This is a genomic window from Teredinibacter waterburyi, assembly GCF_001922985.1.
Taxonomy (GTDB): domain Bacteria; phylum Pseudomonadota; class Gammaproteobacteria; order Pseudomonadales; family Cellvibrionaceae; genus Teredinibacter; species Teredinibacter waterburyi.
Genome location: NZ_MRUH01000169.1, coordinates 57,672 through 115,342 on the forward strand (window position 1 = coordinate 57,672; position 57,671 = coordinate 115,342).

The window sequence follows — 57,671 nt, forward strand, 5'->3', positions numbered from 1 at the left end:
GCTGATCTGTGGTTGTTGATCGCATTCGGCTAGACCAATTAAACGCATTAGTGACGGGCTGTACCAAACATCATCCGTTTTTAGATTCCATTCCCAGATGCCGTCGTCGATGGCGTTAATTGCGCGCCCGATGCGGTTAGACCTTTCTAGTACTTGGTGTTTCTCTGCGGCTAGGCCGTTAAAGTCGACAATAGACGCAAATGCAAATTTGTCGCCGTTAAATTCGTGTACTGACAAGCTGATTTCAATGGCGACATCGGCCCCAGTTTTCTTCACGCCCAGTACAATCCGGCCCTCTGCCATGGCATGATTTTGGGATGGATTTTTAAAATATTGCTCTACCAAAAAATTGTGGTGCGGTGTTTCACTGGTTTTAATCAATTGTTCCAACGGCGCGCCAACCAATTCATCTTGGTCGTAACCAAACATTTTTTCTAATGCACGGTTTGCAATGTGAACCTTTTGCTGCTGATTGATAACCAGAAGGCCTGTTGGGATAAGTTCGGTCGCGAATTTAAATATCGATTCGGCGCGACGCTCCAGTTCACTGGTAAGGCGTTTGTGACGTTCATCGGCGGCAACCTTCAATGCCGACTCCAATTCTGCAGGTGTAGGGATACTTAAAATAAGCGGGATTGCTCTGAAAAGCACGACGGCCGTTAATACGCTGGCGATGGCGGTAAATATTTTGAGTAGGCCCTGGATGCCGTAGGCGCCGTGCCAAACGGTGTAGATATTGAATAGATGGGTTAAACCGCACAATAGAATAAATGCGGCAAACAGCAAAAACACGCTACGAAAACGGATATTTTTACGTTTAAATAAAAGCCATAATAAAAGTGCGGAAATAACAAAGTAGGCGATGCCTATTAATAGGTCGGAGATTACGTTTGACCAGAGGATGTCGGGGCGCCAGTAATAGCAATGCCCGTGAGGCATAAAATCACCCGTAAATAGTGAGTCCGACATGGCGCACATTTCCCTTTTCTGTGTCTTATCGTTTACGCTGTCAGTGTATTACTTAATAAATGTATAAACTGAACCACTAAAGTGTGGCTCAGTTTATCGGAGAACGCCAATGGATATTAGCGGCGAATAGCCGGATATTGACTTGGCGCCGGCTTGGGCCAGCGCTGTTTCGGAGAATAATTAGTGGCGGCCACGCAACTCTAGACGGTTAGCAAACTCCTGCATGATAAGCATGTAAAGTTCGTTACCTAGATAGAGATCTTCGACTTTGTGATCGATGCTGGGGTTGTCATTTACCTCGATCACGAAAACGTGGTTATCCTTTTGTTTGATGTCAACACCGTAAAGTCCTCGCCCGATCATGGCACAGGCTTTTAGCGCTGCATCCAAAACATTTCGAGGAACTTCAAAAGTGGGAAGTGTTTCAAAATTTCCTGAGCTGTGACGTTTTGCACCGTGGTTGTAAATTTGCCAATGCTTTTTCGCCATATGGTAACGGCAGGCATAAATTGCGCGGCCGTTAAGCACGCCGATACGCCAATCGAAATCGGTAAAATAAAATTCTTGAATCAGAACCAGCGCCGTTTCTTGAAACAGCTCGTCTAATTTTTCTTTTAGTTCCTCGCGATCTTTTACTTTGTATACGCCCTTAGAGAAGGATCCCTCCGGTAGTTTAATCACCAGCGGGTAGCTAAATTCGGCCTCAATATTATTCAGATCGGTTTCGCCACTGTTAATGGCCACGCGTGTTTTCAGTGATGGCACTTGGTTGTAACTAAAGGCGTCGTGAAGGAACACTTTGTTACAGCAGCGCAAAATCGATGTGGGGTCGTCGATAACGACTAAACCTTCCTGTTCGGCTTTGCGAGCTAGCCGATAGGTGTGATGGTCGATCGATGTCGTTTCGCGAATAAACAGCGCATCGTACTGGCTGATTTGACCGGCTTGAGCCGCTGTAATAGTTTCCGCATGAATCCCCACTTTTGAGGCAGCTTTAATAAAACGCTTTATCGCATCCTTATCGCTGGGTGGTGTCGCTTCTTCTGGGTCTATTAAAATGGCGAGTTCCCAGCGATGCCGTTGCTTGGTGCTGCGACGTGTCCACACTTTTTCGGCAAAGCGGTCGAGACGTTGCCAAAAGGCTTCACGCTGGTCGTTCTCCAGTTGTTGGTAGGCAAACCGAGCGACACTTAAGCGCCAGCCCTGTTCGCAATGCTCAAGTGATAAGCGCAGTACCGGTGATGGGAACTTGTCGAACACTTGGCGTGCGATTTTTTTCCAAGCCTCATTTTCGGCCCAGCCAAAATAAACCAGACAGTGCGCATCTTCACTATTGCTGAGGCCAGCAATTAGTTCTGGCGGCAGGCTATAACTAAAGCTTACGCTGGTATCGTCTGCTAGATCACGAAGATAGTTTACGGTTCCAACACTTGGTAGTGCTAGGTGCTGTCGCGCCTCTGCTAGAAGCGAACAATAGTAACCGCGGCTGAGATAGTGCTCGGTATCACACAGGTTAATCACCCGGGTCTTGGGTTCGTTACGTTTTGGGTACTCGGCAAGATACTGCTCGAAGGTAATGACTCGAAAGTTGGGGTGTTCGACGAGTTGTTGTTCGTTATCGACGACAATAAGTGTTTGAATCATGGAGCGTTCTATTCCTGTGAAGGCGTGGTGTTGATCAGGGTGAGGAGCAGATCAAGAAATGCGGAAACAGACGTCAACGGAGCTGTTTCTGACAGTGTATGGTAGCCGGATGTTGGAATTTGCAATGTGGTGCCATCAACTAAACCATTTGAGGCCGCAATAATTCGTCCCATCTCGGTTGAGCCTAAACTGTGTGGCGACTCGCCTTTAGCGCACAACTCGGCATTGAGTTGCACCACGTATTCGTCTTTAAACTGGTAGCGCCAGCCGCGGGCTTCGCAAAGTTGTCGCAAACGCGCGGTGAGCTCGCTATTAAAAACAGCGTTGGCATCGCGATTGCGCAGTACTAAGTCTTGCTGACAGGCGGCTTCAAAATTTGGATAGGGACTGGTATCGACCACTAATAACTGATTTGTCGAACCACCAAAACGGCGAAACCATTCCAATAGGTAACGCCAGCTTTTGCCGGCCTCTTCTTGTGCGGTAAAAAAAGCGGTGCCTTCAAAGCCCTGTTCAAACATATAAACCAAAATTGCTGCAGTCAGCACGTTGTCGAGTTGACCAACCAGTGCTTGGTCGGTCACCTTTAGCTTGTCGACAAAGGCTACCGGCGTTCCGGCAACCAAGTGGCTCATATTTTCCAGTTCGAAAATAAGGTTGTTGCGATATTCGCAAACGTGAGCACTGGTGATGGTGCCGCTACCGCGATAAGCGCCAGACCAAGGTTCGTAGGCGTAGACACGCTCTTGAGAGAAGCGGTTTACAATTTTTTTCATAAGCTGTTCGTCGACAGAATTGCCGAGTAGGTCGGAACGAGCGCCGGCAACGAAGGCCGCATATTGAAATTCATTTGGCCCAGTGCAGACCAGACCATGACGGTCGATGTGTGCCGAGAACATTAAGCTGTCGGGCTTGTTACCCTGAGCCACCAGCAAGCCTTCGTACCAGGTTACCTGCGCGCCGCGCTCTTCAAGTTCCCGCTGTAAGACTCGAAAGAACGAGTGTTCTGCACCGACGACACTCGGGCTGCGGATTAAAATGTGTAGTAGCTCCAGCAGCGAGCTTGGCAGATTAGTCGCTATTGTCGGTAAGTGCGCCTCTGGGTTGGCGTCGACTCTGGAGGGAGGAACGGATTCGGTCATTCGGTGTCAATCCTGAAGATAGAATAGGAATAGAAGGTAGCCGTTTTGCAGAGACGGTAAGGTTTCTGCGGTAACGATTTGAATCGCTTAAATAGCACGCCACTAGCTGTGCTGCAATCGATATTGAGTGAAATTGAAAAAAACACTGGCGTTAGATTTCGACAACCTACTGAGGTTGGAATCGTGTGAGAGATGAGGCGTGAGCGTGTTTGCAACGTCACTACAGGAACATCAACTTCAATCATAAATAATGGTAATAGTTATGACACGTTTTAAGGATAACAAGGGTGCTTTGTTTGGCGACACTTGCAGTGTTCGCCCTACTCGATGTGGTTGGCTTGCGGGCTTGGCGTTGGTGGTACTTTTCAGCGGCTGCAGTGCGAGAGGAACTTACGAGAGCTTCTACCAGAACCGCATGAACGAATGCTTACACATTCTTAACCGCGACGAACAGCGCGAGTGTGAACGCGCGGCAAATAAAACCTATGAACAATACATGCGGGACCGCGAATTGAACCGCACCGGCTCCGCTGCTAGTTAACCGGCAAAACCTCCAGTTCGTACCATAGGCTAGCTGAGCTTGGTGAGGTTTTAACGTAGCTGTTATGACCATCGTCAGACACCTCTAGACGCGCTGCTCGCTGGCCGCTTTCGTCGAGGGCCCAAGCTTGCAGGCGTTCACTTACAACCGGTAAAACGAGTTCAAATTGCGGCATTTCGACTAAGGTGGGTGCCTCTCCCCAAATGCTACTGCTCGACTGATCTGTTTGAGGGGCACGCAGAAGTGTATTGCGACGCTCATCTTTCCATAGCATTTTGCTATTGTTCATCTCGCCGCTGGCCACTACCAAAATAGACGCCCCTTTATCGAGATTTTTTAAGCTGCCGTGCTGAGCGGTGATGGCCACGGTTGCCCAGCCTAACCTAGTGTCTTGCATGTAGAGTTTAATGTCGTCGCAGGCAAATTTTTGCTGGTCGATAAAGCCCGTAGCCATACAGGTTTTGTTGGAATCCAAAGTAACAACACCTCCGGCGATGGGGCGTACATCCCAGCTTAATTCTTTTGTATCCGAAACGGCGAGCAGACTTTTTGATTTGCGATCGAGCCGCGCTACGCCTTGCGGGTTTGGCCCCAAGTCAAGCGCGACGGCGTGTTCAAAGGGGAGCGCGTGAGGGGGTTGTAAATGGGTACCGCTACTAATATTCCAAGCGTGACTTCTGGAGGACAAAATATCTAGTTCGACCTCTTTGGTGAAGTTGAGCTTGAGTTGTTGTTGGGCAACCTTGGCGTCGCCGCGTCGAAAAATATTGGCTGCCACGGCGAAGTTAGCCATCACGCTCGGGTGCTGGCTAATGTTAAAAAAGTTGTCGACCATTGCCACATCCCAATTGTTGTGTCGGCCTGCGCCGTAGTCAAAATAATAGATACCGTCCCAATCTTGGAATGAGGCGTAGGCTGCAATTAACAGCGGGCCCTCGGCTGCATAGGAGTTTGGGTAGGGATGATTATATTCGCTAACCGTAAATGGCAAGCCGGCAACACGCTGAAATGACAAACTGAACAGTGTGTTGTCGAGCGCATTGACCATTGCGTCGTTGCTCACCGTCCAGTTGTCGTTGCTCCATCCACTCGCTGGAAAAGAGGGATGACGCCAGTAGTCGTGGCCATCGATAAAACCAAAGCGTTGCTGTATTGATGGTGTACTTAACGCGGCGATGGTGCCATAGGCTAAGCCTGTAATCTTTAACTCATCTACTAGAAAGCTGTGCATGTCGGCCCAATAGCTTTCATCTAGATCTCGCAAAAAGGCCATCCAATCGTGGCTGCGTTGTTGGTCGTATTGACCTTGTAGCTGATTAATGGGAATGGATGCCTCTTCTAACGTTTTTGTCGGGTCGAGTTCTTCAATCACGCCGCCTGGTACTAAACTTACGTCTGAAATTTCGATTAGGCCTTTTTGTTTTGCGAACTGCGAAATTGTAATGCGCGCTTGCCGTTCGGCATTACTAACCCTAAAAGTCTTGCTAAATGAGCGCCATTGAGGTGCTAGTAAAAATTCGCCTGGCGCGATCATGTTCCAGGGTGGGTAGTTTTGTTGTAGGCCAATAGCGACATAAGAGTGGGTTGCCGAGCGCGCCCGAAAGCTTAGCGTGTAAAGGCTGTTCTTCTCGAGCTGTAGGTTGGTTTGATTTAGCTGGACATGCCAAGACTCTCTACCGGCCTTGGTAATACGCAGCTTTAGATGTTGCTGTCCGTCTTCGTTTACGGAATGAGCACTAGCTTGTGCATCCTGATGCTGTTCCAAAACCCAGTGTTGAATGCCTTGCATAAAACGGCCATCGTGAACTAACTCAGCACCAGCATCTTGATACTCGCTCTGCCACGCCGAGCGCAAGCTGCTGGTATCGTGATATTTTGTGCTTAGCCAAGTATTCCACTGTTTTTGCAATTGCTGCGAAAATAGCTGCGGCCAGAGTGCCATACCGCCATCGAAGTAGTGCTGTAATAGACTGTTTTCGTTGTTGATTTCGACTATGGCGACGGCGGGATCCTGGGCGTAGCTGAGCTTGGTGTAGGGGTTGATGTGAGTCAGCAGTGCGCGTGCGTAATCCTTCTCAAGACTGCGCATTTTCGGTAGCACGTAGGTTAGGCTGTGGCGCTGTTTCCAATCGAGCTGTTCAATTTCTATAGGTAAGCCATCGCTAGCGGTATATACCCGCGCAGTTTGTAAATTAAGGTTGCTGTAGATGCCTACCTTTTTAAGCTCTGCAATAAAGTAATCTAGTAGATCCAGCGCATCGGCGTCGATTGAACCCGACAAGCCGCCGCCTTTGCCGCTAGCGCCGGTGAGACTGGTGCTTCCCCAACTGCTTTCGAGGTGATGGAAGCGAACAATGTTTACGCCGAATTTCGCTAATCTTGCGGCGATTTTAGGGGCGAGTTCTCGGCTGGGGAACGCGGAGCTAGAGGTGATATTTACGCCCCAAAACTTTTGTCGGTGCTCGCCAAGGTAAAAGTGTCCGTTGCGGGATGTTAGCGCGCCATACTTGCCTGCTGGTGTATGGTTTAGCTTTTCACCGATGTGGGTAATGCCAGCGCTGGCATCATCGAAGGGCAATACGAAAGGCTTCATGGAGGGTGTGTTTTGCGCTGCAGACGCCGAATTTTTAACTGAGGTCGAGCTCGTTGTAATTGGTATTTGTGTTACCGATTTGGCCACACCTTTAACGTCGTTGTGAGCGCTGTTGTCATTTCTGGTTTCCGCTTGTGGGACTTTATCCACTGGCTGAGTCGATTTAGCACAGCCGCTAAACACTACACAGGCTAATGCGATTGGCAGTAGCGTCGAGCCGAAATAGCGGTCGCGTCTGTGGCGGTGTTGTGTATCTATATACATCATCGATTAAGGTAATTACATAAGTGGGTTTGCAAGTCTGTGGCGCAGTCCTGTAAGGCGCGAGTGTTGGCGATTACGGCGTCGATATTATCGTCATCTTCGGCACAATGTTCGACGAGTTTGCAGTATTGGTATAAACGGCTAGCTTCTAAATGCCCGCTACTTCCCTTAAGTGCGTGGACGACATCTTTAATCGTGGTGATGTCGGTTTGATCGACCGCTTTTTCGAGCTTTTCGATAGATTCTGGTAAATGTTTTAGGAAGCTATTGAGCAGTAACTGCAGACGCTCTGGGCGGTTTTTAAGACGTGCTAGGGCGGCCTCTTCATTCCACAATGCGGCATTAACTGCAGCCGCTAATAGGTGGGTGTGTGAAGCCGTGGCGGAACTGTGATCATTGGTGTTAGGGGTATTTGCGCCGTTGCTTGTGCTTAGTGCAGTGTCGCTTGTATCTGAGCTGGCGCTGCCAGAAGACTCGTTACGTTGTGTGTCTTCAGGTGACCTGTTCGTCGTTGACAGCCATTGGCTGAGTGCCTTGTGAAGGAGGGTGACGTTGACTGGCTTACTAATGTAATCGTCCATGCCCGCAGCGATACACTTTTCGCGATCCCCCGCCATAACGTTGGCGGTCATGGCGATAATAGGAATGGCACTATACTCTGGCCCGGCGGCGGCGCTGCGGATCGCACGGGTAGCAGCGTAACCATCCATCTCCGGCATTTGGCAGTCAATAATAACGAGCCTATAGGCATCGACGCCTTGATTCGCCTTAAGAGCCGCTAGGGCCTCGATACCGTTACCGGCAATATCCACAATGACGTTTAGCTCCGTCAATAAAAGACGACCGACTTCCTGATTAACTGGGTTGTCTTCAACTAATAAAATTCTCTCACCGTTGAACTTTGACAGTTTGTTAGACATTTTTTCGTGATGAAATGGCGTTTGAACGACATTGGTAGTGGAGCAGAAAGATTTTGCTTTTAGTTGAGCGCGCGCGAAAAGGCGACTTAGGTTGTCGAGTGTCCCTGGGAAGTGACCACAGGCATCAAAGCCGAGTTGTTCAAAATCGAGCTCGACGTTTGTGTCGGTCATGGTTATCAAAATGGGGGTGTTAGTCGAGTTGCCTTTAGCGCAAAAATAGTCGGGAATTTGCTTGAGTGCTTCATGTGGACAGTGAGCATCGACGAGTATCCAGTAAAACGGCTGGCTAGTTTTGTTTGATTCGATAAGTTCGATAGCCGCTGTACTGTCGTCCACGACGGTTAGGGAGCCGCCCCATAAGCGGAAAATACGCGCGCATATGGCGCGCTGATTAGTTGCGGCGCCGACCCATAACATCGACTGTTCATTTAAATCGAAGCGCGGTTTAGCGGTTTGATTGTTGCGTGGATTATTTAAATTAATACTAAAGTCGAAACGGCTACCTTGTCCGTACTCGCTAGTTACGGTAATTCCACCTTTCATTAGGCTGCACAAACGTTTGCATATGGCTAAGCCCAGCCCCGTACCGCCAAACTGACGTGTCGTCGAGGCATCTACCTGGGTGAAGGGGCTGAATAGTTTGCTAATTTTTTCGCTGGGGATACCAATTCCTGTATCGATAACAGAGCAGGTAAACGTGTAGCCCTGTTCAATCAATAAAAGATCGCACTTGATCATGATCGAGCCTTCGGCGGTAAATTTGATAGCATTTCCGACAAGGTTATTGAGCAGTTGCTGGAGTCGACCTGGGTCGCCGCGAACCAATGTGGTGGCTATGTCGAGGTGATCTAGCGATAGTTCCACACCTTTTTCGTGGGCCCGAATTGCCATGGGTTCAACAAAGCTTTCGAGCACGGCAATAAGGTCAAAATCGACCTCTTCAAGCGAAAGCTTACCCTCGTCGATTTTAGAGTAATCGAGAATGTCGTTAATAATATGTAACAGGTTTTCGGAGCTGCGCCGCGCGATGCCGACTTTACGTTCCTGCTCGCCGTCGAGTTTGCTGCGCTGCAGAAGGTTGATCATGCCAATAATGCCGTTTAGCGGCGTGCGAATTTCGTGGCTCATCATCGCTAGAAATTCGCTCTTTGCGCGCGCCCCAGACTCGGCTAATTCTTTCGCCTCGATATTGGCGAATTCAGCGGATTTTTGTTCGTCAATATCTTGAATTGAGCCGTACAAACGTACGCATTTTCCGTGTTCAAATTCCGGTTGCCCAGCGGCATTAACCCAGCGATTACGGCCCTTGGCTGTGGTAATTTCTAGCTCTAAATCCCAAGGGGCTCCGGTGGTTACAGCCGCTTCAAACGCCTTTTCTATTTGGGTGCGATTATGGCCTTCGTTGTAAAAATGTAAGCCGTCTTCAACGCTGGGTTGGTAGTCGTCGTCGACTTCGTGAATTTCTCGAGTCATTGGCGACCATGTTAGCTCTTGGGTTGCGATAATGTATTCCCATGCGCCAATGCGGGCGAGCCGGCTCATTGACTCCATGAGGTTACGCTGCCGTTGCAGTTGTGATTCTTTGGCTTTCTCGGCCGAGATGTCGAGTGCAGTTGCGTAGATTTTATCGCTGCTTGGGTCCGGGGTTATGTACCAAGCAAAATAGTGATAGCTGCCATCTTGACAGCGCAGGCGACTGCGTAAACCTGAAACCTTTACGCCGCCAACTAATTTACCCAGTGCGTCTTGAGCACCTAAGCGGTCATCTGGGTGTACCAAATCTTGAATATTGCTGCGCAGAAGTTCGTCCTCTGAGTAGCCGAGAACCCGCATAAACGACTTATTGGCCTTCTTCAGATCGCCATCAGTATTGGTAATACCCATTAATGTGGGCGACAAATCAAAGAAGCTTTGCATTTCTTTTTGGGAGCGTTCTAATTGCTGTGCCGCTAATTTTTGGCGGGTGATATCTGTGTGGGTGCCCACCATCCGTAAGGGTTTGCCGTTATCGAGCCACTCAACAACCTTGCCAACATCCCGTACCCAAACCCAGTAGCCATCTTTGTGGCGCAGTCGTGCTTCGCTGGTGTACTGAACGGCTTTGCTGGCCCAATGCTGTTGTAAATTGTGTTCCACCATTTTGGTGTCATCGGGATGGGCGAGGTTTATCCAGGTCTCGATGCTTAAGGGTTGGAGTTCGTCGAGGGTATATCCGGCTATTTCGGCCCAGCGCTTGTTAATATTTACGGCGCCGGTTAGCAGGTTCCAGTCCCAAGTGCCCACGCCAGTACTTTCAATAATGAGTTCAAGGTGGTCTTGGCTCTCGGTAAGCGCTTTATCGATTTGTTTGCGGGTGGAAATATCTTCGATAATCAGCCAGACAAATTCGCGGCCATTGGTACTGGTAATTCTCATAGCGCTAAAGATGGCCGGTGATATGGAGCCGTCTTTATTTTTCGTTGTTGTTTCGTAGCGATCAATGATGCCTCGCTGCTGCAGCGAATCTATTTGGGTGTTGTTACTTTCAGTGAACTCGGATGTAAATAACGAGTTTACGGTTAGGCTGCCAATTTCGTTGCGGCTATAGCCCGCTGTAGTGAGCAAACTTTTGTTGGCATCGACAACTTGCCCACTTTTGAAATCGGCCAGCGCAATGCCAATTGGGGCTAGCTCGAATAGGCTTTGTAGTAGTGTGTCCTTGTCTTTGCGCGCGAGTAAAAGGCGCAGTACTGTGTATGTTGGTAGCAAAATAAGCAGGGCGATTAGGGTACATATAATCCGTAATGGCCAGGCGTTATTTGCGATTACCTGCCAGCCTTGGCTGGGTTCGGCGTAAAGCATCCAATAGCCATTGGGAAGCTGTACCGGCATAGACACTGTCTCAGCTTCTAGCAATCGGCTATCACCATAAAACACTTCGCCTTGCTCGCCGCTGCCGTCGCGTCCTTGAATGGCGATATTTAAGATGGCGTCGATGTCTGAGAGGCCGACAAAACGGTATAACTTATCAACATCAATAACAGCCGACAGCAGGCCCCAGAAGCGTTCCGGCTTTGTGCCATCGGGGCTTTGGCTAAACACTGGTATTCGCCCAATTATCCCGGAGCCGCCCTGCTTTAATATTAGCGGCCCAGCCACGGTAATGTTTCCGGAGTCTCGAGCGGCTATGGCGGCGGCGCGCTGTACGGGTTGTTGTAAATAATCTAAGCCAATTGCCGACTCATTGCCCTTTAAGGGGTAAACGTAGCGAATAACTAAATCGGGGGCGAAGCCCAAGTTTCGCAGTTGTGTTTTCTCTGTCACCATCTGTGCGGCAACCAATTCGAAGGTCGTCTGATCCATATTAGGCTGGGCGTTTATCAGGGCGGCAAGCCCCTGAACCGTTTGCAGATTGGTGTTGATAGCGCCCTCAAGCTTGGCGCGGACGATCCCGAGTTGGTCGTGTACGGTGGTGCGCTGTTGTTGGTGAGCGCGTTGGTTGTTGAGATGGTCGACATAGACGATAGCGAAGCCAAGCATCGGCAGCGCAACGGCTAAATATAGCCATGCTAGGCGCGCGGCTAAGTGCACTTTGTTTTGCGTAAATCGCGAAACAAATCGTGTTAGCGGGTCTAAATTATGAAGATTGCTATAGGGCATCGAGTTTCGCACAGCTGTTCTAAGGGGTGAGATGCCTGAAGTATAGACGCTCCTCAAAAGCCTTCGAATATTAAACTTCAGGTGGAGTGGGGCGCCGCCGTTCGCTGACGCCGGCTTTTAGGTAAGGGCTTTAAACCAACTCTTGGTTTGGGCTACGGCGCTGGCATGGTCGACGATTGGCAGAGGGTAGTTACATTGCGCCGCTTGAAAGCTGTTGGGCTGGTGAATTGACTTGTTATCGAGCTCAGCAAGCTCTGCTAGGTAGCGTCGAATGAAGGTGCCATCTGGGTCGAAGCGCTGTGATTGTCGAGTGGGGTTGAAGATGCGGAAGTAGGGAACGGCGTCGACACCGGTTGAAGCGCTCCACTGCCAGCCACCATTGTTTGATGCCAAGTCACCATCGACGAGCTGCTCCATAAAATAGGCTTCGCCGAGGCGCCAGTCAATAAAGAGGTGCTTGCATAAAAACATGGCGACAACCATTCGCAAGCGGTTGTGCATCCAGCCGGTTTGCGCCAGCTGGCGCATAGCGGCATCCACCAGTGGGTAGCCGGTCGCACCCTCGCACCAGGCCTGAAAGTGTTTGGGGTCGTGACGCCAGGGGAGCTGGTCTGTAGCGGATTTAAACGGCTTAAATTTACAGATATGGGGGTGGGCGACCATCACGTGTCGATAAAAGTCGCGCCATATAAGTTCATTGAGCCAAGTGCTGGCGCCCAGTTGTTGGCTATCTTGCTGCAGTGCGCCAAAGTGCGCGCTGGCGTCGATGCACTGCCGCGCGCTAATTATGCCCAGCGCAAGATAAGGCGAAAGTGCGCTAGTGCCTTCGAGACTGGGGATATCGCGATACTGATGGTAGGTGTCGATGGACTGCTCGCAAAAACGCTTCAAGCGCGCTTGCGCTTCGTCTTCCCCCGCGGGCCACAATGTTTGCCAATGGGCTTCTGAATGGCTGCGCGTTGAGGTTTCTAGTGCTGGTTTGTCTAAAGTTGATTTGCCTAATAAAGCACGATGTGCGGTAAGTGCGCGAAGGTCTGATGCGAAATTATCCTTGGCGTTTTGGACGAGTGGCCGTTGTGCTTTTGGCTTTGGCCAGCAAGGCCTAGCACTGTGTTCAAAGGCTTTTAGCCAAGCGCGCTTAAAGGGGGTGAAAACCTTGTAGTCTTCACCCGTTAACGTTTTGATTTTGCCTGGCGCTATGGCGCACTGGTCGTGAAAGCTCTGCAGGCTAATATCGAGCGACTGCAGTGTTCGTCGTACCTCGGTTTCACAGGCCGCTTCATTCACTTCGTATTCTGTATTACAAAAAACCTGGCTTATCTGGCATTGCTGCGCGAATTCGGCCATGGCGTAGGGCAGCGCCGCAAAGGTGTCGCAGTTGAGGATATGGAGCGGCACGTTAATTTGCGCGAGTTGTTCCGCTAGACTTTGCAGCTGGCGTAGCAGTAGCGATTGCTTGGCGGCAGACATCTTGTGCTGGCGCCATTGCTGAGCGGTAATAAAGAATATCGCTAGGGTCGGCCCGTCGGACATCGCGTGGTGCAGCGCGGGGTTATCTTGCAGGCGAAAATCCGCGCGAAACCACATTAGATTCATAGGCTTAGTGCTCGAGTCGTATTAAAGGTATTGCAGTTCGTCGGGGTAGGGCGCGAAGTAGTAGGACTCGCCGATATAGTCATTCGGGTTTTTGCGAAAGTGATGACGGAGGAGTGTCATGGGAACGGTAAGCGGCAGGCCCTCGTTGCGGCACTTCGCCAAGGCTTCGTTGATCTCGTGTTTATCGACGCTGTCGATATCGCGCTTGAGATAGCCCTGTATATGTTGCAATACATTGATATGGTTGCGGCGAGTCGCTTGTTTGCGTAAGCACTGCATAAGCGCGGCAAGGTATTCAGCCGCGAAGTTATCGAGATCGTTGCGGGGTATGTTGGCGATCATCTGGCCGAGTTTACGGTAGTAATCTTGGTGTCGAGACATCAAATTAAACTTGTGACGGCGATGAAAATCTACCAGCGCTTTTGGCGTAAGTCCGTCTGCCAACATCTGCTTCCAGCGATGCATCACGTAAACGCGTTCGATAAAGTTTTCGCGCAGTGGACGGTCGTGTAAGCGACCTTCTTCTTCTACCGGCAGGTTGGGGTTGTTGCGCATCAGTTGTTGCGCGAATAGCCCTACACCGGTGCGGCTGGGCTGGCCATTGGTGTACACCTTTACTCTTTCCATGCCGCAGCTGGGGGAATCTTTCTTTAAAATATAACCGCACAAATCCGCCACCCACTCCTGCTGTTGATCGGCGCTGTCGCTCAACTTCTCGGTGACATCAAGGGTGCTATCGCGCGTGCCGACCACCCGCTGAATAGGATCTAGGGGGTTGTTACCCGCGTTGACGATACGAATCGTTTGGCGCGGCACGCCCAAGCCGATGCTCATTTCTGGGCAAAAGGTTTTAAATTCGAAGTATTGGCTCAATACCCGCTCAAGAAAAATTTGGCGTTTATGGCCGCCGTCGAAGCGCACGGCCTCGCCCATCAGGCAACTACTTACCCCGACTTTAATAGGCAATGCTGCTGTTGTATTGGTTGAGTGAGTTGTGCTGCCAGTCATGGATGCTGCTCTTTGTGTGTTAACCGCTGTTAGCCAAATGCGTGGTTGTGGCGCAGTATGGGATTAAGCCAGCGGGTAAAGAACCCTGTGAATTGAATCGGCGCGTCTAACACCATCAAACAAATGCATTCGGCGTCTTTGGTCACCACCGGCTTGTGGCGGTCGCCGCTGTTACGCAAAATAAAGTCGCCTTTGCGATAAATGCCATCGACATCAGAAAAACTACCTTCAAGTACCAAGGTTAGCTCATCTCCGGTGTGGGCGTGATGAGGCATTTTACCGCCGGGCTGAACGCGGCTAAGCGCAACTTGCGAGCCGTCTTTATCGCGACAGAGCGTCGCAATTTTAATGGATGGCGAGACGCGCACCCACTCCAGGGAATCGAAGCTGCCTTTAATAAACTGGCTCAAGCAGCGCGGCACCTTGTAAGCCTTGCCGTTGCTGGTCGGTTTGCTCGCGGGCTGATCTGATATGGATACGGGTGCAGAGTCGAGTTGAAGAGTTTCGTCGTCGAGCATGCTAAATACCTTTTGCTTGAGCCCCTCGTCAATACTATCACCGTGAAGTTGCAGCGACTGGCTTTCAAAAAGCTGGGCGCCGACATGCACGAGTGTATCCGACATTTGTCGACAGTGAGCGCAGTGCTCGAGGTGAGCGGCGACACAGAGTGCGTGGCTTAAGCTGAGGCTTCCCGACGCGTAATCGGCCAATACTTCTGGCATAGGGTGATGATTTAACATGGGCTGCTACCTCTTAATACTGACGGCGAGCTTTTTCAAAGCTAAGCGCACGCGTGATTTTACTGTGCCAAGTGGAAGCTGCAGTTCTTCTGCGACTTCTTTGTGGGTTTTGCCTTCTAGATAGACCTTCTTTAACGCTAGCCGTTGATCGTCGGGCAGTTGGCTCATGCCCGCTTGAACCACGTCGGCGGAGCGCTTTTGCAGTGCGGCCTGAAACGGGTCGCCGTCTTCGGCGGGTATTTCGCTCCACAAATATTCCGGGTCAATATCCGATTGGTGGCGGCTATTTTTGCGCAGGTAGTCGATGCGAGCATTACGCGCCAAGGTGAAAATCCAAGTACTCGCCGACGCAAATTCGGGTTTGTAGGTGTGTGCTTTGCGCCATACTTTGATCATCACTTCTTGCGCTACTTCATCCGCCAAAATTGCCGAGCCGGGGTGGGCAGACAGGGTAAAAGCACGCAACAGCGGCATGTAGTGATCAAAAAGACGACTAAAAGCGTCACGATCGCGGTCGTTGGCAACCAACAGAAGGTCATCCGTATGTTGCTGTGGCGTCTTGGTTACGGCAGTAGTCGTCACGGTTTTAGGCCTTAGTTTTATCGTTTCGAACCATTGTACGCAGCGCTGGGTAGGCTTGGATGACTGTGTGTAAAAATGTTTTATCAATCGAGCCCTATAATCTGTAGCAGGGGGCGCCTTTTAGGTATTTCAATTGGGCTGTGAATTGTTCAATTAAAACAAGCGCTTGGTAGTTCAGGCACACGCTGGGTAATCTCAGTTTTACTCCGCGCCGTATACAAGCCTAAATACCTGTTTTTAAACGTTTGCCAGACCAGACCAGACCAGACCTGAGCTAAAGGCTTTGAGAACTTTAATCACGAAGCTTACCAGAGCTTTAGGACGCTTCGTTAATAGCATCATTTAACCGACGGCATCGTTTAATCAATAACATCGTTCAAGCACAAGAGTAAATACACCATGTCTACAGCACAACCGCAGATTGTTGGCACTCAGCTGGTAGAGCGTTTTAAGCGCTTCTACGCCGATATCCGCCAGCTGCCGCTCGACGATATCGAGTCGCTCTATCACCCGGATGTGGTATTTAAAGATCCTGTCCACTGCCTGCGCGGGACACACTGCTTGCATGCTTATATGAGCGACATTTGCACAGGGGTTAGTGAGGGCCGCTTTGAGTATCTCGATCAGGTGATTGGGCTAGATAGTGCTTATATCAAATGGAATATGCATTTTGTCCACCCTCGTCTCGGTAGCCGTTTGATTACCGTGCGTGGCATGTCGCAAATAAAATTTTGCGACCGTATTCATTACCATGAAGACGTCTATGATATGGGCGCTATGTTGTACGAGCATGTGCCGGTGATTGGCGGTGCAACACGTTGGTTGCGGAAAAATCTTGTGAAAAAAGGTCAGTAATAAATCTAGAAAATTGCGGTTTAGCGTTCGGGTTACCGCCGGTGAGTAATGCATGACAATTAAAGGTGAAACAATTTGGGTGACCGGTGCGAGTTCCGGCTTAGGTCGAGAGCTTGCTCTGCGTTTAGCTGAGGCTGGCAATACCGTGATTGCCAGCGCCCGCAATATGGAAGCTTTACGCGATTTGGTGGAAGGGTTCAGCAATATCCATATTTTTGAATTTGATGTGAGCCAGCGCGAACAAGTTTCAAATATTCGGGCAAGCCTAGAGCAGCGATATTCGTCTATTGACCGGGTTATTCTCAACGCTGGAACCTGTGAATATTTTAATGTGCATAAACCGGACTGGAGCATGATTGGTCGGGTGTCTCAGGTAAACTTTATTGGTGCTGTTAACACGCTGGAAGCGGTGTGGGGTTTACTACTTGCCGCACCTAAACCGCACATCGTCGGTGTCGGTTCTCAGGCTGTGGGCGCGCCTTTCCCGCGCACCCAGGCATACGGTGCATCAAAAGCCGCGCTGCATTATTTTCTGGAATCAATGCGGGTCGATCTACAATTGTTAAATGTCGATGTGACGCTACTCAAGCCGGGTTTTGTTGATACGCCATTGACACAACGCAATGATTTTTCGATGCCCTTCCTGTGGCCGCCAGAAAAAGCTGCGGTAAAGATGTTGGCGGCGCTTGAAAAGCGTCAGCGCAGCTATGCATTTCCACTGCCGTTAAGTTTATTGTTGTGGTTTGGGCGAAGTTTTCCGCGTATCTGGTTGCGGTTAATGCGGCCCTCGGTGGTTGCCGATGCAGCCGGGGATTAGTCGAAAATTAATGTAAGGGTAAACAATAGTTCATAGCGAATAAGCGGCAACATTTACCGCTATGTGAATTCTATTCAAATCAATCAATAGGGACACCATTTTGAAAGTAGCTGTAATTGGAACAGGCATATCGGGATTGACTAGCGCCTACTTACTACATAAATCATGTGATATTCACCTGTTTGAAGCGGCTGACAGAATTGGTGGTCACACTGCAACCGTCGATGTCAATTATGACGGCAGGGATTACGCAATCGATACTGGATTTATTGTCTACAACGATTGGACCTACCCTAACTTCATAAAACTGTTGGATCGCCTTGGAGTGAAAAACCAACCAACCGAAATGAGTTTTAGTGTTAGCTGTCGCAATACAGGCTTGGAATATGGCGGCAATAATCTCAATAGTCTTTTTGCCCAGCGCCGCAATATCGTCAATATTCCGTACATGCGTATGCTGTTGAATATTATGCGATTCAACAAAGAAGCGATTCGCGATCTCGAGTCGGGTCAGCTAAACGAGTCGATGACATTGGGTGAATATCTAAAGGCCAATGGCTACAGCGAATTATTTGCCAGCCACTATTTAGTGCCCATGGGCAGCGCGATATGGTCGGCAACCCTCGAGTCTATGTTGCAATTTCCGCTGTTGTTCTTTGTTCGCTTTTTTAAAAATCACGGTTTACTCAGTGTTAACAATCGTCCCCAGTGGCGTGTACTTAAAGGTGGTTCACGGGCTTATCTCAAGCCGTTAAGCGCTCCCTTTGTAGACCGGATTCAATTGAATTCAAAAATCAAAGGTGTACAGCGACAAGACCAGAACGTGGTTATAACTTTCGTTGATGGGCGTGCGCAGGAATTTGATCAGGTAATATTTGCGTGCCATAGCGATCAGGCTTTGGCGTTATTGGCAGACCCTAGCGAACAAGAGCAGGATATTCTTGGCGCAATTCCCTATCGTAATAACGAAGTCATTTTACATGCCGACAGCGCAATATTACCGCAGGAAAAAACCGCGTGGTCGAGCTGGAATTACCACCTAGGTAAAGACTCAGATAAACCACCAGCGCTAAGTTACAACATGAATATTCTGCAGGGAATCGAATCTGATACCACCTTCGTCGTTACCTTGAATGCGCGCGAGCTAATCGATCAAAAGAAAATCATTGCTGAATTTAATTACGCCCACCCTGTTTTTTCACTTAAGGCAATTGCCGCGCAAGCGCGTTGGCAGGAGATAAACGGGGTGAACAAAACGTGGTTCTGCGGTGCTTACTGGCAGAACGGTTTTCATGAAGATGGTTGTAGCAGCGGTATTCGTGTCGCCAAGGCGCTGGGTGCAGAATGGAGCTAGCCAGCGCGATTTACACCGGCATGGTACGGCATCGCCGTGTTAGCCCCCGTAAACACAGGTTTAGTTATCAGGTGTTTATGATGTATTTAGATTTAGATGAGGTCGACGATGTTTGCAGCAAAAGCCTCTTGTGGTCCTCAAAACGTTTTTGGCGGGATCCTTTTCGATTGGCGAGATTCAGTCGTTCAGACTACTTTGGAGACGCTAGCCAACCACTAAAGGATGAGGTCTTAGCTGCAGTGAATCAGAGCTTGGATTTGAAACTGGACGGCCCTGTTAGGCTGTTAACCAACTGTCGATACTATGGGTTTATAATTAATCCAATTTCTATCTACTACTGTTACGACGCCGAACAGCAACTTCAAGCGATGCTGCTAGAGGTAACCAATACGCCTTGGCGCGAGCGTCATGCCTACATACTACGTTGTGATCCAGACAAATCGGTGCAGCGTATAAGTTTTGACAAGCAGATGCATGTATCACCCTTTCATGAAATGGCGTTGGAATACGATTGGCGCAGCAACACGCCAGAGAAGACGCTGGGCGTTCACATGAAAAATATTAGTAAAGATGGCGCTGCTATTTTTGATGCAACATTAAGTTTGCGGCGCTTAGAACTAAATGGCAAAAATTTAAGCCGTGCGATTTTAACCTACCCGCTAATGACGCTAAAAGTATTCGCAGCCATCTATTGGCAAGCATTAAAGCTGTGGTTAAAAAAAGTACCTATCTACAGCCACCCTAACGGCAGCCGTGGTGTTTAGAAACGTTAGGCTAAATTTTATTTTAGAAGAGTGGTTTATTTTTAATGGAAAAGTTTGGCGTTGATGCAGTTGTTAATTACACCGCACGCCCCTGCCACGTAAACATTGCTAACGTAGAAAAAGAGGACTGGTCGTAGTGGAATCTGCAAGTATTGCCAATGTGAAAATTCAAGATAAACGTGATTTCTCTTGGCTGGATAAACTAGCCAAAAAAGCCGTGCTAGCTGTGTGTAAGCGTTTGCAGCGCGGCCACCTAACAATTGAAGATAACGGTGAAGTCTATCGGTTTGGCGAGCCAGCCGAAAAAGCTGAGATTATTGCGCATATTCAGGTGCATCAATATAGCGCCTATAGAGATGTTTTTTTTCATGGCAGTATTGGATCCGGTGAAGCCTATATGCGCGGAGCTTGGACATCACCAGATCTGTTGAACGTGATTCAACTCTGGGTCGCGAACGCCAAAATACTCGATAAGATGGATAATGAACGGCCTTGGATTAGTCGCTTTATGGCGAAAATTCTTCACAGTTTTAATGAGAATTCTCGGTTTGGTTCACGCAAAAATATTTCCGCCCACTATGATCTTGGTAATGACTTCTTTAAGTTGTTTTTAGATAAAACAATGATGTACTCGTCGGCGGTTTTTCCCGAAAAAACGTCGACTTTGGAGGAGGGTTCTCTGCACAAACTGGAGTTGCTGTGTCAAAAGTTACAGCTTACGGATAGCGATCATCTACTGGAAATCGGCACCGGCTGGGGCGGTTTGGCGGTGTATGCTGCGAAAAATTACGGGTGTAAGGTTACCACCACTACCATCTCGAAAGAGCAGCATGATTATGCGCAGCAGCGCGTCGACGAGCTTGGCTTGCAAAACCAGGTGACGGTGTTGCTTGAAGACTATCGAGACCTTCGCGGCCAATACGACAAGTTAGTGTCGGTAGAAATGATTGAAGCGGTTGGTCATGAATACTATGCAGATTATTTCAGTCGTTGTAGTCAGCTATTAAAAGCGGGTGGTTTGATGGCGATTCAGGCAATCACGATTAGTGATCAGCGCTATCAACAAGCAAAGCAATCGGTAGATTTTATTCAGCGCTATATCTTCCCTGGGGGGTGCCTACCGTCGAATGAAGTTATTGCTAGCTGCGTCAGCCGTCATACCGATATGCACATTATTGACCTGCAAGATATTACCGCTCACTACGCGCGCACGCTTCGCCTTTGGCGAGAAGCCTTTTTTAGTGAACTAGAGCAGGTAAAAACTCAGGGTTTCGACGATGTATTTTGTCGTATGTGGGAATTCTATCTGTGTTACTGCGAGGGAGGCTTCCGTGAGCGCGTTATAAGTACTGGCCAATTTGTATTCGCGAAGCCAGATTACCGTTTCTCGTGAGTTTCTTTCTCGATTTCATCCTAGGAATTTAGCCAGAGTACTTATTAGTTGAAGGTATACACAAATTGAAGGCCCCTATAAATTGCAGAATTGCATAAATTAATGTCACGCAGAATCGCCGTTATTGGTAATGCACTAGGCTTTCAATTGCTGTGGTTATTGTGCGTGCAGGGCAATAATATTTTAGCCGTCGCGGCAACGGCTATTGCACTTATTGGCCACTGGCGATGGGTCGCAAACTTCTCAGATGAATGGCGTTTGGTTGTTACCTTTGCCCTATGCGGATTGTTGAGTGAGTCGATCATCGCGAACCTTGGTTTAATACAATTTCATGGTGTTATTGGTTTACAGTCAATCGGCCTGCCCCTTTATATTGCCCCGCCCTGGCTAGTGTGTTTGTGGGCAATGATGGCTACAACCCTAAGGCACAGCTTGATCTTCTTAGACTGTCGTCCGCTATTGGCTGTGGTGCTAGCCTTGGTATTTGTACCGTTGAGTTATTTTGCGGGTGCGAAAATTTCCGGTTCGATTTTGGTTGACCCCATGTATTTACCCTTATTAGTGGAAGGCTTAATCTGGGCCGTAGCCTTACCTCTGGCAATGGCCTTGGTTCGGCCCCAGTAGAATTTTGTCGGCGTTTATTAACTGAAGTGGAGACGATGTACTTGGAATTCGCGATAAGTTTCTTCGATAGAAAAAATCGCCGCAAGAGATGTGTGATTGCGGCTATGGTTAAGGTTCTGTTGTTTTGTATACCCTTCAGTACGGCCTTAAAAAGTCACGCTGAGTGCGATCTTGGTCAAATCGTCGGGAACGCACATGATTCAAAAACCGGCGAGTTACTCTATATCGAAGAGCACGGCCCACGTATAGACGCGAAGCAAACTATTATTTATCGCGAAAAAAATGGCGATAGCTTCGCAGAAAAAAGTCTAGATTTTAGCGTAAGCGAATTCGCCCCGAGTGTTGTGCAGGTAAATAATTTAGCGGGTGAAAAAATTGTCGTCGAGGTGTCGTCTGATAACCGTATCAACGCGAGCTATCGAGAAGACCGAGAGGCAAAAACTAAAGCGAAGAGCCTCGCTCCAGAGCAACTCCCCGTTATCGATGCCGGCTTCGATAACGTGTTGCGCGATCACTGGCTAACGCTCATTAACGGCGAAACTCTAGAATTCGATTATTTTGTGCCGTCGCGGTTGAGTAGCGTAGCGCTTAAAGCGGAAGCCGTGGCCTGCGACGATGAAGATTCCGTATGTTTTAAAGTGAGCGCTGCAAACTGGCTGCTTAGAGCGTTAATAAAGCCGCTAAACCTTACCTACTCGGCTAGCTGTCAACGCCTTATACGATTTGTGGGTACATCCAACATTGCCGATGCCGAGGGCAATTATCAATTTGTGGATATTCGTTATGAATACTTGGATACATCGCTTGTTAGTCAGAAGTTGTAATTATTTTCGAGGTGTTGCGCTTAGTCTAAGTCTAGGTTTGCTCGCCTTAATAAGTTCCTGCTCAAGTGTCGAGCTAGAAACCTACGCCGATAACCAGCCTAAAATGGACGTAGAAACATTTTTTAGCGGTCGTTTAACCGCGCATGGCATAGTTAAAAACCGAGGCGGTGAGGTAATCCGCTATTTTAACGCGACCATCGATGCAAGCTGGAATGAAGATGGTATTGGCACCCTAGACGAACGTTTTATTTTCGATGACGGCGAACAGCAAACGCGTGTGTGGACATTAGTCCCCGATGACGATGTCTATATTGCGACAGCTGGAGATGTGGTTGGTAGTTCGAATTTACGCTCGGCTGGCAATGCCTTGTTTTTAAATTACGTTCTGCAGATTCCTTATAAAGACTCAACGCTTAATTTAGCCGTTGACGATCGTATGTACCTTGTTAACGACACGACGTTAATTAATGAAACGATTATGGCGAAATGGGGCTTTGAGGTAGGTTATGTCACTTTAGTGATAATAAAACGTTAATATTCTGGGTAGTACCCTGATTATGGCGTTTTTGGCCTGCAGGCGTTCCACTTTTTTAAAGTCGCCTATTTCAACAGCCCCCCCCCTCCTTACTAGTTAAATTTAGCGGCGTTCACTTTCACGGCTTGGATCACTCGTAGTAGGCCTCTCGCAGAACCATTTGGTATTGTTTGAGTCTAATTATTCATTAATCCCCTGCAATAAATCCCTTTATCTCATCCAGCGTCCGATGGACCAGCTTATACCGTGTGATACTTTATCTGTGTATTTGTAATCCACCCCGCCTATTGTGGCGCCATCTACAGAGTTACAAATATCAACATTTTCGACGATATTAATGGCATAGAAAGTGATATATCTAGAACCCTAAAGCCAAACAAGCGCTAGAATAAAACTAATGCAGCTAAACGCTGGCATTAGTTGCCAAGCGTAACCGTGGGTTGATACTGTTCAGCTCGGTTCGAATTTGAAGAAAACTCTGACGACAAATAACCCCGCTAAAACTGGATCACATATTCGGTGATTAGTGTTTGAAATGGCTGGACTTTTAAAGTTTGGCGCGGCTTGAAAAAGGCGTTGTCGGCTAGTTAACCTGTTAATGGAGAGTGACGTTGAGCGCTAAATTGTGCCAAATTTTGACATACCTGAAAACGCGCAGGGCATTGCTAACGACATATGTGTCGATACTTATGCTGGCTAGCGGTGTGGCTTTCGCCGCAGACCTCGAAGTGGAAGACGCGTTGAATCCAGTTGCAAATGAGGTCGACAACACGGCGATTACTCCACTCAGTGAAGAAGTTGAAGATCTCAAAAAGGCAGCACTGGAATTGAATCGCGATTTACTGATTCTTGAAGAGGAGCTGTTGTTTCCCGCCAATACCCAAGTGATGGTGTTTTTGTCTGTTGATACCGGCACATTTTTCCGTTTGGATGCGGTTAAGCTTTCGCTCGACGATAAGCTTGTTGCTAGCCATCTTTACACGCCTCGCCAGAACGATGCCCTTGTTCGAGGTGGTATCCAGCGACTCTATGTTGGCAATTTAAAAACCGGCGAGCACCAGATAACCGCAGTATTTACCGGTATCGGCCCCGACAGCCGCGAATACAAGCGTGCCGCAACGGTGTTAATTGATAAAACTGATGAGCCAAAGATGCTGGAGATTCGCGTTCAAGACTCTACCGAAAACATGCAACCGGAATTCGATTTTAAAGAATGGGAGCTGTAACTCGTTTCGCTAGCCTCGCTGGGATACTGATAGTCGCCGTAACCGCTAACTCTAGCGTCGCGGCCAAAGTCAAACCCCACAGCACCGTGGCCGATCTGCGCTACGGCGTTGCGCTGTACCACTATTACCAGCAAGATTATATGACCGCCCTCAGTGAGTTGTTGGTGGCGAAACAGCGCGGTGGAATACAGGGCCACGGCGATAACCCCGAGATTATGGAGGGGGGGTTTGCGCTCGCCTATGGCATTGATAATTACGCCGCCGAGATCTTTGAGGATGTGCTCGCCAAAAATGTGTCTGAAGAGGCGCAGGTAACGGCTTGGTATTATCTCGCCAAAATGCGCTACCAGCGCCGAGATTGGCAGGCGTCTTATAAGTCTATGGCGCGGGTTACCGAGCTGACCACCAAGAATCGCGACAGTGCTGAACGCGTCGGTGCTGATCTAACCGAGCTCAAAATCAATTTAGCCATCAAACAAGACGATCTGGAGCAGGCCGAATACCTGCTGAAGCGCGAGCCCACCGACGACGCATGGCTGCCCTACGCTTGGTACAACGTTGGCACCGGCTGGGCACGCCGTCAAAACTTTACTCGTGCAGTGCGCTTCTTCGACTTAATTGCCGAACAATCTTACAGCGATCCCGAACGCCGCGCCCTTTACGACAAGGCCATGACCTCCGCTGGTTACAGCCTACTACTTTCTGGAAAGTTTCAGCTGGCGATGGAAAAGTTCTCCTCGGTGCGGCTTAACAGCCCCGTGTCTGGTCGCGCGTTACTGGGCTATGGTTGGGCGGCTGTTGAACTAGAGAATTATGCCGAAGCGCTGAAGGTGTGGAAGCACCTAAGTGCAGCGACCTATATCGATGAAAATGCCCAAGAGGCGTTGGTAGCGGTGCCCTATGCTTACGAAAAAATGGGCAACGACGGTCTGGCACTAAAATATTTTCAAGAAGCCGAACGCAATTATCTTGATGAAATGAATCGCCTCGACGAAGTGATAGAAAATCTGAAAGGTGAAGCCTTACTTGAGGCATTAAATCTCGATGCGGATAACAGTCAGGGCTGGGTTATCTATGCAGAAAAGCACGCACTTACGCCGCAGTTGAGTTATTTGGTGAGTCTGTTTTCGCGGCAAGATTTCCAGCTGTTGGTGCAGGACCTTCGCGATCTCATTGCAATTCACAACAATATTCAAACTTGGCGAGAGCGCTTAGGTTTTTATACCGGCATGTTGGATGAGCGAGAGACCGATCGTCTAAGTAAGGCGACGCTGATCGAAGCCGGTGAGCTAAAGCAGCAAATTGGGACGCTGGAACGTCAGCGTTCAGAGCTGGCTCAAACAGTCGAGAAAATGGCCGCCGAAAAAGATTACTTCGCACTCGTCGATGAGGATCAAGCTGATTTGATCGAGCGGGTAACGCGATCACTTCAGCGGGTGCCACGTCTGCGCGCTAGCGATCCGTTTATTGATGAAAGTGAGGAAGCTCTGCGCCGCTATTACGGTTTATTAATGTGGGATACCAGTGAGCAGTTTTCCGCACGTATGTGGCAAGCCATTAAATCCCTCAACACCTTAGACGAAACCATAAAAATACTGCGTAGAAACTATAAAAAAATTGAGCAGATTGTAAACCAAGCGCCGGACCTTCAGCCTTATCGAGACAGAATTTCAACGGCTGAACAGACCCTCGAAAACCAAAGCGCCAGTGTAGATCTAGTGCTTAAAAATACCCAAGAGCGCTTACGCCTGCAGGTCGTTACCGAACTAAGTGCACAGCGCGATCGCTTGCAGCACTATCTCGCCCAAAGCCGCTTGTCGATCGCACGCTTATTAGATAAAACCCTAATGGAAGCCAATAACATTGTACCGGCTCAGGTTCCAATGGATTCCAGTGCCGTAATGGAAAAAGGACCAGAAAATAAAGAATCAGTAAATTACGAGTCGGAAAATGCGGTGGCCACGCCATGAGCCGCTTTATATTTAATCGACTCGCTGCGGCAGCCATTGTGGCTTCATCATTGGTGGCTTGCTCGTCGAACGGTCCAGACTATGGTCCTACCTTGGCGAGTCTGACAATTGAAGATAGTTTTGAAGAACCCTTACCGATACCGAAAACTAGCATTAAACAAATTGAACAAACCTATCGTTCGGCCTTAGATGTCGCACGTGACCCAGAAATACGTCACCAGATTTTGGTGCGCCTTGCCGATTTGGAAATGGCGCGAAGCCAGGAAGACCAGCTCGATGATGTTGCAAAAGACAGTTATTTTGACGACGCGGTAACCATGTATGAAGAGCTCATTACTTTAAATAGTTCAGAAACGGTTAACGGCGAAACCATGTCGAACGAGCGTTTGCTTTATCAGTTATCCAAGGCCTACGCACTGGATGGCCGCATGCAGGAATCGAAACAGGCCTTGGCAAAATTAGTTGCTGAGTACCCCACCTCTATGTATGCCACCGAGGCAGTGTTTCGGCGCGCAGAACAAGCCTTCAGTGACGGCGACTATGTCAGTGCGGAAGTATTTTATAAAAATGTTATGGCGGTGGGAGATGCTACCCCGTTTTATGGCAATGCAGTGTATATGCACGGTTGGTCTCAGTTTAAGCAAAATAAGAACCGCGCCTCGCTGCGTTCCTTTACTGAGGTGTTAGATCGCCTAATCCCCGAAGGGCAAACTCTAACGGGAATTGCCAACAGCGATCGGTCGCTAGTAGAAGATACTCTGCGTGTTATGAGCATTGTTTTTTCGTATCTTGATGGAGCACCGTCGATTACCGAAATATATCGAGCCCTGGGCGAACGTCACTATCAGCATTTAATTTATATGGCGTTGGGCGATTTGTATCTCGAGAAGGATCGATTCCGCGATAGTGCTGATACCTACCAGCACTACGTCGAAAATTTCCCGCAAACCGACTACTCGCCGGGCTTTAGTGTAAAAGCGATTGAGGTTTATGGCTTAGGGAATTTTCCTAGTTTGGTGTTGCCGGCGAAAGAAATATTCGTGCGAAATTACGGTGTTTATAGCACCTATTGGCAAGCGCGTGATGAGAATTTACGCGAGACACTAAAGCCGAATTTATTACAGTACTTAGATGAGCTTTCCAGTTACTATCACGCGCAAGCTTTAGCCAATATAAAAGTACGTAGCGATATTGCGCTGGCAAAAAGCCGTGGTGAAAAAACAAAGCTGAAAGCTCCAAAGCAATCGCCTGTGGAGCAGTTCTTACAAGCTTCGGCCTATTACCAGCAATTTGTCGATACCTTCCCGCAAGACCCTCGAACCCCTGAAATGACTTTCCTCATGGCGGAAAGCTACTACGAGGCAGGACAGCTTCGTGAAGCGGTAAAAGCCTATGAAACCGTGGCCTACAATTATTTGGATACTAAGCGCGGTGCCGATTCGGGTTACGCCGCATTAGTAGCGTTACAACAGCTGATCGAAACTGCGCCGCGCACTAACGATACCGAAACAACCGCCTACCAAGCGTTGCAGGCTCACCATACTAATAGTGCCGTTAATTTTGCCGACTATTATCCTAACGACGCGCGCGCGACGGCAGTACTAACCAGTGCGGCACAAGATGTATTCAATAGCGGCGATTTACCGCGAGCACTGGCACTTGCTGAACGCATGACCCAATGGCAGCCAGCGCCGGAAAAATCGCTGCTAAAAACCGCTTGGTTACTAGTTGCACACAGCCATTACGATCTACAAGCTTATGTTGCTGCAGAGGCGGCTTATCGCGAAATTTTGGTATTGCTTGGTCCGATTAAGCCAGCCGAAAAGCCAAGTCAGGAGCGCGTGCAGGTTGTGGAACGAATTGCGGCGAGTATGTACAAAATCGCAGAACAACAAGTTGTCGATGGCGATAAGCCCGCTGCGGTATTGCGCTTGCTAGCGATTAACGAAGTTGCGCCGAATAGTGAGATCGCCATTAAAGGCCAGTACGATGCGGCAACCTATCTAATGGAATTAGAGGAGTGGTCGCGCGCAGAAGACGTGTTGCTGCGTTTTCAATCTTTATATTCGTCACACCCTCTGAGTGCAAACCTATTGCCTAAGTTAGCCTTGATCTATCAGTCGACTGGGCAGTGGCAAAAAGCCGCGAGTATCTTGGCGAAAATGTCTGAGTCTGGCGACCCAGATGTACGCCGACAATCCCTGTTCTTGTCGGCCGAACTCTACGAAAAGGCGGGTCGTATTGGCGATGCTATTAATCAATATAGAAACTATGCCAATAATTACGTGCAGCCGTTTGATATAGCAACGGAAGCGCGGGCAAAGTTGGTTGAGCTATATGGGAAAACCGGAGACGACAATAAGCGTAATTTCTGGCTGCAAAAACTTATCGACGAAGATAAAAAAGCCGGATCTAAGCGTACACCACGTTCGAAAACCTTAGCGGCAATGGCGGCTTCGAAATTTGCAAATGACGAGTATCAGCGCTTCAGTCGCTTAAAACTTACCTTGCCGATAAAGAAAAGTTTAAAAGCAAAAAAATCTGCTATGGACCAAACGCTAAAACTGTACGGCAAGGTTATGGAATATGGCGTTGCAGAATATGTGACAGATGCAAGTTATAAAATTGGTTTGGTTTACGGCCAGTTAAGCCGCGACTTAATTGATTCAGAACGACCTTCCGGCTTGGACGATTTAGCATTGGAACAGTATGAAATCTTGCTGGAGGAACAGGCGTTTCCGTTTGAAGAGAAGGCTATTGATATTCATGCTGGTAACGCCGAGCGGGCTTGGCAGGGTATCTATGACGAAGGCGTTAAGAATAGCTTCGATGCGCTGGCAAAATTGCTGCCCGCTCGCTATGGCAAACAGGAACAAAAAGAAGAGGTGAGTCGTGGCCTACGTTAACCGTTACCGCGCAGCACAACGTTCGGGTCTGCCAATATCGCTACCACTCATTGTGTTGCTCGTATTTTTACAGGCGTGTCAGTCATTGCCGAAAAACGATCAAGCCGATGCGAGTGCAGTCAAAAAAGGGGACACCGAACAATCTGTGGATGCTTCGGTTGCCCTTGATGAAGCTGTTCCGCTTGTGTTGATCCCCGATCCATATCAGAGTCAGCAGTCGAACGTATCCGCACAAGCTAAAGCCGATTTCGCCACAGCACTTACGGCAATGAACGCTAAAAAATGGAAGCAAGCGGAACAGATGCTAACCTTACTAGCAGCAACCTATCCCGAACTTTCCGGCCCCCATGTCAACTTGGGTATTGTTCAGAGCGAGTTGGGTGAGCGCGGTAAAGCTGAACTGTCGTTTCGCCGCGCAATCGTGATAAACCCCGCCAATATGGATGCCTATACGCATTTGGGTGTTTTATACCGAGAAACCGGACGCTTTGCCGAGGCCGAACAAGTTTATCTCGATGCACTCGCCGCTTGGCCGCACCATATTGCCAGCCATCGTAACATCGGAATTTTGTATGATCTTTATATGGGGCGTTTAGCTGAGGCCCTGCCACATTACCAAATGGCGCAGCGGTTAATTACATTAACCAGCGAAAAACCAGATCGTAAACTAAAGGGTTGGATTGTAGATCTTGAACGTCGGTTGGCAGCAAGCGAGCGATAATTTTATCCAGCGAAAAGTGGTTGTGAAAATGAATAGACTAAATCGAATGAGTGTTCCCCAACTTTTCGCGGACAGCCGTAATGGTAAGGGCTGCGCCAGTAACTTTCGGCTCGTAGATACAGGTGTTGTTAGCTGGATGCTAGGCTGGACAATTAGTGTCGCAGCTATGATATTTTCCTGTAGCTACGCTAATGCTCAAACCGATAGAAATGACAATGCCGCCAATGATAGCAATGTGGTGGAATTAAGTACGACGGTAACTGGCAACCAAGAGCAGCCGCGAGTGATCTATGTTGTCCCCTGGAAACCTGCCGAAGATAACGCATTACTTTATCGACCGTTGAACAGCCAAACTTCGGATAACATTTTTGGTCATGTGGAGCGTAGCGAACATAAACGCGAATTAAAGTTTATTAAAGAAATCGAGAAAAAATAACACCATTATTTAACTACTCAATATTTAAACCATTGTAAATAAAAGCAAGGTCATACCTCGGAGGCAATATCATTCATGAATACCGTGATTAGTTTTTTTCAAAACGGTGGTCCCTTTATGTATCCCATCGCGTTAGTGTTGGTTGTGGGTTTAGGGCTATCTATAGAACGCTGGGTTTTTTTAACGGCTGCGAAGGGTTCCAACCGCCGTACCTTTAATCGTTTGCTGCCATTGCTCCAAAAAAAGGACTACGCGGCAGTGGTTGATTTGGCGCGACAAACACGTGCGCCGGTCGGCCGCATCGTCGCGGCTGGCATTGCTCGTATGCAACAAACCCCGCGTCGAGATGAAATTGAGTACGCGATGGAAGAGGGCGTAATGGAGGCTGTACCACGTTTAGAAAAGCGTACCGGTTATCTTGCGACTCTAGCGAATATTTCTACGCTGCTTGGTCTGCTGGGTACCATTATGGGTTTGATTGCGGCGTTTACGGCGGTTGCCAATGCCGAGCCTTCAGAAAAAGCGACCTTACTTTCGCAGAGTATTTCAGTGGCGATGAACACCACGGCTTTTGGTTTGATGGCAGCAATTCCACTGCTGTTGTTCCATGCAATGTTGCAAACTAAAACAACCGAAATTGTCGATAGCTTAGAGATGGCTGGTATCAAGTGTTTGAATATTATGTCGAACGGCAATACATTTCAGTCGCGTACTCGCACGGGTGATGCCGTGCGTTAATAGGCACGTAATTTTTTCAAGCCTTAATTTAATTTGTAACAAATACAGCCGGCGGACGCTATGCGCACACGACGAATCAGAGAGGATGCAGATCTCGATATCACATCCTTTATGAACCTGATGATCATTCTGGTACCTGTACTGCTTATGAGCATGGTGTTTTCTCATATCACTGTGCTCGATCTCCAATTGCCTGACCTTGCCGCAGAGCCGGGTGCCAGTACCGATCTTAAAAACGAATCGCTTGAGTTGGTTATTAGCGACGATGTGATGGTAATTAATTTCCCCGCAGGTGTTGAGGTTAAACGCATCGGGAAAATAGAGACCGATGGCGAGCTCGATTACGATTACAGTTTGCTTTCCGATGCACTCCAGCAGGTGAAGCGGTTGTTGAGAAATAGGGATATCGACAAAAAAGACATCACAATTTTGTCGCAGCCAGATACTGACTATCAAACTATTGTTAGGGCGATGGATACGGTTCGAAGCTATAAAGCCGTTGTTGCTGTTTCAGTAGTCGATGCGGAACTCTTCCCAGCAATTTCCTTGGGCGACGCACCGCAAAAAAGCGCTGCAGTTGCGGGAGAAAAGCCATGAAGCAGTCACGACACGCAAAACGAATGGCGCGAACTCAGCGGCGGCATAAAGGCCAAGGTAAGTTAAATCTTGTGTCCTTGATGGATATTTTTACGATTTTGGTTTTTTTCCTATTGGTAAACTCCTCTGATGTTCAGGTCTTGCAGAGCAATAAAGATATAAAACTACCAGAATCTCATGCCGAAACACCGCCAGAAGAAAATCTCATTGTCACAGTTAGTGATGAAGCTATTTTGGTGGGCGGGCGTATGGTTGCCGAAACTGCGCTGGTTAAACTGAGTAAACGTAGCGACATTGTGGCATTGAAAGAAGAGCTAGAGTTTCTCGCTAAGCGCAAACCTTATCGGAATGAAGAGGAAGAAAAAGCCGGTCGCGACGTCACTATCATGGGTGATAAAGAGATACCCTATGCGCTTCTAAAGAAGATAATGACGACATGTGCGGAAGCCGATTATCGTAATATTTCCCTCGCGGTAAGCAAGATCGCTTCAGACGAAACCGCCGCGGCGAAGGAGGGATAAGATGGCTGTAATTCTAACTGCGCCCAATTTACAGCTACCATGGTCGTCGACCATTGATGACGACCGCCGCTTTTGGCGAATCACGGGGCTATTGTTTATCCCGTTTTTTTTGGTGAGCGTGGCCATTCCGCTTGTCGAAGTGCCTGAGTTAAAGCGTGAAGAATTAACTAAGTTGCCGCCGCAACTAGCACGCCTAAAACTTGAGGAGAAGGTGTTGCCCACGCCTATCCCGACGCCAGTGCCAACACCGGAACCCACGGCCGAGCCAACGCCTGAGCCGGAAGCTGAAAAGGTTGAGCCGAAACCCACACCCGTGCCACCGAAAGTAGAACCGAAAAAACCAGAGCCAACACCGAAGCCTACCCTTGAACCAGCCAAGTTGATTCAAGCAAAAGAAGTCGCACAGGCACAGATAAATGAATTTGCTGATTTACTTTCTGATATTCGTGATACGCCAGATTTGCCTGAAGTTGGCACCCAGCTTGATTCTTCTACAGGTGAAGCGGCGCAGGTGGATCGCAGTATTATTGGCAATAAAGCGAAAGCGGGCAGTGGTGGTATCGACTCGTCGAAGCTCAGCCGTGATACTGGTGGTGTAGCCTTAGCGGGCAAGAAATCAACGCAGGTAGACAGTAAATTAGCCGAAGCGACCGCCAAGGCCGCGGCAAGCCAGCAACAGGCCAGTCGCGATGGCCGGCCGCGCAGCGAAGAGCAGATGCGCCGGGTTATGGATCGCAACAAGGGCGCGATGGATGCAATTTATAATCGCGCCTTGCGTAAAGATCCTACCTTGGAAGGCAAGGTCGTATTCGAAATGATTATTGAGCCGGATGGACGGATTTCTTCAGCGAAAATTCTCTCGAGCGATTTCGACAATCCCGCGCTGGAAGCAAAACTCTTAGCGAAGATTCGTTCGATTAACTTTGGCGCTGAGGCGGTTATTAAAACAACCTTGCGGTTTAGTTTCGACTTTCTTCCCTATTAAATTTGACCAAACGCTAAAGTAAAAAAGCCCGCATTGAGCTGCGGGCTTTTTTTTGCGAGCTAAACGCTATTAGTGCCTACTACATTTTTACGAAAGGCGGCTTAGGCTGCTATTTAGCCACTAAGAATAACGTCGTTAAATTATTGTTGTTGGATGGCGCGCGACCAACACAGTGAATAAACGCGAGTGCATCGATGTCTGCCGCCGATTCTATGTTGGTGTTAACGGCGCAAGAAATTTCTGCGGAAAGGTTTAACGAGTCCGTGAAGGTCCCACGTATAACACCGGCTGTAGGTACGTTTAAGTCCCCTTCTAAAGCGAGTGTTGAGGAGGCCTGACCACGGGTGTCGTTAAGTAGGTCGGTAATGCTATGTAATTCACAGCTGCCATTATCACAGTTGGCGTGTACCGCTTGGGTTTTAGTTCCGGTTAAGGTTGCATCGTAATAAAAGCCAACAAATTCGCCATCGAAACTTGTTCGCTCGATAACCGCGAGCGAGGGTGTACTTAACAGTATCTGCGGGTTGGCAAGCCCGCTTCCGCTGGTGTCGCCCAAGGTGAAGATATTGGTGCTTGTTGAAACGAAGTAACGATTGTTGGCGGTTTCAACTATGCCTTGATCACAGCTTTCTCCGGTTTCGAGGGCGCGACTACTTTGGTTGTAGTCATCGGGTGTATCGAGGCTGATTCGGCTATTTAAGCGAGCTTGATAGTCACCGGGGTAGTAACTGAGTCGACCATAGTCTTTTAAGGTATCGCTATTGCGATCGATATTATTTTTTTGCTGGATCAATGACCAGACTTGATTTTCGCTATCGCTACTGGGGCAGTCGTCACTCGGTACCTGTATTAATGGTGTATAGCCGCTGGGCTCTAAGCTAGCGATTAGCATAAGTGAATCGCCAACCTGCAACCCTGCATAGCTGTCGTCGCGGTAGATGCCGCTACCATCGCTAGCGTCGGTCACTTCAAGAATTGTGAAGCCGCTATTGGCAAGGCTATAACTCCCTTCCACGGTAACGTCGATAGCGGTATCGGCCTCGTTGCGGCGCTCTAGGGTAAAGGTGGAATCGGTGCGATTTAAGGCTGTTTCCCAAATTCCGGCACTGCCTTGGCCAATAAAGCTAACAATGGTATCACTGCCGTCATTACCGTCGCCGCTGCTGTCTCCTTCTGATTCCGGGTCGTCAAAACCGGCCTTACAGCCTGCCAAGAGCGTGAGCAGCGCAGCACTTAAAAGGAGGGTTTTACCTTGGGAGGGAAGAAAGTTAGTAGCCACGTGCAGAACCTCTGTCGTTGTTTCGGTAGTCGCGGTTTTACCCGCGAACCAGTCTGACAGAACGGTGGGTGTAACCGTGGAATTTAATTATTGTTAGCAATAGCGGTGTGGAGCTAGTACCACACCGAGACGAAGAACCTTATCACATTGGCGCTAAAACTGTAGGCAGGCTCGTTTCCCAAACCAAATTCTTGAGTGTTTTCTGGGGTTTTATTGGGGTAGTTGTCGTAGTCGAAACTCATATAATCCCAATACAGATTAAGCGTAAGCTTGTCGAAAACGCTGGCCCAGTCTGCTTTTACCTCATAGCTTGCGCCCAAGCCTAGGGTGAAATCGCTGAATGCGCTCATCTCTTTATCGCTAGCCATAAATTCCCGCGGCTCGGTGAAAACACTCGCGTAAAAATCTGCTTGATTTTGACTGTAGGCGCGATACTTAGTTTCAAAAATCCACTGGTCTTTATAGGGGTGGATATAGCGCAGTTCGTAGTTATTCGATTTCACACCCCAGCTGTCGGTGTAGGTACGTACCTCAGCGCGCAGGGCTGCACGATAAGGCAGGTAGTACATGCTGCGTAAGGCGTAGGCGTCACTGTTATGAGTGGTGGGGTAGGATTCAAACGGAGTTGATAAACCGCCAACCTGTGACAGTCGAACCTGGCGATAAGCGTTGTTAAGAAAGCCGGTGTCCGAGACGGTCTCGGCACTGAAAGACATGATCCAGTTTTTGGTTAGGATTTGGGTAAAGCCTAAACTAAAACGCTGGTGTTGTGCCGGTTGGCTAAAATTCTCATCACCGTTGCGCATCACAGTATCGTTACCCTGAGAATAGCCGAGGGTTAAGGTTGATAAGTCGCCAAAAAATTCTTGGCTAATACCAATCCCGACAGTCGAAGCTTCATAGTCAGTTTCTATACTGCGGGTATAACTTAAACTCATGGTGGTGCGGTCGTGTAAGTAGTCGATGCCGCCGCCGGTTTCAGTTCGCTCTTCGGTATAGGCGCTGCCCTGAGTAAGCACATCGAGCGATGCGCTAGAAACCATATCGACATAGTAATTACCCCACACGGATACGGTTTCGGCAAACTGTTTGCGCACTAACACCGATGGCCCATTAATTGTTACACCACCACCTTCGTAGCTATGGTAAAGCAGCTCGCTGCGATCTTCCGGTAGAACGGCGGCTAAGGCTGTGCCTTGAGCGAAGACCGCCACTAGTAAAAGTAGGTGGGCTGCAATTCTCGGGCTATGTTGTTGGTTTACATGAAACATGGTGCTTTCGTGCTCGGTTGAATTAGCCAAATTAACAGTTTTAGTGTGCAAGTATTTCGGTGCTTGGCGGTAATTAAAACATGGCCAAACTTTACATTTGTTCGTGCGAGAAAAGTCTAGTTGCAACCGCAACCACCGCCGGCGCTGCCTTCTGCGCCGCGTCCAGCCTCGCGGGCTTCAAAAACGTGATTCATATATTTAGTCGATGCAGGGTTTGATTCAAACGACATAATCGGGTCGGCAATATTTTCACGCTCGTAGGGCTTAACCCAAGGCTGGATAAAAGAGCAGCCACAAAACAAACCGAGCACAACAAGGTAGCCGAAGGCTTTACTCCCAGCTGTGATGCAGGTGATTAGCGACTGCATGATCGGAGTAACGCTTTGATATGAGTTTTATAGGCTTTCTCATCGCCGGGCTTATAGCCGCGATGCAAATAGGTCATGTTGCCATCGCAGTCGATCATAACGGAGCTGGGCATGGCGTCAACGTCGTAAGCTTCGCTGACTTTACTGGTCGTGTCGTAAACAATCGGGAAGCTTACGGGTATTTCTTTTAATACTGCGTTAGCCGCTTCTGAATCCGCTTCTACGTTAACGCCTAACAAGGTAAAGCCCGCACCGGAATAGCGGCTATAAAGCTCGTCGAGTAAAGGCATTTCTTGGCGGCAGGGGCCGCACCAAGATGCCCAGAAATTCAACATAACGACTTGACCGCGTAAGTCGGCGAGACGGATATTTTTGCCGCTATTCGATTTTAAGGTGAAGTCGTGAGCCTTGCCCTTAAGATCCTTGGCGTGCAAAGCACCGCTAAAACTAAAAAAAAGCGCGAACGCAATTAGTGTTAATAATTGGGGTAGATATTTTTTCATAAGTCTGTCTCTGTTACTGACTGCAAAAATTAATTAAAGATCGCCAGATTAAATAATCTTGGCCGATTAATAAAACCTTACTGGCCGATGCCGCCGGTAAGTTTAAAAATATAAGGATAAACCTAGGTGGGTTTCCAAATTTTGAATCGATTTATCTTCACCCAATAAATTGTGGGTAAAGAGGTGATTACGAACATCTAACCTTAGGGCGACCCAGTCGGTAAAAAATAAACGAAAGCCGCCGCCAAAGTTATAGGTGAAGTATTCGTTGTCGCCAAACTGAGTATTACCGGCGCCGCCGATAACGTAATAGGCGGTGTTAAAGGCATATTTACGGCCGACAAAGACTTCGCCCGGCAGCAAGTTAATACCTACCGACAAATTGTAGTAGTTGAGCGTGCGCTGGTCTTCGGTTAGCAGTGGTGTGCCGCCGCTAAGAAGTTCATAGCTGGTTTCGGTTGTTGTGGTTGTACCGTAGGCCGCTTCCATAAAAAGGTCTTCGGTAATATGGAAGGCCGCACGCACGCCGTAGACGTCGTTGGTGCCGAAGTCTTCAACACTCATAACACCGGTAAACAAGCCAAATTCAAAGTTCTCTGAGTCGACTTTTGCTTCGATAATATCGCGACGTTCTAGATCGGGGTTGATCACCGCTTCCAGAACCGACTCGCTGTTGGTTCCGGATTCGTCGTCTGACTGAGCCAAGGCTGAATTAGTGCCCAGGGTGAGCAGCAGCGTTAGAAAAAGATACTGCAACCGATTTTCCATTCATCAACCTCTTCATTGCTTTCGCGTTTTGTTAGCAGGGTGTGATCGTTGTACTCAAGACGCAGCAAAAAATTGCGCGAGAGGTAGACAAAAAAGCCTCCGCCAACGGTGAGTACGCTATTTTCCCGGTTTTCGACTTGTACGATATCGGAACTGGGCGAGATCGCAATGGTACCGGTTCCCAGTGTGAAAAATGGTGATGTGCGCCATTCCGGAAACGGTTGGTGAACGGCATTCAAACTGATTAATTTACTGTCGGAAAACTCACCAAAGGCTTGGGTGTATTTAAGCTCTGCGGAGATATTAGGGGTTAGGTGGTATCCCAAGTAGGTGGTGAGCCCGCGTGCGCCGGAAAAGTCGCTGCCACTAAAGCCGAATTCCCAGCGTCGCTCTACATAGTCTTGCCAGTCGGGCGCCGCTAAATCGATTGCACTGCCATTGGGGGCAAGGGTGGTGGCGAGTTGGCGGCGGTGTACCCAGCCCTGTTTGCCTTTACTTGTGACAATTTTGTACCAATCGGTGCGGCTTTTTAGCAGGCTAATAGTTTCGCCTTTTTCGACGATATGATAAATCGGGTAGCCGCGCCCCGGCCCAGTGTGCATTTCGGCAAAGGGATCGGTGACCGTAACACGCTGCGGCTCTTTCGCGACGGCCACGCTTGCAATGGCAAGCAAGCAGAGCAACCCTAGACTGCGCTTAGCGAGACGTCTAAGTGGTTGACCTATTGCGCCTGTCGCTTTGCGTTGCGCGTTAGTTAATGTGTTAAGAAAGTTCAATAGTCTATCTGCTCGTGCAACCTGTGGTTGGTTCGTGGGCAATGATTGATTTGCCGTCTACGGCGCTTCAAACGGATTATTGTAGTACTGGCCGCCAATATCCAACCATTCTGCAATAAGTTTTAACTCGGCGCCATTTAATCGGCCGAGGTGTGAACCGCCTTCCTCAAATAGGCTGTAAAAGCGATCGCTGGCTAAAGCGCCATTGGGCGACATTAGCGATGCAGCGCGATTACCGGTAGCTTGCCGAACGGGAATGGGCATCAATACACCATCGACATCTTCCAGTTCTTGCACCATATAAGGCACAAGATTGTCGTTTTCGTCGCGCACCAAGGTTAGCGCCGGGTCGGTATTATCAGCGGGTGCCGGTTGTGTGTTGCCGTCGGCATCAAGCGCTTCGAATTGGGCGACGGTATCGATGACCAGCTGAATCATTTGATATTGAATTTCACCATCGATTACTACTATCTCGGTTTCTGGGCGGATCGCACCGGTGCGTTCGTCGACTTCCAACACTAAGTTGCCAAACAACAGCGACGCATAGGAGGTGGCGTAGTCTTCGCGTTCTGGCGACTGTTCCCCGCTTAAGTTTAGCTGCTCATTACCGGCGGGGATAATAAGTGCGCCGTCGGCGTTGCGGGAATTGTGACAACTGGTGCAGGTGTAATCGGCCACTAGCATATCGTCGTCATCAAATACCCGTCGGTCTAAATCCCATAGTGGCTGAATATGTTCCATGTAGTTGATCACACTGCGGCACAAGCTGTTCCAATTGGCACCACAGTTGGTTGGCGCGCTGGTACTGAGGTCGCGAAAGTTCAAATCAACCACTGGTGCGCGAGGTCGTATGCCGTCATCTGTCCATTCTTGATAATCGGTGATGTTCATCGCCGGTGTGCGTACGCCATTTACACGAGCAAAGTATTGCGCCATGGTTTCGCCGACTTCGGGCGCCAGCTGGGCAAAGCCGTTGGCGTCGATTAACTGGGTGCCAGGAAAACTGCCGCCGCCAGTAGCGCCAGTATTTAGGGATGGATGTTCGGCGTCGGCGCGGCCATGGGCAACTTCACTGTCAGCGTCGCTGTGGCAGCCGGTACATTGACGCGTCTCTCCGGCACGCAGGGTTAGCCAATATTCGTGTCTTGGGCCTATGTCGCCGCTGCCGTCAGCGGTTACCCGCTTGCCGTCTGCGTTAAGAATCGAGAAGGTAAAGGCGACATCTGCGGGTACTTTTACCATAACCGAACCGTCCGGTTCGATCGGGACGTAGCCGAGGATATCTTTCATTTGGTTACCGGCACGGCCGTAAGCGCTGTTATCGAAATCAATAACATCTTCGCTGGCGTATGATACGGCCTTAAGGAGCCGTAAAAAACGTGCGGGACGTTCGGTGGCTGGAGTGATGTTTGGGTTGGCTGTCGCGTTGATACCGGCTGGGGATATGTCTATGCCGTCCAAGTCATAGACACTGCGAATATGAAGGATACCGACATTCTCATCGGCGAGTGACTGTTCGTAATCTATACCGGCTAATATGCCGGGAAGATAATCCGGCAGTGGTCGCGCTTCAATAACGATCGCCTCAGTGAAAATAGTATCGAGCTCGGGCAGTACCACCGGCGCTTGGGTGTCGGTAATTGGGTCGTAAATCCAGAGGCCGTAAACCGGCGGTGCAATTTGAATAGTGCCGAGGGCCAGAGCTTTTTCTGTGCAGGGGTAGTTGCCGACTGAGGTACTGGCTACAACAACCGGTGATTCGGTTTCGTCGAGCGGATCGCCGTTGCGATTAACGTAGGCGCCATCGTCGTTAATGAGTTCAGAATTGCCGTTGATAAAAATACCGAGTTTATAGCCGCGTAACTGGCAGGGGCTCCAGCTGGCTAATTGGCGACCGGTTCCATCGTCTATTGGGTAGGCGGAATTGTACGAACCGCTGAGCGTGATGTTGCCGTCACTGCGCACCTGGCCGGAGACAAGTGATTCTTGCGCGACACCCTCGTTGCCGTCGACGGTTTGATTGGCTTCAATAAAGTTAGCAATATCAATCGCGACTATATCGCCACCGTAACGACTATTGAGCCGTGGTTTTAAGCTAACTTGCACACGTCCGTCCGGAAGCTCGCGAGGCTTAGCAAACACTGCTTGAGCGTCGTCGCTACCGGTGTTTTGGCTGTGGAATCCATAGGCTAAACTTACATCGGTACCATCTGGGCGAACGGTGTAGAGACTGAGACGATCTTTGCTATTTAAATAATTATCCCAGCGTAAAAATATAATGCGGCCGTCACTTAAAACACTGGGCTGTAAATCGTGACTTTGATTAAAGGTAATTTGTTTTACATCGCTGCCATCGTCATTCATGGTGTGTAGTACCAGCGCTTCGGTTTCTTCGCGATCTTCTGTTAGCGCGGCGAATTGCGGTTTATTTTCATCGAGTAATACGGCGCGTGAGCGGCGTTGTCGCGTAGACGAAAATACGATGCGGTCGTCGGGTAAATACGCGGGCGAAATATCTTGCCCTTCTTCGGCAATAATGTCGGATTCAATAATACGGCGTAAAACCGCTGTTTCTAAGTTGTATTCCCAAATATTCCATGTTGGCTGATCTTCCTCGTCCGCATCGGCAATTTCAGGCGCGCGCATAGCAAAAATAAGTTTACTGGCGTCGCTATTCAGAGATAAATCTTTTACGTCGTAGGGCGGGGTGAATGTAGCCGGTGTGTCGGTTGATTCTGTGTCGCTTGCGGCGACTTCAACACTAAAGGCGATATCGGTAATAACTGTAAAATCGGCAGGCACCGATGCGCGATCTTTAACGATTAAGCGTGCGCCGGGATTAAATGCGAGCGGGTCGAGTATGTTATCGGCTACCGCAATGCCATCTTCGTCGAGCGGAATGGGGCGTTCAATATAAGCGATAGGAAAATCCACAACCACTGGGTCGGGCTCTTGGCTATTGCCGCTGCTGCCACTGTTGCTAACATCGCAACCTTGTAGGCAAGCTAGGGCGAAGGCTATCGAGCTGAGGTGCCAAAGTGATTTCATAGAGTTTCTCAATTAATTCCTGCCGGATGAATCATGCGTCATTTTACGCGATAAAAAAGAAGTTTCAGGTTGCTAAGCTTCGGTATTTTGCAAAAAACCGCACGTAAATTTAACCGTGCGTTAAAAGTCTAGGCCAATGTAAAACAAGCTCTATGCCGAAAACAGGCTTTTTTTGAGTAAATGTCCACGGGGTTACGATTCTTTACATAATAAAAGTTTTTTTAGGCGAATATGTAACCGTGCTAAATCAGTTTGGTTTTCCGGAATGTCTTGTATGCGTAGCTTTCGGTGGACAAGCCGCTTGTGGAGTAACTGATTTCTTAGAGCCTTTTTGTTAAGAAACACAATTGCTTAAATCTTTATGTATGCATCAAGAAAGTTTGGCGAGCGAATATATGAAGTGGTTCTCAAATTTTTGCCGCATTGCTGTAAAAAGTATGAGAGTTGTAATTTGCGGAACAAAAACTGCGTTAGCACGGGATAGATTTTGAGTTTGGTTCTGCATTTGATTGCATTGTTGGTTAGCGCAACGAAGTTTGTCCTCAGATATTTAGGTTAATGGTGATATGCCTGTTCTGCGAGCTGACAATTTTTGACCAGAGCCAACAATTTTTGCGGAACGGACAGTTCGTAAAAATAGAGCGTTTTTTTGCTATAAGCGCTTTTTGCCAAGCCGGCGGTCGGAAGGGGAAACAGCTACCCGCAATAGCCACTACACTGGTTTTATTGCGGTTGGTGTAACACACAAAATGTGCGCTTAGGTGTAGAGCTGAAAATAACTTGGTGCTGACAAAGGTGTAGTGCTAAGTAAGCTGTAGTGCAGAATTAGCAGCGCCAAGAATATATTCACGCGTTCGCGGTAATCGCGAAACCAAGTATTAAATAGAATTCAGTAGAGTGGGTAAGGCTATGAACAAGCGTCACAATCACTGTCGGTTTAGGCAAATCAGTTCGGTGAGGGTCAGGTTCTCCAGCGCTAAGCAGCTTCTGCTGGTCGCTCTCAGCGCTGTCAGTTTCGCTGTGTCTCTAGCGGCCGAAGCTGGAAAGCTGGAGCAGGCAAAGCGCATGCATGAGCGTCTTGCCGGCGTGCCCCCGAGCGAAGAAATACTGCTGCAAATGAAGACAGATCTCGACAATGGCGATGGTATTGCCGCCGCGATGAAAGCCATGGAGCATGATGCTTTTTACAATGTGACAATTAAAAATTGGGCGGCACCTTGGACTAATCGCGAGCAGAATGTGTTCGTGCCACTTAATGATTACATCGCCACGGTAGTGGGTTTTGTTCGCGATAGTAAAGCATTCCCCGGCGACGACTCTGCACCGGGAAAGGATTTTCGCGAGCTGTTGTACGCCGACGTTTTGTACGAAGCGAATAGCAGCCTAGGTTTGCCAGCCTACTCTACTTCAAACAACAATCACTACGAGCAATTGGAGTCTGGTGGCTATAGCTTGCAAGATAATTTGATCGAGCGCAGCCAGTCGACGCTCACCGGTTTGCCCGCAGAGGCCACGGCCGGCGTGGTAACGTCGCGCGCCGCATCGAAGGCGTTTTTTATCGCCGGTACCAATCGCGCCAATTTTCGCTTTACCTTGATGAACCATCTCTGTCTTGATTTGGAGCAGGTCCACGATGTTACTCGCGTACCGGATAGAATTCGTCAGGATGTTTCGCGCAGCCCCGGTGGCGATGCGAGGGTTTTTCTCAATAACTGTATAGGTTGCCATTCGGGAATGGACCCAATGGCTCAAGCCTTTGCCTACTACGATTATGTCTACGATGCCGACACCGATCTTACCGGTGAAAATGGTTCACTTTCCTACAATCGTGATGGTGATATCGATCCAGAAACCGAGTCGCGGGTAAAGGCTAAATACCGTATTAACAGCGCAACGTTTCCTTTTGGCTACGTTACGCCCGACAACCATTGGAATAATTACTGGCGCGAGGGGATCAATAAAAACCTCGGCTGGGACGAAAGCCTAGATGGTGCCGGCGAAGGTGCGAGCAGCATGTTACAAGAACTCGCTCACTCTCAGGCATTTGCATCTTGCCAAGTGAAAAAAGTTTTTAAGGCGGTGTGCTTACGCGATCCAGGTGACAGCGACGACCGCGGTCAAATTAGTAGCATGACCGACGATTTCAAGGCCAACGGCTACAACATAAAGCAGGTTTGGGCCGAGTCTGCTAACTACTGTAAGGGAGAATAATGATGACTCTTCAAGCTCCCTCAAAAAACACATTCTCTAAACTGGTTTTGCGAAGTGCCTTACTGGTTGCTATAGCGCTAAATTTAGCGGCCTGCGGCAGCGGCGATAGCGGTCAGGAAAATACGATTCTGCCCGACACCAGTGCCAGTGATCGCGAGTCTGGCATTGTGTATAAAGGCCCGCCTCCGGTGGATGCCGACGTGAGTGCCTTTAAAGCCAATATCTGGGATAACCTAGCCACCGAAGAACGCTGTGGCCAGTGCCATATTGCCGGTGGAGTATCGCCGGAATTTGTACGCACTGACGATATTAATCTTGCCTACGCTGCGGCTAGTCGTTTGATTGATTTAACCGCGCCATCGCTTTCACGCATGGTCGAAAAAGTTGGTGGAGGCCACAGTTGCTGGCGAGATGATCCGCAGGTGTGTGCATCCATCATTACCAACTATATCGAAGCCTGGGCGACCGTTACCGGCACCGAGTCCGACAAAATCGTGCTGGTAGCGCCGCAAACGTTGCATGATGTTACCGACAGTCGCAGCTTCCCAGGGGATAGTGATGCCTTTGCGAGCACTGTTCATCCATTGCTAACGGAATACTGTTCAAACTGCCACTCAGAAGATTCAGCGTTGCAGCAACAGCCCTACATCGCTAGTGCCGATCCAGATGTCGCCTACGATGCCAGTAAGAGCAAAATCAACTTAGACGATGCCGCCGGTTCGCGTTTGGTAACGCGTTTACGCAGTGAATTTCACAACTGTTGGGATGGCAGTTGCGCAACTAGCGCTAGCGAGATGGAAGCGGCGATTAATCAGTTGATTAATGCGATTCCAATCACCGAGGTCGACCCTAGTTTGGTTGTCAGCCGAGCGTTAAGTTTGCCGGAAGGCATTGTCGCGAGTAACGGCGGTCGTATGAAGGCTAATGCCATTGCTCTCTACGAGTTCCAAAGTGATTCTTTGGAAAAGGCTTACGATACCAGTGGTGTGGAACCGGCACTCGACCTAAACCTTATTGGCAATGTCGAGCGTGTTGGTGGCTGGGGTATTCGTATTAATGATGGCAAGGCACAGGGCTCGACCAGTGCCAGCGCCAAGCTACATAAGCTGATTACCGCCACGGGAGAATATTCACTCGAAGCTTGGGTAGTTCCAGACAATGTGACTCAGGATGGCCCTGCGCGTATCGTCAGCTATTCCGGCGGCCCCGAGATCCGCAACTTCACTCTTGGTCAAACCCTCTATAACTACAACTATCTGAACCGCAGTACCAAAGCGGATGGCAACGGTATGCCGATGTTGTCCACGCCAGATGCCGACGAGGTGTTGCAGGCAACCCTGCAGCATGTGGTGGTGAACTTCAGCGCAATATCCGGCACCTCTATTTACCTGAACGGTGAAAAGATTGTCGAGAACGCCGATATGGCCGGTGCGTCCTTGAATGACTGGGATAACACCTTTGCATTAGTACTTGGCCGCGAGGTAGATGACGACGATATGTGGCAGGGGGTGATTCGTTATCTCGCCATTCACAAATTGACATTAACCGAAGCTGAGATTCAAAAGAATTTCGAGGTGGGCGTCGGCGAAAAATTCTATCTGTTGTTTAGCGTTGATCAGCATGTGGATTTGCCGGATTCCTATATTGTGTTCCAAGTTCAGCAGTTCGACAGTTACAGCTATCTGTTTAACAGCCCGTTCTTCATTAGCCTTAGCGATCAGGCGCCAGAAGCTCCGTTTGAAATTGACGGCATGCGAATTGGTATTAATGGTCGCGAAGTTCCGATAGGGCAGGCGTTTGCCAATATTAAAATGCCTATCTCCAGCGCCAATTATGACGCTGAAAATGGTGTTCCCTTATCGACGCTGGGGGCGATTATTCCTTTGGATAAGGGCGCGGATTCCGATCAGTTTTTCCTCAGCTTCGATCGTATTGGTAGCGCTAGTTACAATCGCGTGGAGTCCAATCCTCCTGCACCGGGTGTCGCCGCAGATCTTGGCGAACAGAGTGATATTGGCCTGCGTACCTTCGCTGAAATTCATGCAACTCTAGCGCAAGCGACCGGTGTAACCCTCGCCACTATGCCCAGCGCTGTTGCCGCCGTGTACGAAATTGTGAAGCAGCAGTTGCCAACGGTGGAAAACATCGACGGCTTTGTTGCGGCTCATCAGGCGGGTGTGATGCAGCTGGCGGTTTCTCACTGCACGGCGTTGGTAGATGACAGCAGTCGACGCGCGACTCTTTTCCCTGGGTTTGATTTCGGTGCCGAGATTAGTGTCGATAATGTCGATCTGCTCACCAACCCGTTACTAACAGGACTGGCGGCACAGGAATTGAGTTTTGACGATCCCGACACGGGCGCCACCACTAAAAGCTTGGACACGCAGCCAATGCCAGATGACGTGCGCGCGCTTATATACGACCTTGTAATGGATATGGACGGTGCCGGCACGCGCAACACTGCGATTGCCGTGTGCGCCTCAACTCTCGGCAGTGCCGTGATGATCATCCAATAACTGAATTTGCAATAGGAAACTCCCATGGCCAAGCGTAAGAATTTTTTCAGCCCCGATGAGCCCCTGCTGCATCAGGATCATCATCGCCCCAAAACGCGACGAGACTTTATCGCCCAAGGCTTTCGTGCAGGTGCTGGGTCGGTTGTTGGCACCTCCATTTTTAGTATGTTTGCCAAGCCGAATAAAGCCTTCGCTTTGTCGAGCGACATCAACGACATGCTCGACGAGTGTGGTATTAGCTTAGGTGCCGGTAAGATCCCGTTTATTTGTTTTGACCTTGCCGGCGGTGCGAATATCGCAGGCTCTAATGTTTTAGTTGGCGGTCAAGGCGGGCAGATGGACTTTCTCGGTACCGCTGGTTACAGCAAACAGGGCTTGCCTGGCGATATGATTCCCGGCTTACCAGAAGCGACCCCGGCCGAGGGAAGCAATGGCGACCATACCGATACCCAGTTGGGTTTGGCGTTCCATTCAGATAGCGGCTATTTGCGCGGAATTTTGGAGCGCACCTCCTTGACCACACGTGCAGGTGTCAATGGCGCCGTGATTGCGGCGCGCTCGGAGAACGATACCGGCAACAATCCGCACAATCCCATGTACGCCATTAATATGGCTGGCGCTAATGGTGAATTACTTACCCTAGCGGGGTCGCGAAGTAGTGATTCTGGCGGCAACTCTATGGCGCCGGCGGATATGATTAACAACGAGGTTCGACCGACTAAAATCGACCGGCCATCCGATGTGACCGGTTTGGTCGACGTGGGTGATTTTGGCAGCTTGAGTGAGTCGCAGGTTGTCAATGTTATGGAAGCTGTGGCGCGTATTAGCGAAGCCAAATTGGGTCGTGTTAACACCGGCTTGTCTACCGATGCAGAAGTAAAACGCTTGTTGCATTGCGCCTATATTAAAAGCGCTTATCTGGCCGAGAAATTCCCTAACCCCGCCATTCTCGATCCGGCATTAGATACCGATATAGTCGGCCCTGGTGGTATTTTTACTAGCGAAGAATTTAACAACGATCGTGAATTTCAAAAAGCGGCGTCGGTTATGAAACTGGTGATTGGCGGCTACGCCGGCGCCGGCACCGTCACCATGGGCGGCTACGATTATCATACGGGCGATCGCGCGACGGGCGAACAGCGTGATTTGCGCGCAGGCCGTTGTATGGGGGCCTGTTTAGAATACGCCGCCCGCAACAACATGCCACTGATGATGTACGTGTTCAGTGATGGTTCGGTATTCAGCAATGGCATGCTCGACAACACGATTGAAGGTCGCGGTAAAGGTGTTTGGACCGGTGACAATCAACAAACGGCATCGGCCTTCTTTTTAGTTTATAACCCCGGCAGTCGACCTGTCTTGGTGGGCGCCACGCCGGAAGAGCAAGCGATCCATCAGCAAATTGGATATATGCGCGCCAGTGGTGATGTTGAAACCAGCTCTAGCTCGGATCGACCCAACCCTGCGGCGAATAACGTTAACTTGTTAGTGCAAACGGTAATGCTTAATTACATGGCGCTGCACGGCGAGTCAGGGCAATTTGAGCAGGCGTTTACCAATCGCGGGCTTTTCCACGGTCTCGGCAGTGCAGGAATGATGGATCGAATTACCGCATTTCAACCCATAGTCTCGGGCACCGTTACGGGTTAATTTGGGGTTAAATGTTTTTTCTTATGAGTTTCGTGTAGTTAACAGCAATTTCTTATGGTTTATTGATTCAAGAAAGCCCTGAAATCGTACAACACCTTCGACGCTCCTTGTCTATGCTTAACAGAGTAGAAAACAATGGCACAAGGTAAACTCGATGACCCTACACAATGAAACTCTTCCGTTATTGCTCCTTAAGGCCCGTGAAAATTCCATCGCGATGGTGAGGCCGGTGCTCCAGCAGTTTGGGCTAACCGAGCAACAATGGCGCGTTATTCGAACGCTGCTACGAGAAGGTGAGATGAATGCGCAGGATCTTGCCATGGAGAGCTGCATACTGAGCCCCAGCTTATCGCGAATTCTTACGCGCTTGGACAGCGACGGCATTATTTTACGTAAAACCGATAGCAATGATCAGCGTGCTTTAATAATCCGCTTGAGCGCCAAAGGTAAGCGTCTACATGATCGAATTGCGCCAAAGGTGGATCAGCAATATAAAGTGTTGTCGCAAAATGTGGGTAAAGACACCATTCAAGATCTTGTCGGGCTACTGCAAACATTTTCCGCTAGCCCCTTAACAAGAACAGGCATTTAGTAAATCGTATCTAAACCATCGCCCATAAGTTCTACCCGAGCCTCTGTGTAGTCGCGAAACCGGCCAGTTTTCGCCCAAGTCTCTTCCTTACAAATCTCTTCACGCCGAACACCGCGCCTGATAGCGGTGCTCGACGTTTAGTCGCCAGGTTAATTTTCGAGATAACCACATGCAAGTTTTGACTTGCACTGTCCGCCGTGGAAATCCATCATAGCCGCCTCTCTCACTATCAAGCGTAGGAATTGTTATGGCCGATATGTCGGGTTCCGTGAAGACGATTATGTATGCCTTTGTGGCGAATCTTGGTATCGCAATTATTAAATCATTTGCGGCCGTAGTTACCGGTTCTGGCGCTATGTTGGCAGAGGCGATTCACTCCTTTGCGGACTGTGCTAATCAGCTACTGTTGTTTTTGGGCATCAAGCGCGCCAAGCGCCCGCCAAGCCCCGAGTTTCCGCTTGGCTACGGTAAAGAAATCTACTTTTGGTCGTTTATTGTGGCGGTGATGTTGTTCTCGGTTGGTGGGCTTTTTTCCATCTACGAAGGGGTTCACAAGCTAGCCCATCCAGAACCCTTAGCGAAACCGCATATAGCTTTAATCGTATTGGCGATATCGATGGTGCTTGAGGCAGGTGCGCTGTTGGGCTGTATGTCGGTGGTTCGCCCTAAACTTAATGGGCGCAGCTGGTGGCAGTGGTTTCGCAAGTCTCGGCAAAGCGAATTGGTTGTGGTTTTCGGTGAGGACTCGGCCGCATTGCTGGGTTTGACCGCCGCTTTTGTGGCTGTAGTTGCAACAATGATCACCGGCAATCCACTGTACGACGCTCTAGGTTCTATTGCGATTGGCGCGTTTCTAATCGTTATCGCCATATTGGTTGGACGAGAAGTGAAAGAGCTATTGGTTGGCCAAGGGGTAGATCGACCGGTACAGATGGCGATGGAGCAAACCTTACGCGACGATAAGCGCATAGCCGAGCTTTACAACGTTATTACCTATCAGATGGGCAATGACGTTATGGTGGCGGTGAAGGCACGGATGTGCGAAGAGGGTTCAGTTGCCCAGTTATTGAACGACATTAATGCTACTGAAGCCGATTTTAAGCGCGCCTACCCTCAGGTGTTGTGGTTGTTTTTTGAGGCAGATAACAGCGACGACTGATCGAACTATGGTCGTTTTGCGCAGCCTACGGGCGGTGCAAAACGCCTAGGTTGTGGTCTAGGTCGGCTAGCAACAAATTACTTCGAAAACAAGATTGAATGCGCAGCCAAAAGTTGCGCATAATCCCCCCCTCTCAAAATTCTCTCGCTTTTCCAGCGAATCGATAAAGCAGTCAAATCGAGGCACACACAGCACCATGAGTAGCATTAATCAACGCATTGCTGAAGAACTCAACGCATCTATCCATCAAGTTAACGCCGCCGTTGGCCTGCTCGACGAAGGTTCAACCGTTCCTTTTATTTCGCGTTATCGTAAGGAAGTTACTGGCGGTCTCGACGACACCCAGCTGCGCCAACTGGACGAACGGCTCACCTATTTACGAGATTTGGAAGATCGGCGTGCCACGATCCTGACCTCGATTGCAGAGCAAGAAAAACTAACTCCAGCGCTCGAAGCACAAATTAAAGGTGCTCTAACCAAGACCCAGCTGGAAGATCTTTATCTACCTTACAAGCCAAAGCGTCGTACCAAGGCGCAAATTGCTCGCGAGGCCGGTTTAGAGCCATTGGCAGATTTACTCTTTAATGATCCGAGCAAAGATCCCGAAGCTGAAGCAGTGGCGTTCTTTAACACTGAGCATAAAATCGAAGACGCCAAAGCGGCGCTAGATGGTGCCAAGCAAATTCTTATGGAGCGTTTCAGCGAAGATGCTGTACTACTCGATAAGCTGCGTAACTTCTTGCGCAATGAAAGTTTTCTGCAAGCGAAAGTGATTGATGGCAAACAGACGGAAGGGGCGAAGTTTCAGGATTACTTCGAACACTGCGAACCTTTCTCCAAGGTGCCATCGCACCGCGCGCTGGCAATGTTCCGTGGTCGCAACGAGGGAGTTTTAAGTATTGCCTTTGTTATGAGTGACAAAGAGGACGAGGTAGCTACAGTTCACCCATGTGAACTTATGGTCGCGGAGCACCAGCAAATTGAAGATCAGGGCCGCGCTGCCGATAAATGGTTAGCCGAGGTTGTTCGTTGGACGTGGCGAGTAAAACTACTAACACATTTAGAAACAGATTTACTCGGCGACCTGCGTGAAAGATCGGAAGCCGATGCGATCGATGTGTTCGCTCACAACTTAAAAGATTTGCTGCTCGCCGCACCCGCAGGGCAAAAAGCGACGCTAGCGCTCGATCCCGGTTTGCGCACTGGCTGTAAAGTGGCGGTGGTTGATGCGACCGGTCAAGTACTAGATCATTGTGCTATTTACCCTACGCCACCACAAAATCGTATTATGGAATCCGAAGCGGTAATCGTTGCGTTATGTAAAAAACATAATGTGAATTTAATCGCTATCGGCAATGGTACGGCGAGCCGTGAAACGGATAAGTTTGTTGGCGATGTATTAAAAGCACACAAAGATTTGAATGTTCAAAAAGTTATGGTGAACGAGTCTGGCGCGTCTGTGTATTCAGCATCGGAATTTGCCGCGAAGGAATTTCCCGATCTAGACGTAACCATACGTGGCGCTGTGTCCATTGCGCGACGCTTGCAAGACCCACTTGCCGAGCTGGTAAAAATTGATCCGAAGTCGATTGGTGTAGGCCAGTATCAACACGACGTATCGCAAACGCGCTTAGCCAAATCGCTGGATGCGGTTGTGGAAGATTGTGTAAACGGTGTGGGGGTGGAAATTAATACGGCGTCGGCGCCATTATTAGCACGGGTATCGGGTTTAAGTAACAGTATCGCCAATAATATTGTCGAATTCCGCAATCAAAACGGTGCCTTTAATAATCGTAAACAGCTGTTAAAAGTATCGCGTTTAGGTGAGAAAGCTTTTGAGCAGTGCGCTGGCTTTTTGCGTATAGCTGGCGGCGACAATCCTCTCGATGGTTCGGGAGTACACCCGGAATCCTATGTCGTAGTAGAGCGCATAGCTGCCAAGAACGGGCGTGAAGTTAAAGGTATTATTGGCGATGCGGGGTTTTTGCGCGGCCTTAAAGCGGCTGACTACACCGACGAAAAATTTGGTGTCCCTACGGTTACCGATATTATTCAAGAACTTGAAAAGCCGGGGCGCGATCCTCGCCCAGAATTTAAAACGGCGCAGTTTCAAGACGGCGTAGAAAAGTTATCGGACCTTAATCCGGGCATGACATTGGAAGGTACGGTTACCAACGTAACCAACTTTGGAGCCTTTGTTGATGTCGGTGTCCACCAAGATGGCTTGGTGCATATTTCTGCACTGTCGCATACCTTCGTGAAAGATCCGCGTGAAGTTGTTAAGGCTGGCGATATCGTTCAGGTAAAAGTGATGGAAGTTGATGTGCAACGTAAGCGCATCGCTTTATCTATGCGACTGGACGACGAGCCGGGCGAAAAAACCTCTGGCGGAGGCGGACGTCGCGAAGGTGGTATGAGCCAAGCACAACGTAAGCAGGCAAGCCCGAAGCCACAAGCGGCTGCGGTCGGAACTATGGCGGCACTGTTTGAACAGGCCAAGAAGAAGCAGCGTTAAATTGTATTGTTCGGCTAAATAAAAAAAGCGGGGGCTTATTAGGCCACCCGCGAGTCGGTTGTATAAACGTTGTATTACCTGTAGGCGGCAATTTATTTAAGTGCTGTATTTGTTCGTTTTTACTTTTATTTCTAGTTGTTAGTTATCAGCGCTAACAGGCTTAGGCGTTTGTTGGGCTGTCCAGTGTTACCGAGCGGCCAAGCTTCATTATTTGTAAACCAACAATACAGCTCACAATTAAAATCGCTAAGTAAACCCCAAAAATACTGCCAAAATCCAAGGTGTAATTCCACGGCCTAGCTATACCTAAAAAGCAAGCATAGAGCCAGGACACGATCGATATAGCACCTGTCAAGGTTAGTGGTATTGAATCTCGAGCCGGCATAGCCGCGATCACAACGCCCTCTTTTAATTTCGGTAAGCTGTAGTGGTGCAATACAAAACCATTGATGGTCAATGCAATAACAACCGCAAACTTGACCCACAACTTTTGGTTGGTGAGATAAACCTCGGGCTGGTTAATATAACCGAGTGCCACCAGTGCCAATCCAGTTATCCAAAGAAATACCAGCGTCCAAGTTACGGTTGTTTGCGCTTGGGCGAGTTGTAGCAATACATTTTTTGTTAAGGCTTTTTTCTTGTGGGTCCAGAGTTCAAGGTCCTGCATTAAGATCGCACCAACGGCGATACACGCAGAAATAAGGTGGCCGTATACCAATAGAGTTTTCATGTGTGGTTCCTGATCGAGGGAGTGCTCACTCTGTTAGCTGTGGCATCTCATTATTAGATTTATGGGTACTGACTATCGTTTTAGAAAATAGGACGATTGAAAATGTGATGAGCGAGGCCGCTAATTCCCTACAGACAGTAGGTGCATAGCATACAGTTCGGCGTGGTGGTGGATTTGATTCGGATCAAATCTGTAGGGAATCTAAGCCTACCTACAAGAGGATAAGGGAAAGTTATTGACCATGGGATGTGAGGAGAAGTGACAGCGAGGAGGCAAAACGAGCGCATAAAAAAGGCGACTGCGACAAAGTTGTCGGCAGCCGCCCAGTTTCGTTATTCAACGAGACTAAATGTTGGAATTACATGCGGGAAACGGTGCGATTAGAATCTAGCCACTGGTTCAGCTCAGTGATATCGACTGCAGATAAAGTACCAGCCGCTTCTTTTAGGCGCAGAGAGGTCAGTATGTAGGTGTACAGCGAATCTAGGTAATTACGCTGGGCGCGGTATAAATTACGCTGTGCATTTAACACGTCAACCAAATCACGAGTGCCAACATCGTAACCCGCTTGGGTGGCTTCGAGTGCGCTTTGGTTGGATGTAATCGCTTGGGTGCGCGCTTTAACGGTGGTCACGCTGGTCACAACGGTAAGGTGTAAAGAGCGAGTGGCCTGCACAATATCACGCTGCGTTTGTTTCAGTATTTCCTTGGCCTGAATATATTCTTGCTGGGCTTTGCGACGTGATGCGGAGGTCCCGCCACCGTTAAAAATAGGTACAGATACGGTAATACCAATCGATGTGCCTTGGTTGTTAGTATCGGTTTCATCGAAACCTTGACCCGCGTTAGTGTCGTAGTCGGATATGCCGAGACGGCCGGTTACGGTTGGGTAGTGGCCAGCCTTTTGTGCGGCTGCGGTGCGTCGAGCTGTTTCGGCGGTTAGCTCTTGGGTTTTTAAACTGAAGTTGTTGTTAAGTGCTAAGTCCACCCAAGCATTGCGTTCCTGAGGAACCGGCAAGGCGACGGGTACGTCCTCACGTAAGGGCGCTAATTCATTGTAGGGTTGACCGGTGATAACTTCGAGAGCTTCGAAGGCTATCCCCAGCAATCCCTCGGCAATAATGCGCTCAGCCATGGCTGAGTCAAAAACGGCTTGAGCTTCGTGAACCTCAGTGATTGCGGTTAGTCCTACCTCGAAACGCTGTCGTGTTTGTTCCAGCTGATGAGAGAGCGCGTTTTCTTCGGCTCTTGCAGTTTGTAAATTATCAACCGCTTGGAGTGCGTTGAAATAGGCTTCGGCGACACGAACTATCAATACTTGCTCGGCCATACGGTATTGAGCTTGGGCTATGTCGCCAGTTGCTTTACTCAGTTGGTAATTTTCCCAGAGCGCCATGTTAAACAGCGGTTGAACCAGCGAGACTTCGTAGCCAGTGCGTGTTGAATCGCCGCTGCTTTTTTGATCGTTGATGTAGGTGATGCCTGCATCGGTATCTATTGGACCTGAGTAAGTTGTGTCACTACTTGAGTCGGTCCAGCTTGCTGTAGCGTTAATAGATGGGAGCAGCCCTGCGCGACCGATGTTGCGGTTTTCTCTACCTGCGGCGTAACCGGCTTGAGCGGCTTTAAAGGTGTGATCATTGGAAAGCGCTTGCTCATATATCTCAAGTAGTGTGGAGGCATTTGCGCTGCTTAACGCAAGTAGTGGGCTGGTAAGTATCACTGCTGAAAGCAGCTTGCGACAATGCTTAATCATGAATAGTCCCTAAGTCCCTAATGGTTCAATGAAAGTGTATAAGCGAATAGCTGGGATTTTATATTAGTTAAACCTAATGTTAAATGTTTCTTTTTGTATGCGGCCTTCTCAACGCGAGTGAAAAGCTAAGCTTCGGGTTGCATGTAGTATCTCACCAGGCTCTCAGTGAGCACTAGCAGTGAGTACTAGGCTCACTTTGTTTGTCTATCGCTTGCGTAATGAGTAATACAACGACTTATCGATGATTACTTCCAATGTGTTTTACCGAGTGTTTTGGCTTTCGACGGCGGTTATTCAAGCACAGCGAAAGGCAAGAACAGGGCAAAAAATATGTTCACTCGCGCGGCAACACAGGATATTCGCGCAAGATTCGGTTTACAGTGGGAGGCCCACCCCATAAACTGACCTCCAATTGGCCTGAGTGTTCAGGTTTTAATCTTGTCGGGGTGCCCCTGCGTAAGTAGGAGAAGGCTGAGAAACACCCGCTGACCTGATCCGGTTAGTACCGGCGTAGGGAACGAGACGATCTTCCGCATCTTTTGTTTCTCCCTTCACTTTGGTCTCCGGTCTCGGCCATCTCGGGCTTCAGCGATAACTGTTCATTGCAAGCGAATGGCAAATACATTTTGGCTTTTGAACTGTATTAAAGCGATCGCGCGACGAGTTTATAATGTTACAGCGTCACCCCTTAATCTTAACTATTGCCGGTAGCGATTCCTTTGCTGGGGCGGGTTTACAGGCCGACATAAAAACAGCGGCGGCACTTAATTGCTATTGTTGTACTGTGGTTACGGCCATTACGGCCCAAAATAGCCGCGGCGTAAGTGCTGTATGGCCAGTTTCCCTTCAGCAGTTATTGGGCCAATTGGAACAGGTGCTAGCTGATATTACGCCCAGCGTAATCAAACTAGGTATGCTTGCCAACCCGGAAATTGTTACAGGTTTAGCGAGTTTTTTGCGCGACTACCGCGCGCGGGTCGATGTGCCGCTAATCGTCGACACTGTACTGCGTTCAACCACAGGTGCCAATCTATTATCGGCGAACTTGACTGATTATTCCGCGCAGATTTTAAGTCAGGCGAGTTTGATTACGCCTAATTTAGCCGAAGCAAGTGCCTTGTTGGGTTGCGACCTAGCAGGCGGCGAGGCCGAGATGGCAACGCAGGCACAAGCACTGTTAGCGACTGGCGCCGCGGCGGTACTGTTAAAAGGTGGCCACTTAGAAAGTGCAAACGCAAGTGATTGCTTTGTGAGCAATGCTTACCCCAAGCCGTTATTTTTTCGGCAGCCGCGTGTTGATACTCGCAACAGTCACGGAACCGGATGTACGCTTGCAACTGCAATTTCGGCGTATATCGCGCAAGGCGAAGACCTAATTACAGCCATAGGTCTAGCAAAAACCTATGTCAGTGGCGCTTTAGCCGGCGCCGACAGCTTAAATATTGTGCCTGAAAACGGCCCCTTAAATCATTTTTTTGACGCGTTAGAGAGAGAGTAATGGACAGTAATACAGACACTAAAAACGATACCTATTTAAGTCAAACCGCCGAGGTTGACGCTTCCTCAATCAAACCCTTCCCGCGTTCGGAAAAAATTTATATTCAAGGTTCGCGCCCCGATATTCGGGTGCCAATGCGCGAAATATCACTTGACGATACGCCTACAGAATTGGGCGGCGAGAAGAATCCGCCGGTACGTGTCTATGACACTTCTGGCCCCTACAGCGACCCCAGTGTTAGCGTTGATTTACGTCTTGGCTTGCCGGATATTCGTAGTACTTGGATTGAAGAGCGTGGCGATACCGAATTTCTTAGTGGTAAGAGTTCAGATTTTGCAAACGAACGCTTAAACGACTCAAAACTCGCTACCCTTCGGTTCGAACATTTACGCACGCCGCGCAAGGCCAAGCCCGGTGCTAACGTGTCGCAAATGTACTACGCACGTCAGGGTATTATTACCCCAGAAATGGAATACATTGCCATCCGCGAAAATATGAGTTGGCAGCAGGCCCGAGAACAGGGTGTGTTAGAAAATCAGCACTCTGGTGAATCGTTTGGTGCAAATATCCCCGATGAAATTACGCCGGAATTTGTGCGCTCAGAAGTTGCTTGCGGCCGCGCCATCATCCCAGCCAATATTAATCATACCGAGCTAGAGCCAATGATTATTGGCCGTAACTTTCTGGTAAAAATTAACGGCAATATCGGCAATAGCGCACTGGGTTCTTCTATTGAAGAGGAAGTGGCAAAGCTCACGTGGGGTACTCGTTGGGGTGCCGATACCATAATGGATTTATCTACGGGTAAAAATATTCACGAAACGCGCGAATGGATTATTCGTAATTCATCGGTGCCAATCGGTACGGTGCCAATATATCAAGCGCTTGAAAAGGTCGACGGCATTGCTGAAAACTTAACGTGGGAAATATTTCGCGACACGTTAATAGAGCAAGCGGAACAGGGGGTGGACTACTTTACGATTCACGCCGGTGTGTTATTGCGCTATGTGCCGTTAACAGCCAAACGGGTTACCGGTATTGTATCGCGCGGCGGATCGATAATGGCTAAGTGGTGTTTGGCTCACCACAAAGAAAACTTTTTATATACCCATTTCAATGACATTTGCGAAATTATGAAAGCTTACGATGTGAGCTTCTCTCTGGGCGACGGTTTGCGTCCGGGCTCCATTGCTGACGCTAATGATGAGGCGCAGTTTGGCGAGTTGGAAACACTGGGTGAGCTTACTAAAATTGCATGGCAGCACGATGTGCAAACGATGATTGAAGGCCCTGGTCACGTGCCGATGCAAATGATCAAGGAGAATATGGACAAGCAGTTGAGAGAATGCGGCGAAGCGCCGTTCTATACGCTTGGCCCATTAACTACGGATATTGCACCGGGTTACGATCATATTACATCGGGTATTGGAGCTGCGATGATCGGTTGGTACGGCTGTGCCATGCTCTGCTACGTTACGCCGAAAGAACACTTGGGGTTACCGAATAAAGACGACGTTAAAGAAGGTATTATCACCTATAAAATTGCCGCCCACGCGGCCGATTTGGCCAAGGGGCATCCGGGCGCTCAGTTGCGCGATAATGCTTTGTCAAAGGCGCGATTTGAATTCCGTTGGGAAGATCAATTTAATTTGGGTTTAGATCCGGATACTGCCCGCTCTTATCACGATGAAACCTTGCCTAAAGAGTCCGCCAAGGTTGCGCACTTTTGCTCAATGTGCGGGCCAAAGTTCTGTTCAATGAAAATTACTCAGGAAGTCCGAGATTACGTTGCGCGAGAAGGCACGGATATTCAAGCGATTCCCGAAGAAGCCGTTGTGCGGTTGGTTGATGTTGAATCGGAAATGCAGAAAAAATCTGAAGAGTTTCGCGCGGCTGGTAGTGAGATATATTCGAAAGTGTAGCTGAATTAAAGATACGTTGATTTTTAAATAAACGTGATTTTTGCGTTTGACGCACTGAGCGTTAAGCGCAAATTTAATCGGCAGCAACTGGAATGATTATGGCAAACCCGTTAGAGAAAACGCAGTACGGTAAAGATGATTTTGAAGTGGAAGACGATAAAATTGTCTACGATGGATTCTTCAAGATGTACCACTTACGTCTCAA

Annotated in this window: 45 protein-coding genes and 1 riboswitch (2 of these 46 cut by a window edge); of the genes, 27 read left to right on the forward strand and 18 right to left on the reverse strand. The window is 48.9% G+C overall.

Going from position 1 to position 57,671, the window contains the following annotated elements; all coding sequences use genetic code 11:
- From IDZ20_RS15735 to IDZ20_RS15745, 3 genes are all read right to left on the reverse strand, one after another.
- Positions 1–969 carry the beginning of a PAS domain S-box protein gene (locus tag IDZ20_RS15735; protein WP_188152407.1) on the reverse strand. 1,701 nt of this gene lie to the left of the window's left edge, so 969 of the gene's 2,670 nt are visible here — the first part of the coding sequence; the start codon lies at positions 967–969; its stop codon lies beyond the left edge, outside the window.
- 180 nt (positions 970–1,149) lie between these two features.
- Complete coding sequence (locus IDZ20_RS15740) at positions 1,150–2,613, reverse strand: RimK family protein (RefSeq protein ID WP_188152408.1); 1,464 nt, start codon at positions 2,611–2,613, stop codon at positions 1,150–1,152.
- Between the two features lie 8 nt (positions 2,614–2,621).
- Positions 2,622–3,755, reverse strand: coding sequence for a peptidase M42 (locus tag IDZ20_RS15745; protein ID WP_245792368.1), 1,134 nt, complete (start codon positions 3,753–3,755; stop codon positions 2,622–2,624).
- Between the two features lie 262 nt (positions 3,756–4,017).
- Between IDZ20_RS15745 and IDZ20_RS15750 the strand changes: the two genes are divergently transcribed.
- On the forward strand, positions 4,018–4,296 hold the full coding sequence (locus IDZ20_RS15750) for a hypothetical protein (protein WP_188152409.1): 279 nt from the start codon (positions 4,018–4,020) through the stop codon (positions 4,294–4,296).
- On the opposite strand, the gene IDZ20_RS15755 is transcribed toward IDZ20_RS15750, so the two are convergent.
- The 6 genes from IDZ20_RS15755 to IDZ20_RS15780 all read right to left on the reverse strand — a co-directional run bounded on the left by IDZ20_RS15755 (position 4,289) and on the right by IDZ20_RS15780 (position 15,638).
- Positions 4,289–7,156: a carbohydrate binding domain-containing protein gene (locus IDZ20_RS15755; RefSeq protein ID WP_188152410.1), complete on the reverse strand. Its 2,868-nt coding sequence runs from the start codon at positions 7,154–7,156 to the stop codon at positions 4,289–4,291. The two genes, IDZ20_RS15750 and IDZ20_RS15755, sit on opposite strands and share 8 nt — an antisense overlap.
- A complete protein-coding gene (locus IDZ20_RS15760; protein ID WP_188152411.1) occupies positions 7,153–11,643 on the reverse strand; it encodes a PAS domain S-box protein in 4,491 nt (1,496 codons plus the stop codon). Before IDZ20_RS15760 ends, IDZ20_RS15755 begins: the two co-directional genes overlap by 4 nt.
- 186 nt (positions 11,644–11,829) lie before the next feature.
- Complete coding sequence (locus IDZ20_RS15765; protein WP_188152412.1) at positions 11,830–13,308, reverse strand: cryptochrome/photolyase family protein; 1,479 nt, start codon at positions 13,306–13,308, stop codon at positions 11,830–11,832.
- 21 nt (positions 13,309–13,329) lie between these two features.
- Positions 13,330–14,316, reverse strand: a complete 987-nt coding sequence (locus tag IDZ20_RS15770) for a YbgA family protein (RefSeq protein WP_188152413.1) — start codon at positions 14,314–14,316, stop codon at positions 13,330–13,332.
- A 29-nt stretch (positions 14,317–14,345) separates the two neighbouring features.
- Positions 14,346–15,056 (reverse strand): ChrR family anti-sigma-E factor, encoded by a 711-nt coding sequence (locus IDZ20_RS15775; protein WP_188152414.1) that lies wholly within the window; start codon positions 15,054–15,056, stop codon positions 14,346–14,348.
- 6 nt (positions 15,057–15,062) lie between these two features.
- The gene (locus IDZ20_RS15780; protein ID WP_245792369.1) at positions 15,063–15,638 is read right to left on the reverse strand and encodes a sigma-70 family RNA polymerase sigma factor; all 576 of its coding nucleotides are present in this window, start codon (positions 15,636–15,638) and stop codon (positions 15,063–15,065) included.
- A 399-nt stretch (positions 15,639–16,037) separates the two neighbouring features.
- Between IDZ20_RS15780 and IDZ20_RS15785 the strand changes: the two genes are divergently transcribed.
- The 17 genes from IDZ20_RS15785 to IDZ20_RS16450 all read left to right on the forward strand — a co-directional run bounded on the left by IDZ20_RS15785 (position 16,038) and on the right by IDZ20_RS16450 (position 32,904).
- A complete protein-coding gene (locus IDZ20_RS15785; protein WP_188152415.1) occupies positions 16,038–16,493 on the forward strand; it encodes a nuclear transport factor 2 family protein in 456 nt (151 codons plus the stop codon).
- Positions 16,494–16,545: 52 nt separating this feature from the next.
- Positions 16,546–17,310 carry an SDR family NAD(P)-dependent oxidoreductase gene (locus tag IDZ20_RS15790; RefSeq protein ID WP_188152416.1) on the forward strand — a complete coding sequence of 255 codons (765 nt, stop codon included), beginning with the start codon at positions 16,546–16,548 and terminating at the stop codon, positions 17,308–17,310.
- Positions 17,311–17,410: 100 nt separating this feature from the next.
- Entirely contained in the window at positions 17,411–18,664 is a 1,254-nt protein-coding gene (locus IDZ20_RS15795) for an NAD(P)/FAD-dependent oxidoreductase (protein ID WP_188152417.1), read from the forward strand.
- Entirely contained in the window at positions 18,655–19,428 is a 774-nt protein-coding gene (locus IDZ20_RS15800) for a DUF1365 domain-containing protein (protein WP_188152418.1), read from the forward strand. Before IDZ20_RS15795 ends, IDZ20_RS15800 begins: the two co-directional genes overlap by 10 nt.
- 127 nt (positions 19,429–19,555) lie before the next feature.
- Positions 19,556–20,821, forward strand: a complete 1,266-nt coding sequence (locus tag IDZ20_RS15805; protein WP_223144996.1) for a class I SAM-dependent methyltransferase — start codon at positions 19,556–19,558, stop codon at positions 20,819–20,821.
- Positions 20,822–20,923: 102 nt separating this feature from the next.
- Positions 20,924–21,445, forward strand: coding sequence for a DUF2878 domain-containing protein (locus tag IDZ20_RS15810; protein ID WP_188152420.1), 522 nt, complete (start codon positions 20,924–20,926; stop codon positions 21,443–21,445).
- Between the two features lie 35 nt (positions 21,446–21,480).
- On the forward strand, positions 21,481–22,269 hold the full coding sequence (locus IDZ20_RS15815; protein ID WP_188152421.1) for a hypothetical protein: 789 nt from the start codon (positions 21,481–21,483) through the stop codon (positions 22,267–22,269).
- Complete coding sequence (locus IDZ20_RS15820; protein ID WP_188152422.1) at positions 22,229–22,804, forward strand: DUF3833 domain-containing protein; 576 nt, start codon at positions 22,229–22,231, stop codon at positions 22,802–22,804. Before IDZ20_RS15815 ends, IDZ20_RS15820 begins: the two co-directional genes overlap by 41 nt.
- Before the next feature lie 704 nt (positions 22,805–23,508).
- Positions 23,509–24,030 (forward strand): AraC family transcriptional regulator, encoded by a 522-nt coding sequence (locus IDZ20_RS15825; protein WP_245792370.1) that lies wholly within the window; start codon positions 23,509–23,511, stop codon positions 24,028–24,030.
- On the forward strand, positions 24,018–26,000 hold the full coding sequence (locus IDZ20_RS15830) for a tetratricopeptide repeat protein (protein WP_188152423.1): 1,983 nt from the start codon (positions 24,018–24,020) through the stop codon (positions 25,998–26,000). The genes IDZ20_RS15825 and IDZ20_RS15830 overlap by 13 nt, the downstream gene beginning before the upstream one ends.
- A complete protein-coding gene (locus tag IDZ20_RS15835; protein WP_188152424.1) occupies positions 25,997–28,906 on the forward strand; it encodes a tetratricopeptide repeat protein in 2,910 nt (969 codons plus the stop codon). Before IDZ20_RS15830 ends, IDZ20_RS15835 begins: the two co-directional genes overlap by 4 nt.
- Positions 28,893–29,627 carry a tetratricopeptide repeat protein gene (locus IDZ20_RS15840; protein ID WP_188152425.1) on the forward strand — a complete coding sequence of 245 codons (735 nt, stop codon included), beginning with the start codon at positions 28,893–28,895 and terminating at the stop codon, positions 29,625–29,627. The genes IDZ20_RS15835 and IDZ20_RS15840 overlap by 14 nt, the downstream gene beginning before the upstream one ends.
- A gap of 28 nt (positions 29,628–29,655) precedes the next feature.
- Positions 29,656–30,063 (forward strand): hypothetical protein, encoded by a 408-nt coding sequence (locus IDZ20_RS15845; RefSeq protein ID WP_245792371.1) that lies wholly within the window; start codon positions 29,656–29,658, stop codon positions 30,061–30,063.
- Between the two features lie 75 nt (positions 30,064–30,138).
- Positions 30,139–30,801, forward strand: a complete 663-nt coding sequence (locus tag IDZ20_RS15850; protein WP_188152426.1) for a MotA/TolQ/ExbB proton channel family protein — start codon at positions 30,139–30,141, stop codon at positions 30,799–30,801.
- Positions 30,802–30,861: 60 nt separating this feature from the next.
- Complete coding sequence (locus IDZ20_RS15855; protein ID WP_188152427.1) at positions 30,862–31,398, forward strand: ExbD/TolR family protein; 537 nt, start codon at positions 30,862–30,864, stop codon at positions 31,396–31,398.
- On the forward strand, positions 31,395–31,919 hold the full coding sequence (locus IDZ20_RS15860; RefSeq protein WP_188152428.1) for an ExbD/TolR family protein: 525 nt from the start codon (positions 31,395–31,397) through the stop codon (positions 31,917–31,919). Before IDZ20_RS15855 ends, IDZ20_RS15860 begins: the two co-directional genes overlap by 4 nt.
- Position 31,920: 1 nt before the next feature.
- Complete coding sequence (locus IDZ20_RS16450) at positions 31,921–32,904, forward strand: AgmX/PglI C-terminal domain-containing protein (RefSeq protein ID WP_188152429.1); 984 nt, start codon at positions 31,921–31,923, stop codon at positions 32,902–32,904.
- Between the two features lie 109 nt (positions 32,905–33,013).
- Here the strand turns inward: IDZ20_RS16450 and IDZ20_RS15870 are convergent, their stop codons facing one another.
- The 7 genes from IDZ20_RS15870 to IDZ20_RS15900 form a co-directional block, all read right to left on the reverse strand.
- Positions 33,014–34,183, reverse strand: coding sequence for a hypothetical protein (locus IDZ20_RS15870; RefSeq protein ID WP_188152430.1), 1,170 nt, complete (start codon positions 34,181–34,183; stop codon positions 33,014–33,016).
- Positions 34,184–34,296: 113 nt separating this feature from the next.
- Complete coding sequence (locus tag IDZ20_RS15875) at positions 34,297–35,454, reverse strand: DUF3570 domain-containing protein (RefSeq protein WP_188152431.1); 1,158 nt, start codon at positions 35,452–35,454, stop codon at positions 34,297–34,299.
- A 116-nt stretch (positions 35,455–35,570) separates the two neighbouring features.
- Complete coding sequence (locus tag IDZ20_RS15880) at positions 35,571–35,822, reverse strand: DUF4266 domain-containing protein (protein ID WP_188152432.1); 252 nt, start codon at positions 35,820–35,822, stop codon at positions 35,571–35,573.
- Positions 35,810–36,325 (reverse strand): TlpA disulfide reductase family protein, encoded by a 516-nt coding sequence (locus IDZ20_RS15885; RefSeq protein ID WP_188152433.1) that lies wholly within the window; start codon positions 36,323–36,325, stop codon positions 35,810–35,812. Before IDZ20_RS15885 ends, IDZ20_RS15880 begins: the two co-directional genes overlap by 13 nt.
- Before the next feature lie 102 nt (positions 36,326–36,427).
- Positions 36,428–37,093 carry an outer membrane beta-barrel domain-containing protein gene (locus IDZ20_RS15890; protein ID WP_188152434.1) on the reverse strand — a complete coding sequence of 222 codons (666 nt, stop codon included), beginning with the start codon at positions 37,091–37,093 and terminating at the stop codon, positions 36,428–36,430.
- On the reverse strand, positions 37,063–37,869 hold the full coding sequence (locus IDZ20_RS15895; RefSeq protein WP_245792372.1) for an SH3 domain-containing protein: 807 nt from the start codon (positions 37,867–37,869) through the stop codon (positions 37,063–37,065). Before IDZ20_RS15895 ends, IDZ20_RS15890 begins: the two co-directional genes overlap by 31 nt.
- A 57-nt stretch (positions 37,870–37,926) precedes the next feature.
- Positions 37,927–40,917, reverse strand: coding sequence for an HzsA-related protein (locus tag IDZ20_RS15900; RefSeq protein WP_188152435.1), 2,991 nt, complete (start codon positions 40,915–40,917; stop codon positions 37,927–37,929).
- A gap of 909 nt (positions 40,918–41,826) precedes the next feature.
- Between IDZ20_RS15900 and IDZ20_RS15905 the strand changes: the two genes are divergently transcribed.
- The 6 genes from IDZ20_RS15905 to IDZ20_RS15930 all read left to right on the forward strand — a co-directional run bounded on the left by IDZ20_RS15905 (position 41,827) and on the right by IDZ20_RS15930 (position 51,560).
- Positions 41,827–43,128, forward strand: a complete 1,302-nt coding sequence (locus IDZ20_RS15905; protein ID WP_425443437.1) for a hypothetical protein — start codon at positions 41,827–41,829, stop codon at positions 43,126–43,128.
- Positions 43,129–43,130: 2 nt separating this feature from the next.
- Positions 43,131–45,644: a LamG domain-containing protein gene (locus IDZ20_RS15910; protein WP_188152496.1), complete on the forward strand. Its 2,514-nt coding sequence runs from the start codon at positions 43,131–43,133 to the stop codon at positions 45,642–45,644.
- Between the two features lie 24 nt (positions 45,645–45,668).
- Complete coding sequence (locus tag IDZ20_RS15915; protein ID WP_188152436.1) at positions 45,669–47,294, forward strand: general secretion pathway protein GspF; 1,626 nt, start codon at positions 45,669–45,671, stop codon at positions 47,292–47,294.
- A 154-nt stretch (positions 47,295–47,448) separates the two neighbouring features.
- A complete protein-coding gene (gene hpaR, locus IDZ20_RS15920; RefSeq protein ID WP_188152437.1) occupies positions 47,449–47,886 on the forward strand; it encodes a homoprotocatechuate degradation operon regulator HpaR in 438 nt (145 codons plus the stop codon).
- A 247-nt stretch (positions 47,887–48,133) separates the two neighbouring features.
- A complete protein-coding gene (locus tag IDZ20_RS15925; protein ID WP_188152438.1) occupies positions 48,134–49,045 on the forward strand; it encodes a cation diffusion facilitator family transporter in 912 nt (303 codons plus the stop codon).
- A gap of 196 nt (positions 49,046–49,241) precedes the next feature.
- Positions 49,242–51,560 (forward strand): Tex family protein, encoded by a 2,319-nt coding sequence (locus IDZ20_RS15930; RefSeq protein ID WP_188152439.1) that lies wholly within the window; start codon positions 49,242–49,244, stop codon positions 51,558–51,560.
- 160 nt (positions 51,561–51,720) lie between these two features.
- Here IDZ20_RS15930 and IDZ20_RS15935 read toward each other — a convergent pair whose 3' ends face one another.
- Together IDZ20_RS15935 and IDZ20_RS15940 are read right to left on the reverse strand one after the other, a co-directional pair.
- Complete coding sequence (locus IDZ20_RS15935) at positions 51,721–52,290, reverse strand: DUF2214 domain-containing protein (RefSeq protein ID WP_188152440.1); 570 nt, start codon at positions 52,288–52,290, stop codon at positions 51,721–51,723.
- Between the two features lie 358 nt (positions 52,291–52,648).
- The gene (locus IDZ20_RS15940; RefSeq protein ID WP_188152441.1) at positions 52,649–54,046 is read right to left on the reverse strand and encodes a TolC family outer membrane protein; all 1,398 of its coding nucleotides are present in this window, start codon (positions 54,044–54,046) and stop codon (positions 52,649–52,651) included.
- Between the two features lie 432 nt (positions 54,047–54,478).
- Positions 54,479–54,580, forward strand: a riboswitch (TPP riboswitch).
- A gap of 136 nt (positions 54,581–54,716) precedes the next feature.
- Between IDZ20_RS15940 and thiD the strand changes: the two genes are divergently transcribed.
- The 3 genes from thiD to IDZ20_RS15955 form a co-directional block, all read left to right on the forward strand.
- Positions 54,717–55,544 carry a bifunctional hydroxymethylpyrimidine kinase/phosphomethylpyrimidine kinase gene (thiD, locus tag IDZ20_RS15945; protein ID WP_188152442.1) on the forward strand — a complete coding sequence of 276 codons (828 nt, stop codon included), beginning with the start codon at positions 54,717–54,719 and terminating at the stop codon, positions 55,542–55,544.
- Positions 55,544–57,466, forward strand: a complete 1,923-nt coding sequence (gene thiC / locus IDZ20_RS15950; protein ID WP_188152443.1) for a phosphomethylpyrimidine synthase ThiC — start codon at positions 55,544–55,546, stop codon at positions 57,464–57,466. Before thiD ends, thiC begins: the two co-directional genes overlap by 1 nt.
- A 98-nt stretch (positions 57,467–57,564) precedes the next feature.
- Positions 57,565–57,671, forward strand: partial view of an NUDIX domain-containing protein gene (locus IDZ20_RS15955; RefSeq protein ID WP_188152444.1) — the beginning only. It continues 520 nt past the right edge of the window; 107 of the gene's 627 nt are visible here — the first part of the coding sequence; the start codon lies at positions 57,565–57,567; its stop codon lies off the right edge, out of view.

What these genes read in the sequence shown, in the direction of transcription:
- IDZ20_RS15740 (WP_188152408.1), bottom strand. Translation starts at nt 2,613, where the DNA reads ATGATTCAAACACTTATTGTCGTCGATAACGAACAACAACTCGTCGAA.
- IDZ20_RS15745 (WP_245792368.1), bottom strand. Translation starts at nt 3,755, where the DNA reads ATGACCGAATCCGTTCCTCCCTCCAGAGTCGACGCCAACCCAGAGGCG.
- IDZ20_RS15750 (WP_188152409.1), top strand. Translation starts at nt 4,018, where the DNA reads ATGACACGTTTTAAGGATAACAAGGGTGCTTTGTTTGGCGACACTTGC.
- IDZ20_RS15755 (WP_188152410.1), bottom strand. Translation starts at nt 7,156, where the DNA reads ATGATGTATATAGATACACAACACCGCCACAGACGCGACCGCTATTTC.
- IDZ20_RS15765 (WP_188152412.1), bottom strand. Translation starts at nt 13,308, where the DNA reads ATGAATCTAATGTGGTTTCGCGCGGATTTTCGCCTGCAAGATAACCCC.
- IDZ20_RS15770 (WP_188152413.1), bottom strand. Translation starts at nt 14,316, where the DNA reads ATGACTGGCAGCACAACTCACTCAACCAATACAACAGCAGCATTGCCT.
- IDZ20_RS15775 (WP_188152414.1), bottom strand. Translation starts at nt 15,056, where the DNA reads ATGTTAAATCATCACCCTATGCCAGAAGTATTGGCCGATTACGCGTCG.
- IDZ20_RS15785 (WP_188152415.1), top strand. Translation starts at nt 16,038, where the DNA reads ATGTCTACAGCACAACCGCAGATTGTTGGCACTCAGCTGGTAGAGCGT.
- IDZ20_RS15790 (WP_188152416.1), top strand. Translation starts at nt 16,546, where the DNA reads ATGACAATTAAAGGTGAAACAATTTGGGTGACCGGTGCGAGTTCCGGC.
- IDZ20_RS15800 (WP_188152418.1), top strand. Translation starts at nt 18,655, where the DNA reads ATGGAGCTAGCCAGCGCGATTTACACCGGCATGGTACGGCATCGCCGT.
- IDZ20_RS15810 (WP_188152420.1), top strand. Translation starts at nt 20,924, where the DNA reads ATGTCACGCAGAATCGCCGTTATTGGTAATGCACTAGGCTTTCAATTG.
- IDZ20_RS15815 (WP_188152421.1), top strand. Translation starts at nt 21,481, where the DNA reads ATGTACTTGGAATTCGCGATAAGTTTCTTCGATAGAAAAAATCGCCGC.
- IDZ20_RS15820 (WP_188152422.1), top strand. Translation starts at nt 22,229, where the DNA reads ATGAATACTTGGATACATCGCTTGTTAGTCAGAAGTTGTAATTATTTT.
- IDZ20_RS15830 (WP_188152423.1), top strand. Translation starts at nt 24,018, where the DNA reads ATGGGAGCTGTAACTCGTTTCGCTAGCCTCGCTGGGATACTGATAGTC.
- IDZ20_RS15835 (WP_188152424.1), top strand. Translation starts at nt 25,997, where the DNA reads ATGAGCCGCTTTATATTTAATCGACTCGCTGCGGCAGCCATTGTGGCT.
- IDZ20_RS15845 (WP_245792371.1), top strand. Translation starts at nt 29,656, where the DNA reads ATGAATAGACTAAATCGAATGAGTGTTCCCCAACTTTTCGCGGACAGC.
- IDZ20_RS15850 (WP_188152426.1), top strand. Translation starts at nt 30,139, where the DNA reads ATGAATACCGTGATTAGTTTTTTTCAAAACGGTGGTCCCTTTATGTAT.
- IDZ20_RS15855 (WP_188152427.1), top strand. Translation starts at nt 30,862, where the DNA reads ATGCGCACACGACGAATCAGAGAGGATGCAGATCTCGATATCACATCC.
- IDZ20_RS15860 (WP_188152428.1), top strand. Translation starts at nt 31,395, where the DNA reads ATGAAGCAGTCACGACACGCAAAACGAATGGCGCGAACTCAGCGGCGG.
- IDZ20_RS16450 (WP_188152429.1), top strand. Translation starts at nt 31,921, where the DNA reads ATGGCTGTAATTCTAACTGCGCCCAATTTACAGCTACCATGGTCGTCG.
- IDZ20_RS15875 (WP_188152431.1), bottom strand. Translation starts at nt 35,454, where the DNA reads ATGTTTCATGTAAACCAACAACATAGCCCGAGAATTGCAGCCCACCTA.
- IDZ20_RS15880 (WP_188152432.1), bottom strand. Translation starts at nt 35,822, where the DNA reads ATGCAGTCGCTAATCACCTGCATCACAGCTGGGAGTAAAGCCTTCGGC.
- IDZ20_RS15885 (WP_188152433.1), bottom strand. Translation starts at nt 36,325, where the DNA reads ATGAAAAAATATCTACCCCAATTATTAACACTAATTGCGTTCGCGCTT.
- IDZ20_RS15890 (WP_188152434.1), bottom strand. Translation starts at nt 37,093, where the DNA reads ATGGAAAATCGGTTGCAGTATCTTTTTCTAACGCTGCTGCTCACCCTG.
- IDZ20_RS15900 (WP_188152435.1), bottom strand. Translation starts at nt 40,917, where the DNA reads ATGAAATCACTTTGGCACCTCAGCTCGATAGCCTTCGCCCTAGCTTGC.
- IDZ20_RS15905 (WP_425443437.1), top strand. Translation starts at nt 41,827, where the DNA reads ATGAACAAGCGTCACAATCACTGTCGGTTTAGGCAAATCAGTTCGGTG.
- IDZ20_RS15910 (WP_188152496.1), top strand. Translation starts at nt 43,131, where the DNA reads ATGACTCTTCAAGCTCCCTCAAAAAACACATTCTCTAAACTGGTTTTG.
- IDZ20_RS15915 (WP_188152436.1), top strand. Translation starts at nt 45,669, where the DNA reads ATGGCCAAGCGTAAGAATTTTTTCAGCCCCGATGAGCCCCTGCTGCAT.
- hpaR (WP_188152437.1), top strand. Translation starts at nt 47,449, where the DNA reads ATGACCCTACACAATGAAACTCTTCCGTTATTGCTCCTTAAGGCCCGT.
- IDZ20_RS15925 (WP_188152438.1), top strand. Translation starts at nt 48,134, where the DNA reads ATGGCCGATATGTCGGGTTCCGTGAAGACGATTATGTATGCCTTTGTG.
- IDZ20_RS15930 (WP_188152439.1), top strand. Translation starts at nt 49,242, where the DNA reads ATGAGTAGCATTAATCAACGCATTGCTGAAGAACTCAACGCATCTATC.
- IDZ20_RS15935 (WP_188152440.1), bottom strand. Translation starts at nt 52,290, where the DNA reads ATGAAAACTCTATTGGTATACGGCCACCTTATTTCTGCGTGTATCGCC.
- IDZ20_RS15940 (WP_188152441.1), bottom strand. Translation starts at nt 54,046, where the DNA reads ATGATTAAGCATTGTCGCAAGCTGCTTTCAGCAGTGATACTTACCAGC.
- thiD (WP_188152442.1), top strand. Translation starts at nt 54,717, where the DNA reads ATGTTACAGCGTCACCCCTTAATCTTAACTATTGCCGGTAGCGATTCC.
- thiC (WP_188152443.1), top strand. Translation starts at nt 55,544, where the DNA reads ATGGACAGTAATACAGACACTAAAAACGATACCTATTTAAGTCAAACC.